This window comes from Streptococcus nidrosiense (assembly GCF_042140045.1).
In the GTDB taxonomy this organism is placed as follows: domain Bacteria; phylum Bacillota; class Bacilli; order Lactobacillales; family Streptococcaceae; genus Streptococcus; species Streptococcus nidrosiense.
The window spans coordinates 1,755,711-1,812,950 of record NZ_CP152419.1 but is presented as its reverse complement, the minus strand read 5'-3'; the positions used below and the strand labels follow the sequence as shown (position 1 = coordinate 1,812,950).

Genomic DNA, 57,240 nt, shown 5'->3' with positions numbered 1-57,240 from the left:
GATGAACTTTGTCATGGCCTTCCAGATGGTTTTCTTTGCATACTTGATGATTGAATTTATCGGTGTTACTACATCTGAAACTAAGGATCCAAGAAAAGTATTGCCTAAGGCTGTTAAGGAAATTCCCTTGCGAATTATCTTTTTCTATGGTGGAGCTCTCTTGGCAATCATGTCTATTATTCCTTGGCGTGAACTTTCTGCAGCGGATTCACCATTTGTAACGGTATTTGAACTTGTTGGTCTTAAGTGGGCGGCCGCCTTGATTAACTTTGTTGTTTTGACTTCAGCTGCATCAGCCTTGAATTCAACCCTTTACTCAACAGGTCGTCATTTGTACCAAATTGCCCATGATTCACCAAATCGTTTCTTGAAAGCTATTAAGGCAGACACACTCTCACGCCACAACGTTCCTCAGAATGCAATCATTGCTTCTGCCGTATTGATTGGTTTTGCAGCATTCATCAATGTACTTCCTGGCGTATCAGATGCCTTTGCTTTGATTACAGCTTCTTCATCGGGTGTTTATATCGCTATCTACATCTTGATCATGGTAGCCCATCTCAAATATCGTAAGTCTAAGAACTTTATGGCAGATGGCTATCTCATGCCCCAATATCGCTTGCTAAATCCTTTAACAATGCTCTTCTTTATCTTTGTATTTGGAACACTCTTCTTACAAGAGTCAACTGTAATGGGAGCTAGAGGTTCAGCTATCTGGATTGTTGCATTTGGTATTTACAGCCAATGGAAATTTAGAAAATAAGTTATAAACTCACTAGCTCAGGTTGGTGAGTTTTTTTAAGTTTGACAGTTCTTCAAAATAGGAATATAATCAAGGCATAAGTGTCTTGGAGGAGGTTTTGATGCACATTAGATTGGAGAATACAAAGTCTCAGAAAGCACAGGAGATAGGGGATTTGATTCGCTCCTATAATCGTTCCAAAAGAGAAACTGCTGAAAGTGAGCCACTAAACCTTTATGTCGAAGATGAACATGGTCAACTCATGGCTGGTTTAGTAGCAGAGACCTTTGGAAATTGGCTAGAAATCGAGTATTTGTTTGTAAAGGAGGGCTTGCGAGGACAAGGAATCGGCTCCCAACTATTGCAGCAAGCAGAGAGTGAAGCAAAAAAGAGAAACTGTCGCTTTGCTTTTGTAAATACTTATCAATTTCAAGCGCCAGCCTTTTATCAGAAGTATGGCTACAAGGAAGTTTTTACTATGAAAGACTATCCCTATACTGGACAAAGGTACTATTATCAAAAAGAGTTGTAAACGGAAAATGAACGATTGAAGAGAGTGGCACATAATAATGGAGGCAGGTTGATGGATATTATACTGGATATGGGAAATGTTCTACTGGAATGGAACAAGGATAAGATTTTGAAAGCTGTAGCTAAAACTCAGAAAGATTATCTAATTTTAGACAAGGCGATTTTCCAGTCGGGGCTTTGGGAAAGATTGGACCTGGGAACCTTGACTCGAGAAGAATTGGTTGATAAGGTTCTTTCCCTATTAGGAGATTGCTATCAGAAAAAGGTTGAAGAAGTCATTTGGAACTGGCCTGCCTATATCGATATTTACACGGAAGTATTTCCGCTTCTTGCACGTTTAAAGGAAAAAGGCCATCGTATTTTTGTTCTATCTAATACCTCACCAGTTTTTTATGAATTATTGAAAGATCAGCTAGCACCTCTAGAAAAGATTTTAGATGGGTTTGTTCTTTCCTGTGATATCAAGGCTATCAAACCTGATCCAAAAATGTTTGAAGAAATTCTCCGTAAATATCAGTTGAACCCAGCAAATTGTGTCTTTCTTGATGATATAGCAGACAACACTAAGATAGCTGAAAGCCTAGGCATCAAAGCCTATCAAGTCAAACAGAGAAGTGACGTTGTAGATATTTTGAAAAAATTTGAATAAGCAGAAAACTCTCTATCATTTAGCTGATAGAGAGTTTTTTGTTAAAAAAATCGCACAAAATGACAGATATATATTGCATAATGTAAAATATATGATATAATAAAGTTGAAAAAAGAAGCGCGACTTTTAAAATTAAGGAGGAGGTTACAAGTGGCTAAGAATTTAAAATTAAAACTAGCTCGAGTAGAGCTTGATATGACACAAGGTGACTTGGCAGAAGCTGTCGGGGTTACGCGCCAGACTATCGGCTTGATAGAAGCTGGAAAGTACAATCCCTCGCTTTCGCTTTGCCAGTCTATTTGCAGATGCTTAGGGAAAACTTTAGACCAATTATTTTGGGAGGAAGAAGATGAAAAATAATTTTTATTATTATCAATTATTAGACGAAAGAGAAGAACAACTGATGAATAAAGCTAGTGCAGAGAGTTTTCATATCTCTATCGGATTGTTGTTTCTAGCTTATTTCATAGCAGTGTTAGCACCAAGCCTTTTTAATCCAAGTATGCTTCTCGTTATTATTATCATAGGGACTTTTTACTTTATCAATCGTGCTAGAAGTCTAGGTGTGACTTACTATAGTCGTTTTCATTTTACAATTTTAGGTTGCCTATTATTAACTCTAGTGATTACAGCTACCTTGATGCTACAGAACTACCAGTTCAATATCGAAATATATCAGCATAACCCTCTACATCTTAAATACATTTTTGCTTGGGTATTTACCTATATCTTTTATCTTCCTTGGGTCTTTATTGGTAACTTAGGTTTGAAAAGTTATGGTGAATGGGCTCAGAAGAAGTATGAAAAAGATATGGATGAGCTCGAGAGCATGGAATAGCTTGTTAGCTTTTTATCAATATCGAGAAAATGTGTTATAATAGTACTAATTTATGAGAAAAGAAGAAACATTTTCATCTTTTTACAAATAGGGAAGAAGGACAGTATATGTACCCAGATGATAGTTTAACTTTGCACACTGATTTGTATCAAATTAACATGATGCAAGTTTACTTCGACCAAGGCATTCATAACAAGAAAGCAGTTTTTGAAGTTTATTTCCGCCAACAACCTTTTAAAAACGGTTATGCTGTATTTGCAGGTTTGGAACGAATTGTGAACTACTTAGAAAACTTGTGTTTCTCAGATAGCGATATTGCTTATTTGGAGTCACTTGGTTATCATGGCGCCTTCTTGGAATATCTCCGTAATCTCAAGTTGGAATTGACTGTACGTTCTGCTCAAGAAGGGGACTTGGTATTTGCCAATGAACCGATTGTTCAAGTGGAAGGTCCTTTGGCTCAGTGTCAATTGGTTGAAACAGCTCTCTTGAACATCGTCAACTTTCAAACCTTGATTGCGACCAAGGCAGCTCGTATTCGTTCAGTCATTGATGATGAACCTTTGATGGAATTCGGAACACGTCGTGCGCAAGAAATGGATGCGGCTATCTGGGGGACTCGTGCGGCTGTTATTGGTGGTGCCAATGGAACTAGTAATGTACGTGCAGGTAAGCTCTTTGGTATTCCGGTTTTAGGAACTCATGCTCATGCTTTAGTTCAAGTTTATGGAAATGACTATCAGGCTTTCAAGGCTTATGCCTCAACGCACAAAAATTGTGTCTTTCTAGTAGATACCTACGATACTCTTCGCATCGGTGTTCCAGCAGCGATTCAGGTTGCGCGTGAACTTGGTGACAAGATTAATTTCCTTGGTGTCCGCATTGACTCTGGAGATATTGCCTATATTTCTAAAAAAGTTCGTCAACAACTGGACGAGGCAGGGTTTACTGATGCTAAGATTTATGCATCAAATGACCTTGATGAAAATACCATCCTTAACCTCAAAATGCAAAAAGCTAAGATTGATGTCTGGGGTGTCGGGACTAAGCTCATTACAGCCTATGACCAACCAGCTCTAGGAGCAGTTTATAAGGTTGTTGCCATTGAAGATGAAAATGGTCAGATGCGCAATACCATCAAACTTTCAAATAATGCAGAGAAGGTTTCAACACCAGGTAAGAAACAGGTTTGGCGCATCACCAGTCGTGAAAAAGGAAAGTCAGAAGGTGATTACATTACCTATGACGGTGTCGATGTTGCTAGTATGACTGAAATCAAGATGTTCCATCCAACCTATACTTACATCAAGAAAACTGTCCGTAATTTTGATGCTGTTCCTCTCTTGGTAGACATTTTCAAGGAAGGTAAGCTAGTCTATGATTTACCAAGTTTACCTGAAATTAAATCCTATGCTCGTAAGGAATTTGAAAAACTTTGGGACGAATACAAACGTGTTCTTAACCCACAACATTATCCTGTGGACTTGGCTCGTGATGTGTGGCAAGATAAGATGGACTTGATTGATAAAATGCGTAAGGAAGCTCTAGGTGAAGGAGAAGAAGAATGAGTTTGCAAGAAACCATTATCCAGCAACTTGGTGTAAAACCAGTGATTGACGCCAAGGAAGAAATCCGTCGTTCGATTGACTTCTTAAAACGATATTTAAAGAAGCATTCCTTCTTAAAAACTTTTGTATTGGGTATTTCTGGAGGTCAAGACTCGACCTTAGCAGGACGTCTTGCCCAACTAGCTATGGAAGAAATGCGAGCAGAAACAGGCGATGATAGTTATAAATTTATCGCAGTTCGTTTGCCTTATGGAGTGCAAGCTGATGAAGCAGATGCTCAAAAAGCCCTAGCTTTTATCCAGCCAGATGTCAGCTTGGTCGTGAATATCAAGGAGTCTGCTGATGCTATGGCCGCAGCTGTTGAAGCAACAGGGAGTGCAGTTTCCGATTTTAACAAGGGAAATATCAAGGCTCGTAGTCGTATGATTGCCCAATATGCCCTTGCGGGTGCCCATAGCGGAGCTGTTATCGGGACAGACCATGCTGCGGAAAATATCACAGGTTTCTTTACTAAATTTGGTGACGGTGGTGCAGATATTCTCCCACTTTATCGCCTCAATAAACGCCAAGGAAAACAACTTTTGAAGGAGCTTGGAGCTGATCCAGCCCTCTATGAAAAAGTTCCAACAGCAGATTTGGAAGAAGAAAAACCAGGTATTGCAGACGAAGTAGCTTTAGGAGTTACTTACAATGAAATTGATGATTACCTCGAAGGTAAACAAGTAAGTCCAGAAGCCCAAGCCACCATTGAAAAATGGTGGTACAAAGGTCAACACAAACGCCACCTACCAATTACTGTGTTTGATACGTTTTGGGAGTAAAAAGGTCCGGGGGACCTTTTTACCTTGAGCCTAGAAATAGGGAAACGAGGCAGGTCGGTAACTCGAAGAGTTTGATTTTCCTTGTCTCACCCCCGCAACGATGACTAGGCTTGAAAAAACTTGCTAAAGTGCATTTCAAGCCAGACAGCGACTGCGTCATGAAATTAGAGGAAACTGTTGTTTTCTCAATGTTTATGAGTGTAGTGTTTTTACCCAGAGCCTAGAAATAAGAAAGCTAAGAAGGTCCAGTGGACCTTCTTAGCTTGAAGATTCAAATAGAAAGCGAGTTACGATTATGAAAGCAGTAGGGACACAAACTATTGAGACAGAACGTTTGATACTGAGGAGATTTGTGGAAGGTGATGCTCAAGCCATGTTTGATAATTGGGCTTCACGCTCAGAAAATCTGACTTATGTGACTTGGAATCCACACCTCAATGTTGAACAAACTCGAAATTCTATTGGCAATTGGGTAAAATCCTATGACGATCCAAATTACTACAAATGGGCCATTTGTCTCAAAGAAAATCCAGATTATGTCATCGGAGATATTAGTCTTGTCAGTGCAGATGAAAATAACTCTAGTTGTGAGATTGGATATATCTTAGGGCAGGACTACTGGGGACGAGGACTCATGACAGAAGCCTTGAAGGTAGTTTTATCATACTGTCTAGATGAGATTGGATTTGAAGAGGTTGATGCTTGCTATGTAAGTCTAAACCCAGCATCTGGTCGTGTTATGGAAAAGGCTGATATGACTTTTTGGAAGACGATTCCAAATGCAGTTGAACGAAAAGGTTATATAGCTGATAAAATTTATTATCAAATCAAAAAATAAGATGGAAAAGTTAAGCTTTTCCATCTTATTTTTTATAAAATACTTTTTAATCAAAATAAAGCAAATCTTTGCTGGTGCTTGTGAAGAGGTCAAAACCGTCTTTGGTAACAACACCGCAGTCTTCGATACGAACTCCGACTTTACCAGGGATGTAGATACCAGGTTCAACAGAGAAGCACATGCCTTCTTCGATAACCATATCGTTTCCTTCCATAATTGAAGGGAATTCGTGGACATCCATACCGATACCATGACCGAGACGGTGGTTGAAGTACTCACCATAACCTGCTTTTTCGATAACTTCACGAGCTGCACGATCGACCTCATGAGCAGTGACACCAGGTTTGATAAAGTCAAGGGCAGCTTGTTGGGCTTCAAGAGTCAAGTTGTAAATGTCTTTCTTGAATTGGTCAGGTTTACCAACAGCGACTGTACGAGTCATATCGGATGCATAACCATTCACCATCACACCGAGGTCAAAGAGGAGAAGGGCATTGTTTTCAACCTTATTGGCTCCAGGAATACCATGAGGATTTGCAGCGTTATCACCTGTCAAAACCATAGTATCAAAACTCATTTCATAGCCTTCGCGTTTCATGGCAAAATCAATCTGTGCGATAATATCAGTTTCAGTATTGTCAAGAGAGATATTGTCAAAACCAACTTTGACAGATTTGTCTGCATAAACACCTGCAACCATCATTTTTTGCACTTCATCTGCTGACTTAATCAAGCGCATGCGTTGGATCAATGGAGTCAAGTTTTCAAACTCAGCAGTTTCAAAGACAGATCTTAAACCGTGGTATTTAGTCAAGATGAGGTTATCAAACTCAACTGCTACACGTTTGAAATCAAGCTGTGGCAAGGCATTTTGGATTTTCTTCCAAGGATTTTCAGAGTCCACATAACCAACAACTGGGAAAGAGACAGTGCTTGTTGCGCGCTCAACCTCAAGGGCTGGAACAAAAAGAAGTGGTTCCTGGTCAGCAAGGACAAAGAGGAACATTTGGCGTTCGTGTGGATCACTGTAAAAACCAGTGAGGTAATTGATAGTGACGGGGTCAGATACGACTGCGACGTCTAACTTTTCAGATTCGAGATATGTTACAATTTGTTGTAATTTAGACATATGTTACCTTCTTTCTACCCCTCTATTTTTGCAAAAAATAGTAGAAAATGCAAGAGAGAAGGGGAAAAGAGCTTAAAAAAATTCCAACAGCCGATGGCATGCTGGAATAGGAAGTTTAGTTAAAATCTGCCTTGCTTTTCACATCGCTGTATTCTTCAGCGACTTCTTGGCTCAGAATATCCTCATAAGCTGGAAGGACGATGTCCTGACCATACTTTTTCTTGAGGGCAGTAGTGACCAAGCGATAGGCTAAGTTTGCATTACGGGATAAAATAGGTCCGTGGAAATAAGAACCAAAGACATTTTTATAGTGAACGCCTTCGCCAATTTTCTCTTCATTATTTCCGTTTCCGTATACGACCTGTCCTAATGGTTTTTGGTCATCTGAGAGGAAGGTGCGACCTTGGTGGTTCTCAAATCCATAGTAGGTTTCATCGAATTCTTCATTATGAATTTTAATGTCACCGATAAAGCGGTTATTGGTTTGGTTGAGTGTGTAATGTCCCATGACACCCAAACCTTCGATGCGTTTGCCTGAAGCTTCGATATAGTATTGACCCAATAGTTGGAAGCCACCGCAGATAGCAAGGACAACACCGTCATTTTGGATAAAGTTATCGATGCTTTCTTTTTTAGCAGGCAAATCACCAGCAATGATACTTTGTTCAAAGTCTTGGCCACCACCGAAAAAGGCGATGTCGTAGTGATTTTCATCGAAATCATCGTGGAGAGAAACAATGTCAACTGTTACGTGAGCCCCCAGCTTTTCAGCTACATACTTGAGCATGAGGATATTTCCGTTATCTCCATAGGTATTCATGAGATTACCATAGAGGTGGGCGATATTTAGTTGATAAGAATAGTTGCCGTCTTTTGAGGAAAGTGAAGTATAAACCATTAGTTCATCTCCTTTCTAACAAGCTGACGATTGGCCAGTAATTCTCGGAATTCCAGCATAGCTGTATAAGTCGCAAGGATATAAGCATGCTTGCAGTCTTGGTTCTCGATAGTCTTGAGAACTTGTTCCAGACTACTTGTTTCAGTGATTTTATCAGCTGGGTAGCCAGTCACTCGAAGACGACGAGCGATTTCAGAATGACGAACGCCACCAGCGTTGATTTCGGGAATGTCCATATCAGTAATTTGTTCAAAATCAGCATCCCAAATCCAGCTGGTATCAATCCCGTCTGCATAATTCGCATTGAGGAGAACAGATAGACTAAATGGGTAAGGAGCTAGTTTGATCATTTCGATAGCTTGGGTAGCACCAACAGGATTTTTAATAAGAACCAGTGTGCATTCCTTGTCACCGATATGGAAGGTTTCTTGGCGTCCAAAGACAGCACGACTCTTGTCAAAACCTTGTTTAATCAGTTGAGAATCTGCACCAAGGAAACGGGCAATAGCAACTGCAGCCAGAGCATTGTAGATGTTGTAGAGTCCACCGATTTGAATACCGTATTCCTGTCCGTCAATAACAAAGCGAGAACGATTGTTAGTCAATTCCACCAATTCTGTCAGACGGTAGTCCAAATCAGGACGTTTACATCCACAGTTTTCGCAGATATAAGCTCCTAAGTTGGCATAAGTATTAAGCTCATATTTCAAAATACTTTGACAGTCTGGACAGAGAATACCTTCAGTATTGTAGTGAGCAAGTTTTGCTGGACCTTTTTCCAAATCAAAACCAAAATACTGAACAGGATTTGGAATTGCAGGCTTGTAGAAAAGCGGACTATCGCCGTTAAGGAGCACAGTAGCAGTAGGAACTTTTCGAATAGCGTCCAAAATCATGTTGTAGGTCGTATAAATCTCACCGTAGCGGTCCATTTGATCGCGGAAAATATTGGTGATAACGAAAAGACTAGGCTGGATGTAGTCACAGATACGTGAGAGACTAGCTTCGTCGATTTCAAGGACAGCGATGTTCTTGCCAGTTTTTGAAGATTTGGCTGTCAAGAAGGTAGTTGTAATCCCTGTGATCATGTTGGCACCACTTGGATTGGTCAGAACTTGACCATAAACCTCATTTAAAATACCGACAGTGAGTGCGGTTGTCAGGGTTTTTCCATTGGTACCAGTTACCACAACAATCTCATAGTTCTTCGCTAAATGTTGTAAAATATCTTTATCAAATTGAAGGGCAAGTTTTCCAGGGAGCGTACTTCCACGTCCAAGACGACTCAAAATAAAATGAGAAGAACGCCCAGCAAGAAGGCCCAAAGTAGTTTTTAATTTCATGTTTCTATTATATCATAAATGCTGAAAAAGACAGATTTGAGATTTTAGAAAAAGAAAAACAGCCCAAGGAGGGCTGCTTATGTTATTCTAATGTAAATGCAACAATTGCTGCTTTTGATTTAAAATCAAGAGCAGGTTTTATTTCTAATTCTAAATCACCTTCACCGGTGACTCCAAAATGAGAAACAGCACCTTCAATAGATCTACCTGCAGAAATGGCATCCATAGTGTTTGTATTTGGGTAAGATTCCATTTTCTTGCCACCTACATAAAGCGTCATGTCTAATCCAATAGGTAAATTCTTTTCAGAAAGGTTTGTTACGTTATAGGTAACTTTCAAGACTTTATCTGGATTGCTTTTGTCAAATTGGTTCCGTTCGTCAGTCCATTCAACATTAGTAATAGTATATTCAGCAACATTATCAAAAGTTATTTTATCACCTATAGCGAATTTCTCTTTTTTCTCAGTCTCTTTTTTACTAGTAGAAGTTTCTACTTTATCATCTTTTGAAGTATTATTATCTTTCTTTGCTCCACTGCTACAAGCAAATAGAGTCAGGATAGATAAGCAAGATAGACCTAGAGTAATGATTTTTCGTGTTTTATGCATTATAAAACCTCCTTTTTAAATTAATTAACGTAATAATATTATAAATATAGATAAAATAAAAGCATTTTATAAAAAAATGCTTTTATTTTTAAAACTAAATCGCAAACAAGTCATTCAAGTTCTCAGCCAAGGTTGGGTGAGTGAAGATTTGTTTTGTGAAGTAAGTGTATGGAATCTTGTTGTCCATTGCAACAGTGATGATGTTGATGATTTCTTGTGAACCTTCTGAGAAGATAGTAGCACCGAGAATTTCTTTTGTTTCAGTATTGACAACAGCTTTGAAGGCACCACGAAGGTCACCATTTACATGTCCACGAGGCATAGCTGCAACAGGAATTTCCTTAACAGCATATGGAAGTTTCAAATCAGCTGCTTGACTTTCAGTCAAACCAACTTGTGAAAGTGCAGGTGTGATGAAAAGAGTATTTGGTACATTGAGACGATCTTCGAGTGTGTAGCTGCCATCACCAGCGAGGTAGCTATAAACAACACGGAAGTCATCGAGTGAAATGTAGGTAAACTGAAGGCCACCGTTGACATCTCCAACAGCAAAGACACCAGGAACGTTTGTTTGACAATGTTTGTCTACTTTAATAGCGCCGCGTTCAGTTAGTTCAATATCTGTGTTTTCGAGATGAAGAGGTTCAACATTTGGTTTACGTCCAGTTGCGTAGAGAAGGGCATCGAAACGATAAGTTTCGTTTTCAGTTACGACAAGGACTTGGTCGCCATCATTTTTGATTTCAGTAGTACGGATGTTTTGAAGCAATTCAATGCCATCTTCTTCCAAGTATTGTTTGGCAAGAGCTGCGATGGAAGGTTCTACACGAGGTAGGAATGTATCCAAGGCATCTAGGACTGTAACCTTGCTTCCAAGTTTGTTGTAGAGACCGGCAAATTCAAGGCCGATGTTTCCGCCACCAAGGACACCAAGTTTTTCAGGTAATTTGTCTAAGTTTTGGATGCCTGTTGAGTCAAAGACATTCTTGCTTGTAGCAAGTCCTGGAATTGGCAATACGTTTGAAACAGCACCAGTGTTGATGACGATTGTTTCAGCAGTTAGTTCTTGTTTTTCATCACCAGCTTGAATTTCGATTACTTTGTTTGATACAAAGTGAGCTTCAGCATCAAAGATGTCTACGCCTGTACCTGCGACAGTAGCATAGTTTTTACCGTTGAGGCGTGTAGTAACCGTGTTTTTAGTAGCCATGACTTGATCAAATGACAAGTCTTTTTCAGCAGCAACTAACAAGGTTTTAGTTGGGATACAACCGATATTGATACAAGTACCGCCGTACATCGCCTTACTACGTTCGATAAGGGCAACCTTTTTACCAGCAGAAGCTAGTTTTCCAGCAAGCGTCTTACCTGCCTTACCAAATCCTATTACAATTAAATCGTATGTTAACATTTTTATTCCTCCTGTTCGAACTTCATTCTAGCATAAGAAAAAAACTTTTGCACAAATCTGCTACGGAAAATAGTTTCAGGAACCGAATGCTCTAACAAATACTTTTTGAGTGAAGTAAATAGATAGAAAAATCGTTTACATGACTTAATCAGGAGGTTAGACTATCTTTTGACCCTCTCTTGTGTTATACTAGATAAGTTGCAAAAAAGCAGTACTTTTCTTTAGTGGAAAAGAAGCAACACGGTCTTTCATAAAAGATATGAAAGTACGTCATGACAAGAAAAGTATAAACTAAGCGCTATAGGATGGCTTCGCACCATCTTTAGAAAGAAGAATAACGTGAAATTTAATGAATTTAACCTTTCTGCTGATTTATTAGCAGAAATTGAAAAAGCAGGATTTGTAGAAGCAAGTCCTATCCAAGAGCAAACCATTCCTCTGGCTCTTGAAGGAAAAGATGTTATCGGACAAGCTCAAACAGGTACAGGAAAAACCGCAGCCTTTGGCTTGCCAACCCTTGAAAAGATTCGTACAGAAGAAGCAACCATTCAAGCTTTGGTCATTGCACCAACCCGTGAGCTAGCTGTACAAAGTCAGGAAGAACTCTTCCGCTTTGGTCGTAGCAAGGGTGTAAAAGTCCGTTCTGTTTATGGTGGTTCAAGTATTGAAAAACAAATCAAGGCTCTTAAATCAGGTGCTCATATCGTAGTTGGAACACCAGGTCGTCTCCTAGATTTGATCAAACGCAAGGCCTTGAAATTGCAAGATATTGAAACTCTTATTCTTGATGAAGCGGACGAAATGCTTAACATGGGCTTCCTTGAGGATATTGAAGCCATCATCTCTCGTGTCCCAGAAAATCGTCAAACCTTGCTCTTTTCAGCAACTATGCCTGAAGCTATCAAACGAATCGGGGTTCAGTTTATGAAAGAACCTGAGCATGTGAAGATTGCTGCCAAGGAGTTGACAACTGAACTAGTTGATCAGTACTATATCCGTGTCAAGGAACAAGAAAAATTTGACACCATGACTCGTCTTATGGACGTTGAACAGCCTGAGTTGTCTATTGTCTTCGGTCGTACAAAACGTCGTGTAGATGAGTTGACTCGTGGTCTGAAAATCCGTGGCTTCCGTGCAGAAGGGATTCATGGAGATTTGGACCAAAACAAACGTCTTCGTGTCCTTCGCGATTTTAAAAATGGCAATCTGGATGTCCTCGTAGCAACGGACGTTGCGGCTCGTGGTTTGGATATCTCTGGTGTAACACATGTCTACAACTATGACATCCCACAAGATCCTGAAAGCTATGTTCACCGTATTGGTCGTACAGGTCGTGCTGGTAAGTCAGGTCAATCGATTACTTTCGTAGCACCAAATGAGATGGGCTACCTCCAAATCATCGAAAACTTGACCAAGAAACGCATGAAGGGCTTGAAACCTGCGACAGCAGAAGAAGCCTTCCAAGCTAAAAAGCATGTTGCATTGAAGAAAATTGAACGTGACTTTGCAGATGAAACGATTCGTGGAAACTTTGACAAATTTGCAAAGGATGCACGTAAACTTGCAGCCGAATTCAGCCCAGAAGAATTGGCAATGTATATCCTTAGCTTAACTGTTCAGGATCCAGATAGTCTTCCAGAAGTTGAAATTGCGCGTGAGAAACCATTGCCATTTAAACCATCAGGTAATGGCTTCGGTGGTAAAGGCAAGGGAGGACGTCGTGGTGAGGATCGTCGAGATCGTGATCGCCGTCGCGACAATCGTCGTGGTGAACGTCGAGATGACTTCAAAAAAGGCAGTCGCAAAAACGACCGCTTTGAGAAGGAAAAATGTTACCGTAAGGATAATAAAAAACCACGCAATACTTCAAGCGAGAAGAAAACTGGTTTTGTAATCCGTAACAAGGGTGATAAATAATAAAAAAAGCGGTTCACTGAGGTGGATCGCTTTTATATATAAGGAGACCGAGAGTCAAGAGAAATTTAATACGAGAAAATAGATTTATATATTTGTTATCTTGTAATATTATATTATCAAAAATTTTGGAAGCTGTCAACAAGTAAATTAGAAAAAACTAGTAAAAATTTTCGAACAGTCATGAATTGCAATTCAATAAACAATTTTCAGATAATTATTGAAATAATGATCAATTTATGATATAATGGAAGCGATTAAATACGAGGTGAAAAATGGCACATTTATTAGAAAAAACGAGAAAAATTACGTCTATCCTGAAGCGTGCGGAGGAGAAATTACAAGATGATCTTCCATATAATGCCATCACACGCCAATTAGCGGATATTATTGATTGCAACGCTTGTATCCTAAATAGTAAGGGACGTCTTTTGGGATATTTCATGCGCTACAAGACTAATAATGATCGTGTAGAGCAATTTTTCCAATCAAAAATTTTTCCTGAGGACTATATTCAAGGTGCAAACATGATTTACGATACAGAAGCAAATCTGACTGTAGATCACGAATTAAGCATCTTTCCAGTTGAGAGTCGTGCAGATTTCTCAGAAGGTTTGACAACAATTGCTCCAATCCATGTTTCTGGGATTCGTTTGGGTTCTTTGATTATTTGGCGAAATGACAAAAAATTCGAAGATGAGGATTTGATTCTTGTTGAGATTGCTAGTACGGTGGTTGGTATTCAGCTTTTGAACTTCCAACGTGAAGAAGACGAGAAAAATATCCGTCGTCGTACAGCCGTAACTATGGCAGTCAACACTCTTTCTTACTCTGAGTTACGAGCAGTGTCAGCTATTTTGGGTGAATTGAATGGCAATGAAGGACAATTAACTGCGTCAGTCATTGCAGACCGTATCGGTATTACGCGTTCTGTGATTGTCAATGCCCTTCGGAAGCTCGAATCTGCAGGAATTATTGAAAGTCGTTCACTGGGGATGAAGGGAACTTATCTTAAGGTCTTGATCCCAGATATCTTTGAAGAAGTGAAAAAGAGGGACTATTAATGACTAAGGCTTTAATTTCGATTGACTATACAGAAGATTTTGTAGCGGATTATGGAAAATTGACAGCTGGAGCTCCCGCTCAAGCTATATCAGAAGCGATCAATCAGGTGACTAGATTAGCATTTGACCGTGGAGATTATATTTTCTTTACCATTGATGCTCATGAGGAAAATGATGTCTTTCATCCAGAAAGTAAACTATTTCCCCCTCATAATCTGATTGGGACTAGCGGGCGTAATCTATATGGTAAGTTAGCCGAGTTCTATCAGGAATATGCTGGCGATAGTCGTGTTTTCTGGATGGACAAACGTCACTATTCGGCTTTTTCTGGCACAGATTTGGATATCCGTTTGAGAGAGCGTCGCGTGGATACAGTCATTTTAACAGGTGTTCTTACAGATATCTGTGTATTGCATACGGCTATCGATGCCTATAATCTTGGGTATCAGATAGAAGTTGTTAAGCCAGCAGTCGCATCAATCTGGCCTGAAAATCACCAGTTTGCACTTGGACATTTTAAGAATACATTAGGAGCGAAACTCCTTGATGAAAATCTAGTTGAAATCAAAGAATAATGTATTCAAAAAAAATGAAAAAAATCTGAAAAAAGTGTTGACAAAGTTTGTGAAAGTTGATATACTAGTAAAGTAATCGACGCGGGGATGGCGGAATTGGCAGACGCGCAGGACTAAGGATCCTGTGACCGCTTTAGGTCGTGAGGGTTCAAGTCCCTCTCTCCGCATAGGAAAAGAGTTAGCTTCAGCTAGCTCTTTATTTTTATATAAACAAGGGCAAAGATTTTGCTCTTTTTTTGTGATTTCATAAACATTTCATATTTGGATATTATAATAGACTTACAAATATGGAGGTGCTATATGAATTCCATTCAAAGAGCATGGGCTTACGTCAGCAGAAAACGACTGAGAAGTCTCCTATTATTTTTGATTCTCTTTGTCTTACTGGCAGGAATATCCGCTTGTTTGACGCTCATGAAGTCCAACAAAACAGTAGAAAACAATCTTTATCGCTCACTCAACACATCCTTTTCTATAAGAAAAATAGAAGCAGACCAGACGTTTCAATTGTCTCAGCTAGATGACCTTAAAAAAATAAATGGTCTTGAAAATCCTTCCCCAGAGTTTGAGACAATGGCAAAGTTGACGGATAAAGAAGTCGTTACTGGAGAACAAAGTATCCAAAGGGATGATTTGACAGAGGTTGAAAAAAATCTTATCAGTTTGATTGCTTTGGAAGATTCTTCCAAGGATGTTTCTTTTACAAGTTCCGCCTTTACCCTTAAAGAAGGAAGACATATCCAAAAAGGGGATCGTAAAAAAATCTTAATCCACGAAGATTTAGCTAAGAAAAACAATCTTAAAGTAGGAGATAAGATTAGCTTAAATCCTGCTCAAGTAGGAGGAAATAGTGGACAAAGGCTAGATTATGAAATCGTGGGTATTTTCACTGGTAAGAAGCAAGAGAAGTTTACCGGTCTATCATCTGACTTTAGTGAAAATATGGTCTATACAGACTACGAAAGTAGCCAAACTCTTCTTGGAAATAAGGAAGATCAAGTCACTGCAGCCCGTTTCTATCTAGAAAATCCCAAAGATATGGATAGCATCATTCAAGAGGTTGAAAAGTTATCTCTTGAAAAACAAGGGTTACAAGTGGAAAAGGAAAATAAGGCCTTTGAACAAATCAAGGATTCAGTTTCGACCTTCCAAACCTTCCTACAGATTTTCCTCTATGGCATTATGATTGCTGGTGTAGGAGCGCTGATTTTGGTTTTGTCACTTTGGTTACGAGAGCGAGTCTACGAGGTTGGTATTTTATTGGCACTAGGTAAGGGAAAAAGAGAAATCTTTAGCCAATTCTGCCTGGAAGTTATCATAGTTTCATTGGCATCTATCTTGCCGGCATTTGTAGCTGGAAATGCCATTACTTCCTATCTCTTGAAGACTGTACTAGCAAGCGGTGACCAAGCTGCACTACAAGATACGCTAGCAAAAGCGACTAATCTTTCAACCAGTCTTCTTTCATTTGGAGAATCTTATGTCTTTCTCCTTGTGATTAGTTGCTTGTCAGTTGCACTTTGTTTTATCTTTTTATTTAGAAAATCACCGAAAGAAATTTTATCATCTATTAGTTAATGAAGGAGAAATCATGACTTTACTACAATTACAAGATCTTACTTATCGTTACAAAAACACTGCAGAAGCTGTATTATATAAAATCAATTACGATTTTGAACCTGGCAAGTTTTATAGTATTATCGGAGAATCAGGAGCTGGGAAGTCAACACTCTTATCACTGTTAGCAGGGCTTGATAGCCCAGTTGAAGGTGCTATTAAGTTTGAGGGAAAAGACATTCGTGAACAAGGTTATTCCTATCACCGTATGCACCATATTTCTCTGGTTTTCCAAAACTATAACCTGATTGATTATCTTTCTCCATTGGAAAATATCCGTTTGGTTAATAAAAAAGCTAGCAAGGATACCCTTCTTGAACTTGGTTTAGATGAAAGTCAAATCAAGCGGAATGTTCTCCAATTATCAGGAGGGCAGCAACAACGGGTTGCCATTGCTCGTAGCCTTGTATCAGAAGCACCAGTGATTTTAGCGGATGAACCAACAGGAAACCTAGATCCTAAGACTGCCGGAGATATCATTGAACTCCTCAAATCTCTGGCTGAGAAAACAGGAAAGTGTGTGATCGTTGTTACCCACAGTAAGGAAGTAGCACAGGCGTCAGATATTACACTGGAATTGAAGGATAAAAAGCTGACTGAAATATAGAATCTAGTTATTAAACTTTAAAATAGTATTAGTTGGTAACTGGATACGTGTAAAGTAATAATAAACGAAGTGAGTCTTTAACAACTATTTCCCGCAGTAGTGATAGCCTAGATAATAACAAAGTTATTATCTAGGCCGGAATTTTTGAGACATATGGCTCAAAAATTAGGGATGAAATTCCTACAGGAAGTTGCTCCCGTCCGCACAATCCAAGGGAAATAGTAAAAAAATAATTTATATAAGTTATAAGACATTGAAATAGAACAAAATCTAGAAAGGAATCTTATGTTACACAACGCATTTGCCTATGTCACAAGAAAATTTTTTAAGTCGCTTGTGATCTTTCTGATCATTCTCTTGATGGCTAGTTTGAGTTTGGTCGGCTTGTCTATCAAGGGGGCGACAGCTAAGGCTTCTCAAGAAACCTTTAAAAATATCACCAATAGTTTTTCCATGCAAATCAATCGTAGAGTCAACCAAGGAACTCCACGTGGTGCAGGGAATATCAAGGGTGAAGATATCAAAAAAATTACCGAAAATAAGGCCATTGAATCCTACATCAAACGGATCAATGCTATCGGTGATTTGACAGGCTACGAACTGATTGAGACACCTGAAACCAAGAAAAATCTAACGTCAGATCGAGCTCAACGTTTTGGTAGTAGTTTGATGATAACAGGTGTCAATGACTCTTCTAAGGAAGATAAATTTGTATCAGGCTCTTACAAACTGGTCGAAGGTGAGCATTTAACCAATGACGACAAGTACCAGATTCTCATGCATAAAGATTTGGCAGAAAAGCATGGATGGAAGGTAGGAGATAAGGTTAAACTCAACTCCAATATCTACGATGCCGATAATGAGAAAGGAGCTAAGGAAACAGTAGAAGTCACTATCAAAGGACTTTTTGATGGACACAACAAATCTGCTGTGACCTACTCACAAGAACTGTATGAGAATACAGCTATCACAGATATTCACACAGCAGCCCAACTCTATGGTTATACAGAAGATACAGCTATTTATGGAGATGCTACCTTCTTTGTAGCTGGGGATAAGAACCTAGATAGTGTCATGCAAGAATTAGGATCTATCAACGGTATCAACTGGAAGATGTATAGCTTGATTAAGAGTTCCTCTAACTATCCTGCCCTTGAACAATCTATCTCAGGCATGTACAAGATGGCTAATCTTCTCTTCTGGGGTAGCTTGAGCTTCTCTGTTCTTCTACTTGCTCTCTTATTGACACTATGGATTAACGCCCGTCGTAAAGAGGTTGGAATTCTCCTTTCAATTGGTCTAAAACAAGCAAGTATTCTAGGTCAATTTATCACAGAAGCACTTATGATTGCAATTCCAGCACTAATTTCAGCTTACTTCCTAGCCAACTATACTGCTCGAGCAATTGGGAATACAGTTCTTGCCAATGTCACATCAGATGTGGCCAAGCAGGCAAGTAAGGCTGCACAAGCTTCCAATCTCGGTGGTGGTGCAGAAGTTGACGGCTTTAGCAAAACACTTTCTAGTCTCGATATTTCCATTCAACCATCAGACTTTGCTATCGTTTTTGTACTTGGATTAGTTCTAGTGGTACTAGTTATGGCACTTGCTTCCAGCAATCTCCTCTTTAAACAACCAAAAGAACTTTTGATAGATAGTGAATAAAAAACCTGCTACCTATTCTCACTCAAATGAGATATAATATAGGTAGCATTTTTGATAGAAAAGGATTTATATGAAAATTCTAATTGTAGAAGATGAAGACATGATTCGTGAGGGAATTAGTGACTATTTGACGGATTGTGGCTATGAAACCATTCAGGCAGCAGATGGCCTTGAGGCCTTAGAACAATTTTTTCATCACCAAGTTGCCCTGGTTCTCTTAGATATTCAAATGCCGAAACTCAATGGTTTAGAAGTATTGTCAGAAATCCGTAAGACTAGCCAAGTTCCGGTCTTGATGTTGACAGCTTTTCAGGATGAAGAGTATAAGATGAGTGCCTTTGCCTCACTAGCTGATGGATATCTGGAAAAGCCCTTTTCCCTTTCTTTGTTGAAGGTTCGAGTGGATGCTATCTTTAAACGTTATTATGATGCAGGTCGTAGCTTTACCTATAAGGATACCAAGGTCGATTTTGACAGTTATAGTGCCACAGTGGCTGATCAAGAAGTTGCAGTGAATGCAAAAGAATTAGAAATTTTAGACTATCTCGTTAAAAACGAAGGTCGTGCTTTGACTAGAGCTCAGATTATCGACGCTGTATGGAAATTGACAGATGAGGTACCTTTTGACCGTGTTATCGATGTCTATATCAAGGAATTACGAAAAAAATTGGATCTAGATTGTATTCTTACCGTGCGCAATGTTGGTTATAAATTGGAGAGAAAATGAGACGTTCAGGTTTATTTAAAAAGATATTTATTTATACCTTTTCGGTATTTTCTACCTTGGTCATTTGTTTGCATTTGGCCATCTATTTCCTCTTTCCTCCGACCTATCTCAGTCATCGTCAGGAGAGTATAGGGCTCAAGGCTACAGAAATTGCTCAAACTCTCCAAGGAAAGGACAGTCAAACTATTCAGGAAGTCCTTGAACTTTATTCTAAAAGCAGTGATATTAAGGGAGCCATCAAGGGAGAGATGACCCAGGATAAGTTGGAGGTCAAGGACAATCTTCCCATTGATAAAGAACGACAGACGGCTTCTTTGGTCATTGAGGAAAGAGAAGTCCAATCTAAAGATGGTCAGACCTTGACCTTACAGTTTATTGCTTCTATGGATTTGCAGAAAGAAGCAGAAGATATGAGCCTGCAATTTCTGCCCTACACACTATTAGCTTCCTTTCTGATTTCACTCCTGATTGCTTATATCTATGCGAGAACAATCGTAGCTCCGATATTGGAAATCAAACGAGTAACTCGACGGATGATGGACTTGGATGCAGAAGTTCGCTTGCGCGTGGATTCCAAGGATGAGATTGGTGATCTCAAAGAGCAGATTAATAGTCTCTATCAGCATCTCTTGACCGTTATTGCAGACTTGCATGAGAAGAACGAGGCCATTCTTCAACTAGAAAAGATGAAAGTTGAGTTTTTGCGAGGAGCTTCCCACGAACTGAAAACACCTCTAGCAAGTCTGAAGATTCTTCTGGAAAATATGCAAGCCAATATCGGGCGCTACAAAGATAGAGACCATTACCTGGGAGTTTCTTTGGGTATCGTAGATGATTTAAGCCACCACGTGCAACAAATTTTATCCCTTTCCTCCGTGCAGGAATTGCGAGATAAGAAGGAAGAAATCAATCTTCTTGATATGACCAATCTTCTATTGAAGGACTATGACTTGTTAGCCAAGGAGAGAAAAATCTCAGTAGAGAACCAGCTAACTGATCAGCACGTTTATCTAAATCCTTCAGTACTCAAGCTCATTCTTTCCAATCTGATCAGTAATGCGGTGAAGCATTCTATCCAAGGTGGCTATCTCAAAATCGGTGATAAGGATGGCTGGATATTTATTGAGAACAGTTGTACACTTGAGGAACAAGATAAATTTGAACAATCCTTTACGGCTTCTAGTCGACAAAGTAAGGGAGCTGGCTTGGGACTCTTCGTAGTTAAAAGTTTATTAGAAAATGAAGAAATCGACTATCGTTTCGAAAGATATAACGACCACTTGGTATTTTATATGAACCTGCCTCAGAACAAGGATTAGACCAAGTGGGAAAAGGTTTACATATCTGAAAATAGAAGAAATTCAATCGAAACTACGGGAAAAACTAGCTTTTTTTGCTAAAAAGTGATAAAATGAACAATGTAAATGGGATGTCCCATAAAAATATACAGGAGGCCTGATAAAATGGCAATCGTTTCAGCAGAAAAATTTGTCCAAGCAGCTCGTGACAACGGTTATGCAGTTGGTGGATTTAACACAAACAACCTTGAGTGGACTCAAGCTATCTTGCGCGCAGCAGAAGCTAAACAAGCTCCAGTTTTGATCCAAACTTCAATGGGTGCTGCTAAATACATGGGTGGTTACAAAGTTGCTCGCAACTTGATCGCTAACCTTGTTGAATCAATGGGTATCACTGTACCAGTAGCTATCCACCTTGACCACGGTCACTACGAAGATGCACTTGAGTGTATTCAAGTTGGTTATACTTCAGTTATGTTTGACGGTTCACACCTTCCAGTTGAAGAAAACCTTGAAAAAGCTCGTAAAGTTGTAGAATTTGCTCACGCAAATGGTGTATCAGTAGAAGCTGAAGTTGGAACTATCGGTGGTGAAGAAGACGGAATCATCGGTGACGGTGAATTGGCTCCAATTGAAGACGCTAAAGCAATGGTTGCAACTGGTATCGACTTCTTGGCAGCTGGTATCGGTAACATCCACGGTCCTTACCCAGCAAACTGGAAAGGTCTTCACCTTGACCACTTGCAAAAATTGACTGAAGCTGTACCAGGATTCCCAATCGTATTGCACGGTGGATCAGGTATTCCTGATGACCAAATCCAAGCAGCTATCAAACTTGGTGTTGCTAAAGTTAACGTTAACACTGAATGCCAAATCGCATTCGCTAACGCAACTCGTAAATTTGCTCGTGACTACGAAGCAAACGAAGCAGAATACGACAAGAAAAAACTCTTCGACCCACGTAAATTCTTGGCTGACGGTGTAAAAGCTATCCAAGCATCAGTTGAAGAACGTATCGACGTATTCGGTTCAGAAGGTAAAGCTTAATCTAGCTTAACCATATAAAACAGAAACCTGCCCATTGGGTGGGTTTTTTGTTTCTGGATATATACAGATTATACTGGAAAATTCTTTAACTTGAGTTGCTAAAAGAGTCTAATTTTTGTACAATAATGCTATGAAAAAATGGTGTCTAGGGCTTCTTAGTTTCATTCTTTTGTTTTTAGTAGGGACATTTATCTTTCATCGTATCAACTTAGAAAAGGAACAAGCCTCTCTAACTCCTATGGGTAAAACTGTTCTCGTTAATGGGCACAAAATCAATGTTTACGTTGAAGGGGATGGTCCAGAGACAATAGTGTTTCTATCAGGTGCTGGAATTGCCTCTCCAATATTGGATTTTAAGGATGTGTCAGATTCCTTATCAAAAAAATACAAGGTAGTCATCGTGGAACGTGCTGGCTATGGTTATAGTGATGATAGCAATCAATCAAGAGATGTGATGGAGGTTTTGTCTGAGACTCGTCAAGCTTTGTCACAAGCAAATGTAACAGGTCCTTTTATCATTCTGTCTCATTCAATGGCTAGTCTTGAAAGCCTGGCTTGGCAGGAAAAGTATCCTGATGAAGTGAAAGCCTTGGTTGGTCTGGATTGGGCATTACCAGCAAGTTATGAGGATTTAAAGGACAATCAGGCTTTGCTTACTGTGGCTTATTGGAGCAGTAAGATTGGTTTATTACGCTATTTCCCTGAGTCCTTTTACATAAAAAATCCAACTCTGACTGAAACTGAACGACAACAGTATAAACTCCTAGCTTATAAACAGTTGATGTCGCAAGCCATGCTTCATGAATCCCGTTTGGCAAAGGAAAATGTCAAGAAAGTTCCCTCTAGCATTAATCCGAAAATTCCAGCCTTACTCTTGGTTTCTAACGGTGAAGGCACGACCTTTAGCCAATCAGAATGGCAGCATTATGCAGAGACATTTGCTAGTGGCCAGTCTAATGTTCAAATCATCTATATGGATGCACCACATGACCTCTATCATTATCAAAATAATGAACTTGTTTCTCGAATTGAAGAATTTTTAACAGATTAACTGTGATTTAGAAAGTTATTTTGAACTGATGCCAATAATTGAGAGGTGACATTTTATGAAGAACACTTACATTGTACTTAGACATGCTCATTCAAGATTCTCGAGTGATGATTTTAATAGAACATTGTCGGAAAAAGGATTTTCTTCTCTTGAACAGTTGGAGTTTTTAAATGCTTGTAAAATAGATTACTTTATTTCAAGTCCTTATAACTGAGCTTTTGAAACCGTTAATAGTTCTCCTATTCAATTTGATAAAATAGTTATTGACGAACATTTACGAGGAAGAAAATGCTCATCACGCTTTATAAAAGATTCGGAGTTTGAAGAGACTATTAAATATTTATGGGGCAACCCGAATAAATCTTTTTTGGGGAGTTGAATCGAATCAAGTAGCTATAAAGAGAATTCTAGATTTATTGCAGAACTTGGAAGAAAGGTATTCAGATAAAACCATTTTACTGAGTTCTCATGGAAATTTGCTAGGAATCTTAATCAATCATTTTGATTCAAGTTTTGATTATAAAAAATGGGAACAGATGACCTTTCCAGACTGTTTTCTAATTGACAAAGATGAGAGTGTGAAAAAAATTATGCCAGATACTTTTAGATAATCATTTAGCTCAATTTATGTGATTTTTATTTTCTGTTATTGTAAATAGAATAGAAGGGAAAATAGCCATGATATTCGATCAGTCCTTGCAAGCTTACATACATGAAGTAGATGATGTTCTTGTAGCTTGGGAAGAAAAACCAAGTGGAAATTTTGAGATGGAAGCTCAGTTGCTTGCAGCCAATTACCATAAAAATCTTTCCCGTATTCTTGCATTTATACTGCCTCATTTACAAGAATTTTATGGGTATTTCACAGGTGAAGAAGCTACTGAAAAGTTGGGCAAACCCATCATCGAGCCAGAAAGACAAACCGTTACTTTCTGTGACCAAACTTTTGATGATATTCATATCTTTTCTTTTGACTATCAGGGACAAGACTTTGAAATTCTGGAGAATTTTGCCATTGATGGTTAAGGTCTCTTTTCAGTTTTAAAATGAAAGGAAGAAACTGATGAGTACTGCTGATTTTGTCTTTGTAGAGACTAAAGAACCCGTATTCCTTGATTTACAAGTCTTTTGTGGTGCTTTGAGCGAAAAATTCCCAGGTATTATGGTTAGAGAAAGAACTAATCCCGAAAAAGCATACCCGCTTTCTTGGGATTATCAAAGTCCTCAGCTTACCTTAGAAAGTTCACTGAGTACCAATAAAGATGTTTTTGTGATAAATTACTTTGATTCAACAAACAGGTTACAAGATTACGCCTCCTATATCATTTGGCTTCGGAAATGGTTTCCAGCTGAAGAGAAGATTTTCTTTTGTGATGAAGGCTATGAGTATGTGTTTGAGCTTTCTAGTGTGTTATCCCAAAAAGAGTTGGAAAACTACTTAGGAACAAGATTTGATGAGTGAAGAAAAAGTTCGAAGACAAATATGATATGGAAAAGTGAAAAAGGAGAATCAGATGCTTACTAGAGATGAGATTTTAGTTGCTTTGCAAGATGCAATTACTGAATACCAAGAATTTGAGTTGGCAGATGAGATTATGGATGTTATGGAGCTTTATGATCAACCCTTTGATTTGGTTGCCCCCATTTTAGAATTTATTTCCGAGCATCCAGAAGTAGATTTTGGTTCTCCAGGTTACTTGGTTCACTTTGTGGAGAGATTTTATCATCAAGGCTATGAGGATTTATTGATGGAAGTAGTTGGTAAAAACCCAACCTTGCATAATATTTGGATGCTTCATCGATGCTGTAATGACAATGATCCAAATCTAGTCCGGCAGATTCAGGCTTTGGTTGGAGAACTTAAGAAGGATAAGACTCTTGATTCACAAGTAAGAAGCATGATTGAAGACTTAACTTGGTAGAGGGAGGTGATGCAGCATCACCTTTTTATCTTTTCTTAGGGATAAAAATTTTCGATATAAATTAACACTTGTTTTCCTTAGATATTTGCACTATAATAGGGTGTTATTAGGGCTTTCTTTCCTTATGTTGAAAAAGAAGGCAGGTTTTTTGGTGTCTTAAGTAAACTATAAAACATAATTTTTGATTAAAAGTATTATTTTAAAAGAGAAATCTCTAATTTCATAATCTATAAGCAAACGCTTGCATTCCTTTTTTTATTGGATTATAATAGGTTGGTATAAATCCTTCTGTAATAATATTGAGAAGGTGTAGAAAGTAAGGATTTAGAATATTTGTAGTCAAAAGCACAATGTTGCTATTCCTTGCGCTAGGGAGAGATTTATGGCAATGATAGAAGTGGAACATCTTCAGAAAAATTTTGTGAAGACTGTTAAGGAACCGGGATTAAAGGGAGCTTTGCGCTCCTTTATTTATCCTGAAAAGCAGACCTTTGAAGCGGTCAAGGATTTGACCTTTGAGGTGCCAAAGGGTCAGATTTTAGGTTTTATCGGGGCTAATGGTGCTGGGAAGTCAACAACCATCAAAATGCTGACAGGAATTTTGAAACCGACATCTGGTTTTTGTCGGATTAACGGCAAGATTCCGCAGGATAATCGCCAGGACTATGTTAAGGATATTGGAGTCGTTTTCGGACAACGTACCCAGCTATGGTGGGATTTGGCACTGCAAGAGACCTACACGGTTTTGAAGGAGATTTACGATGTGCCAGACTCGCTTTTCCATAAGCGTATGGACTTTTTGAATGAAGTTTTGGATTTGAAGGAATTTATCAAGGATCCTGTGCGGACTCTTTCATTGGGTCAACGGATGCGGGCGGATATTGCGGCTTCCTTGCTTCACAATCCCAAAGTTCTCTTTTTAGATGAGCCGACTATTGGTTTGGATGTGTCGGTCAAAGATAACATTCGACGTGCTATCACCCAGATTAATCAGGAGGAAGAGACAACTATTCTCTTGACCACTCACGACTTGAGCGATATTGAGCAACTCTGTGATCGGATTTTTATGATTGACAAGGGGCAGGAGATTTTTGATGGGACGGTGAGCCAGCTCAAGGAAACCTTCGGCAAGATGAAGACTCTCTCCTTCGATCTGACGCCAGATCAAAGTCATCTCGTCTCTCATTATGAAGGCTTACCTGATATATCCATTGATAGACAAGGAAATAGCCTGACCATTGAATTTGATAGTTCACGCTACCAGTCGGCCGATATTATCAAGCAAACCCTGTCTGATTTTGAGGTCCGTGATTTGAAGATGCTGGATACAGATATTGAGGATATTATCCGTCGCTTCTACCGAAAGGAGCTCTAAGATGGTCAAATTGTGGAGACGTTATAAACCCTTTATCAATGCAGGGATTCAGGAGTTGATTAGCTATCGAGTCAACTTTCTACTTTATCGGATTGGCGATGTCATGGGTGCTTTTGTGGCTTTTTATCTATGGAAGGCTGTCTTTGATTCCTCCCAGGAGCCTTTGATTCAGGGCTTCAGTATGGCGGATATCACCCTCTACATCATCATGAGTTTTGTGACCAATCTTTTGACCAGGTCTGATAGCTCCTTTATGATTGGTGATGAGGTCAAGGATGGTTCCATTATCATGCGCTTGTTGCGACCAGTGCATTTTGCGGCTTCTTACCTCTTTACGGAGCTTGGTTCCAAGTGGTTGATTTTTATCTCTGTTGGACTGCCATTTTTAAGTGTCATTGTTTTGATGAAAATCTTGTCTGGGCAAGGGGTTGTAGAAGTACTGGGATTAACCATCCTTTATCTCTTTAGCTTAACCCTGGCTTATCTGATTAATTTTTTCTTTAATATCTGTTTTGGATTTTCAGCCTTTGTGTTTAAAAATTTATGGGGTTCTCAAGTATTTAAGGATTCACTAGTATCCTTTATGTCTGGAAGTCTGATTCCCTTGGCTTTTTTTCCAAAGGTGGTTTCAGATATTCTCTCCTTCTTGCCTTTTTCATCCTTGATTTACACTCCAGTCATGATTATTGTTGGGAAATACGATGCCAGTCAGATTCTTCAAGCACTTTTGCTTCAGCTTTTCTGGCTTATAGTGATGGTGGGCTTGTCTCAGTTGATTTGGAAACGAGTCCAGTCATTTATCACCATTCAGGGAGGTTAGTATGAAAAAATATCAACGCATGCATCTGATTTTTATCAGACAGTACATCAAACAAATCATGGAATACAAGGTTGATTTTGTGGTTGGTGTCTTGGGAGTCTTTCTCACTCAAGGCCTGAACCTCTTGTTTCTCAATGTCATCTTTCAACACATCCCCTCGCTAGAAGGTTGGACCTTTCAAGAAATTGCCTTTATCTATGGATTTTCCTTAATTCCAAAGGGATTAGATCATCTCTTTTTTGACAATCTCTGGGCTTTAGGTCAACGACTAGTTCGAAAAGGGGAGTTTGACAAGTATCTGACTCGTCCTATCAATCCTCTCTTTCACATCCTCGTTGAGACCTTTCAGATTGATGCCTTGGGCGAACTTTTAGTCGGTGGAATCTTACTAGCGACAACGGCGACTAGCATTGCTTGGACTCTTCCCAAATTCCTGCTTTTCCTAGTCTGTATTCCTTTTGCGACCTTGATTTATACTTCCTTGAAAATTGCAACAGCCAGTATTGCTTTTTGGACCAAGCAGTCAGGCGCTATGATTTACATTTTTTATATGTTTAATGACTTTGCTAAGTACCCGATTTCCATTTACAATTCCCTTCTTCGTTGGTTGATTAGCTTTATCGTACCTTTCGCCTTTACAGCCTACTATCCTGCCAGCTATTTCTTGCAGGACAAAGACGGGCTCTTTAACATTGGTGGTTTGATTCTGATTTCCCTTGTCTTCTTTGTCATTTCTTTGAAACTCTGGGACAGGGGCTTGGATGCCTACGAAAGTGCAGGTTCGTAAGAGCTAAAGTAAGAGTAAAATAAAGAAAGGAACTTATGATGCTTGTAATTAAAGAAGTCAAGGATGAAGAGCCCAAAATGGCAGTTGTCGCTGAGGTTTTAAAGGATTTGCCAGAATGGTTTGGAATACCAGAAAGCACGCAAGCCTACATCGAAGGAGCCAAGGACTTGCAAGTGTGGGCCGCCTTTCAGGAGAGTGATTTGCTTGGCTTTGTAAGCTTGTCCTATTCTAGTGAAGATTGCGCTGAGATTGATTGTCTCGGTGTAAAAAAAGCTCATCAAGGTAGAGGGATTGGGAATCAATTGCTTGCTGCTTTAGAAAGTGAAGCACGCAAAAACGTTGATTATTTACAAGTGAAAACAGTAGCAGAAGGCTCTAATAAAGATTATGATCGAACAAATGTCTTTTATCGCAGTCTTGGCTTTAAAAAATTAGAGATTTTTCCACAACTTTGGGGGCCTCAAAATCCTTGTCAGATTTTGATTAAAAAGATGGGTTAAGAATCCCTTGACATCCTTTCTTATAGTGCTATACTATAAGTGGAATCGCCGATTTAGCTCAGTTGGTAGAGCACCGCATTCGTAACGCGAAGGTCACAGGTTCGATCCCTGCAATCGGCATAAGAAAGAGCAATAAAATAAATATTATATTAGTTTATTAGAATCATCAATACTCATCAAAATGAGGAGGAGTATCATGAAAAAGAAAGAACGGATAAAACAAGTAGATAAGACTCACGGTCGAAAAGCAACTGCATCGAAATTGGCAAAAGCCTCTTCTACAACTAAAAATATAAAAATGTATATCGGTCTTGCCCTAACAGCTCTAGTTATAATCATTGTTGCTAGTATCTTTTTAAATTCACCTAATCTCAAGCAAGAAGCAAATCAAACTTCTTCCTCATCTAAGACTGAAGAGACAACAAAAAGTCAGGGGAAAGAGGACGATAAGGATAAGGCAAAGGAAGAGGAAATTCAAAAACTAAAGGAACAATTGGCTAATTTGGATACCAAGATTTCAGAATCAGAGCAGCTCGTTAGTCAATTAAAAAAAGAAGCTTTTGTTCCCAAATTAGATCTTGAAGCCCTCAGAAATAATGATTTATCAAGTTTAGAAGGAACTTGGCGGACACAGTCTGGTAATGAATATATCATTAATAATTCAGGGGAAGTCCAATCTTCTTGGATATACAATGATCAAAAGCATGAGTCTATTGTTGAATTGAAAGTATCAAAAAGTCAGAATGATCGCAACCTAGAAACAGTAGCCCTTGGTGCTTGGGCAAAAGGTTCTCAGGCGGGAGGGTTTGTGGTAGTCGTTGTACCAAGTGGTGTTGTCATGGAACCTGGTGGTGATGGTAAAATAACAGACAATTCCAATCACACTGAGGATAGACTCTTTGCAGGACAACAATATGAAGGAATGTTGATGCATCCAGAAAATGTTTACTATCGTGTTAAACCGGATACGAGTCAATTAGAATCTGAAGAGAAAAATTTAACGAAATTGAAAGCTGATCGTGATGCCATCAAATCAGCTTTAGAGTCTAAAGAAAAATGAAAAATGAATGAAAAGAAGTCAGCAATGGCTTATTTTTTAGAAAAATTCTGACCACATAGTTTATCATGTCTGCCACATAGACAAAAGCTATTGCTTGCGATTTTTATTTCTGTTATAGTTGTAATTGTTAAAGGGAGATAAAACTTCCTAACAAAATAGAAAATGAGGTAGTATCATGAAAAAAGTATTAGGTATCGGATTATTAGTCGTTGCAGCAGCAGTCTTGTATTTTGGTTTTGTTGGATGGCCAAGTTTGGATGTCAATATCTGGGCCCTCTTTCCAGTAGGTTTATTCCTATTTTTTACTCTTGAGAATTTGGTGAAAAAAGATTACAAGGCCAGTCTCATGAGCTTGATGATTGCCTTTATCATCGCCAACGCTATTCTTGATATCTTGCCACTTTCAAGCGGTTTGGTTATCGGTGCTGGAGTCTTGGCTTGCGTTGGAATTGGATTTCTTTTTCCTGAAGCCAACAAGTAAGAAAAATAATACAAAAAAATCTCGAGATTTTCTCGAGACTTTTTCTTTATTGACCTGCGTAATATTTTTGAATCCCTTTTACAATACCTGCAACCAATCTGTTTTGGTAGGCATCACTGCGGACTTGTTGATTCTCATTGAAATTGTCAATATATCCCAATTCCAATAGAACGGCTGGTTTATTAGTTTCTCGAAGGACAGCAAAGCTCCTTCGTAGACGACCTGCATCCTTAGCACCAGTTTCAGCTAATAGTGAAGAGTGGATGTCTGCCGCAAGTCGATTACTTTCACTGATACGGTCAGGATGGTTATGCCAGTATGGATTAATCTTAGAAGGATAACTAGAGTCTGCTTCATAAGAATAAGTCTGAATCCCAGCCGTATTTGAAGCTGGATTTCCAGTAGCATTGAAGTGAATACTAATAAAGATATCTGAATCAGTCTTATTAACCATTCTTGAACGTTCGGTGACATAGTCTACAAAGACATCACTGTCTCTTGAAGAAAGAACTGTATAGCCAAGTCCCTCGAGTTCCTTGCGAAGTTTCTTGTAAACTAGCATAGTGAGGTCTTTTTCATTAGTGTTATAGTAAACGGCACCAGGGTCTTTACCACCATGACCTGGATCTAGGAAGATGATATTGTTGTATTTCCCTTTTTCAAACCCGTGGCTTGTAGAAGCTTCGCCAAGCCATTTTCCATCACTTTGAAATTGCTGGTTTTTTCCATCGATTTTATAGGTCCCTGTAACATAGACTCCATTTTCATCTACATAGTAACGGGCTTTATAGTAGCTGTCATCAATCCATTCGCTCTTAGCCATGTAGCCACCTGCCTTGAGGTAGTAGGAACCAATCCATTGACGCGATGCGTAAGCACCACCAGATTTCAAGTAGAACCAACTATCATAGTTTTTATCGAAAATCCATTCTTTTTCAGCCATAGCCCCGCTAGCTTTTAGGTAGTAGCTACCTTGCCATTGGTTACTTGCCATAGTAGCATCTTTGTTAAAGTAGTACCAGGTACCACTAATTTTGTCCCACTTGTTTTTGATTAATTTACCAGAAGCAAGGGCATAGTACCATTGTCCATCTTGTTTTACCCAAGAACTCTCAGCCATGGCACCACTATTGGTAAACAGATAGTCGTCAAAAATCGTGTTGCTGAGCATGACACCGTCTTGATCAAAATAGTACCAGACACCACCGATCTTTTCCCATTTTTGTTGAGAAATTTTTCCATAAGCGTTAGCGTAATACCATTTTTCTTGGAGTTTACTCCAACCAGAATCGACCATAGCCCCGCTACTAGTAAGGATATATCCGTCAAAAATAGTATCGCTCAACATGATTCCATCTTTGTTGAAGTAGTACCATTTTCCGTGGATTTTTTTCCAGTTAAGAACAGGGGCATTATTTTCATAGAAGCGCCAGTGGTTTTCCTCTAATACCCAACCTTCTTTTTGGACTTCTGGTGCCTTGTCTTCTTCTTTCTTAGCTGGATTTGTTGTTTGATTGGCATTTGCTTCAGTTGAAGGTTCAGCTTCCTTGGCTGGGAGACTGTTTTTCTCCACTTTGTCAGCAGAGGTTTCACTATGTGTTGTTTCTACTTGGGTTGACTGTACTTTGTTCTCCTCAGCATAGCTAAGGTTGGTTGTTAGACCAAAAACTGAAAGCGTAATGGCGCTTGCCAAGAGCGTTTTTTTCACTTGATTAATCTCCTATTTTTATTTTTTTATAATTTTATCAGAAAAGTGCCTCATATAGAACATTTAGTGACCAAGATTGATGTGTTGGTGGACTGTATTGCTATAGTTGACTATTTCATCACGAAAATTTGAACAATCATGATGATATAGATGAGCAGTGTTAGTAAAAATCCAGCTCGCCAAAAGAATTTAATAAATTTTGGATAATAAAAACTACGTCTTTGGTTTAAGAAGAAAAAGACTAACACAATTGCTAGTATTGATAAGGCCGTTCCCAATACTGGAAGTTGATTGTGTGTGAACATCTTAGCCGTAATCAAATAGTATTCAAAAATTAGAAAAGGAAAAGCTAAATCAGCAGCATTGATGCCCCTTTTTTTTAACTTAAAGAGTCTGCTTAAAATAATCGCCAGAGCTAAGGTTAGTACCAAAAGCAAGATGGAAGCAAGTTTCATTAAAATCATACCATTATTGTATCATAAAATTTAGAGAATAGAAACGTAAATTCCTTGATTTATCACTGTTTTAGCAAAAAATCATTGATAAGAAACAGATTTTATAATTTCTGCTTAATCAGAATAAATCATGTGTTCGATACAATGATAGTTTGAGTCCTCAATATAAATCTTTTTTATGTTCACCATAGAAAATATATATTAGTCAGAGGTGAAGAATAGTAGTAGAATGAGTAGCAAATAAAACAAAGGAGTTTCTTATGAAATTAGTTACGTTATGGTCAAAACTCTCACTAGGCATTCAATTATTGGTGGCTTTGGTCTTGGGTGTTATCGCTGCCCTCATCTGGCCACAATTTGCAGGCTTTTATCAATTTTTAGGACAAGCCTTTATTAAATTGATCAATATGGTTATCATTCCTCTAATCTTCCCAACCATCGTTGTTGCAGTAGCTGGAGTTATCGGAAAAAAATCGTTCGGAAAAATCTTGACCAAGAGTTTGGTTTACTTTTTTGCCGTAACAACTGCCATTACTCTTTTGTTTGTATTTGCTAGTTACTATTTAGGATTTGGTCAAGGAGTGAATATCGGTCAAACTGGTGGTAACCTTGATGGAATTGCCAATAATGTAAAATTTAGCGAATTTTTGCTTGGTTTTATTCCATCAAATATCGTCAAGTCTCTTTCAGAAGGTGCCCTCTTGCCAATTATCGTTTTTGCAATCTTTCTTGGTTACGGAATTGGGAATCTTAAGTCTGATAAATCTCAGAAGATTATCCAAGGTTTCCAAATCTGGATTGAAGCCATTTACAAGATTGTTGCAGTAATTATCAAACTATCACCGATTGGTATTTTTGGATTTATCGCTAAAGATGTTGCAACTACTGGTGTTGACAAGCTGATTGGACTTGGTCAATTTGTCATTGGAACTTATTTGGCTTATGCTGTTTTGGTTCTCCTTATTTTCCCTTTGATTGCAGTTTTCTTTAAAGTTCCGTATTTGTCAGCCTTTCGTGAAAATTGGAGTCTCTTGACTCTGGCCTTTGTTACGGGTAGTTCTAGTGTTGTCTTGCCATCCCTTCTTAAAGATTTGAAAAAACAGGGCCATGACGAGCATACAATTGATTTAGTTGTTCCTTTAGGATATACTTTTAACTTAGAGGGAGCAGCAGTTTATTTCTCAGTAGCGACAATCTTTATCGCGCATGCCTACGGCATTCAATTTTCTTTATCAAGTCTCTTGTTTACTGTTTTACTCTTGACCTTGATTGGAAAAACTGCAGCAACTGTGCCATCAGGGGCTATCGTGGTTCTATTAGCAGCAGCACCTCAATTGGGCTTACCAGTTGAAGGAGTCGCCTTGATCTTTGCAGTTGATTTCTTTGTCAATGCTGGCCGTACTATGATCAATGTTTTGGGTCAAATCTTAACAGTCAGCGTTATTGAAAAAACAGAAGGATATATTTTAGAAGAAGAAAAGGAAAGCCAATTATCAGTCAGCTTTTCTTAAGGAGTTTATAAGTAATGAGTGAAGCAAAAGTTTATGTAATTCATGAGAATCTTGAATGGACCCAGCATTTGATCAAATGGTTGGAAGAACTAGAAGTCCCTTATGAACTGTGGGATTTATCTAGTGGGATATTGGACCTTCAAAGTCCACCACCACAAGGTATCTTTTACAATCGTATGTCTGCGTCTTCTCACACCAGAGGACATCGCTATGCGCCAGAATTTACAGAGCAGGTGATTACTTGGTTAGAAGCCCACGGACGCAAGGTTGTGAATGGAACAGGTGCTATTAACCTTGAAATCAGTAAAGTCAAACAATATTTGAAGTTAAACGAATCTGGTATCGAGACTCCTGCAACAGTTGCAGTTTTAGGGCAAGAAAACATCATTGAAGCAGCAAGAAAATTAAATATTTATCCTTTGATTACCAAGCACAATCGAGCAGGTAAGGGATTAGGCGTTCAACTCTTCCAAAATGAAGAGGAACTGGCAGCTTATGTCAATAGTCCCCTCTTTGAACCTTCAGTGGACGGGATTACCTTGTTACAAGCCTACATCAAACCAAGTGATGGACGTATCCGTCGTTCAGAGTTTATCAATCAAAAGTTCCTCTACACTGTTTCAATTGATTCTTCAGATGGTTTCCAACTGTGCCCAGCAGATGGTTGTCAAATTGGCAAGAGACCAGAACAACTAGAAACATCTGAGAAATTCCAGATTACAGAACCTCTACCAGATGACCGAAGAGAAGCTTATGAAAACTTCCTAAAAAATGCTCAGATTGATGTTGCTGCTATTGAATGGGTTCAGTCAGAGAGTGGTGATATTTATGTTTATGATGTAAATACCAACACAAACTACAATCCTACCGCAGAAAAAAATGCCAATATTTTTGCTCACCAACATTTGGCTCACTATCTAAAAACAGAATTGCAAGCCCTAACGAGTGGACAATAAAGTAGGAAATTCAAAAATCCCCCAGTATTAAATGACTGGGGGATTGATTTGTTTACTAATTAAAAACTTATTTGTTGACCTTAAAATCTGGATCCTTAAGACTTTGGACACTCGCATTAATAACAGCACCGACAATCAATAACTTGGCAATGATTATAAACCAGAACATCATGACAACAACGATGATGGAACTGAAAAATCGAACGTCGACAAGATAGTTGACATAGTTATTGAAATAAGCTGAAAAGATGGTTAATAAAGAAATAAGAGTGACAAACACGAACAGACTTCCAGGAAAGACGTAACGAATACGACCGACTTTCACATTCGGAAGGAAATAATAGAGCATGATCAAAATTGCAAAAAGTAAGGCATAAATCAGCGGTCCTGTAAAATCCTGTAAATATGCAAATAGAGAACTTTCGGATTTCCAGTAGTTTTTTAGCAGATCCAACAACATATGACCAAACATACTTAGAAATAAGGCAAGAGCAAAGAGAATTTGAAGTCCCAAACTAACTAGGAGACTCATCAGTTGATGTGAGATAATTCCTCTATTTTTTGCGATTCCATAGGCTTTATTAAAAGCCTTTTGAAGAAAATTCATGGATTTTGAAAATGTCCAAAGAGCTGATATCACAGCAAAACTCAATAGTCCAGCAGATGGTTGTGTCAGCACTTCACGAGCAATCTTTGCTACTACGTCATAGATTGTATCTGGTAAAAGTTCTTTTAAGGTTAGTAAAAAATTAGAGATTGGAATTTGAAAATAAGGCAAGATATTGATGGCTATCATAAGTAAAGGGAAGAGTGAAATCAACCAATAATAAGCCACAGCTACACTGGTTAATTCAATATCTGAAACATGATAGTAGTGTAAAAAAGCTTTTAATAAAGGCCTATTGGTTAGTTGTTTCCACAACTTTTTCATTGCATAATCCTCCACAATAATAACCTAATACTCAATGAAAATCAAAGAGCAAACTAGGAAACTAGCCGCAGGCTGTACTTGAGTACGGCAAGGCGACGTTGACGCGGTTTGAATTTGATTTTCGAAGAGTATAAATCTTAATTTCTGCGAACTAATTCCATCATATCATAAGGTAATGTGTTGGCTGATTCTTTTAGGGAATAAGTTTCTAGGTTGTTTACATTTTGTCGTAGTTTTTTAGCATACTGGGCTGAAATAAGTTTTTGTTTCTCGTATTCAAAGATAGACTTACGTTCTAGATAGTAGCCTCTCAACATTTCGTCGATATTATTGGGTTTAATACGATTGATAACCCGCTCCACAAAGGCACCACTGGTAATATGACTGGTTTCACGGAGACGTGATTCCTGCATGAAGCTGATTAGAGAACTCTTATAAATCCCTTTGAGGTTTTCTAAACTTTCGATGATGATTTCAGTGTTGGCTAGATAGAGCTCTGCAATCTGATCATAATCGATGGCAAGAAGTCTTTGGTTTTCCTTGTCTCTCCAAGAACGAAAGGTTTTTCCAAATGTGAGCAACTCATGAAGGAGAAAGCGCACAATCCGTATAGAAACAAGGAAGTAGTAGGTTAGGCGAGAAGCAAAGTTTCGCTTAATATTTTTCTCCATGCTTTTCAAGTAGCGTTGATATACACGATAACCTCTTTCACCGATTTTTCCTTCTTCATAAGCCTGTTCCAAACCATCGTTCTCGATACTGAGAATCAAGAGTTTAAGAGCTTCCCAGTCTTCTTGGATTTCTTTATTTTCTTGGCTTAGAATGAGATTTTCAATCCGTCCGTGATAGTTATCAATCGCAGCATAGAGGGGAACCTTGTTTTTAGTATGGTCCAGATCTCTCTCTAACTCCATAGCAACATCATTTAGGATAGCGATGTGCATGAGATGATCCTTAGATGGCTCTTGCTTTTCAGAAAGGTGTGGCAAGACCAATAATCCAGTAAGAAAACTGACTAGGGTTACACCAGCTACGAGGAAGAGAAGGAGCGGATATTCCTGCTCTAAGTTAGACGGTATCAAGAGGATAGTAGCAATAGAAACTGTTCCCTTAACTCCAGAAAATGTTAGAAGGAGCATATCTTTGACATACTTGTGGAGACTTTTTTGAAGTTTCTTTATTCGAAACGCGTAAAAGCCGTAAATCATCACAAAGCGGATGGCAAAGAGTAGGAAGGTTAAAAGAAAGACTGTGACGAGAAGAAGCACATTGTTATAAAAAGCACTCTTAAGAATCGGCTCCGCAATCATTTCCAGTTCCATTCCTAACAGTACGAAGACAGAACCATTGAGCATAAAGGTAACAGTGTGCCAAACGGTCTCGGTCACTGTATCCACTTGAGCTTCGAGAAGATTTATCTTTTTAAAGCGACTGGCTTTTAAAATACCAGCGACAACGACTGCGATAATTCCAGAAACATGAATCTCTTCAGCGATGAAGAATGTTAAAAGTGGTAAACTAAGATCCAGCAAGAGTTCACTGGCTATATCAGTAGCTCGAACACTAAGTAGAAAAGTATGGAGGAAACGATTGATTAAGGCTGTTATAAAGCCGACTGCAAACCCTCCAATGATGGAGATAGCTAGGGAAATTCCTGCTTGAGCGATTGAAAAGGTTCCCGTTGTCCATGCGATGAGAGCAACACGAAAGGCAATTAGCCCAGAAGCATCATTAAGGAGTCCTTCCCCTTTTAAGATATTTGAAATTCGTTTTGGAAATGTAAACCGTTCAGAAAGGGAAGCAAAGGCAACCAGGTCAGTAGGACCAAGTGCAGCCCCTACGGCTACGCAGGCAGCTAAAGGTAAGCTCGCCCAAAGGACATGGGCAAGTCCTCCCATACTTAGAGTAGATATAAAGATGACAGGGAAAATTAGATAGAGAACGATTCTCCAGTGCTTTAGGATGGAGGTTACATCTGCTTCTTGAGCTTCACGAAAGAGTAGTGGACCAATGACTAAAGCTAGAAACAACTCAGTATCTAAGTGATATTGGTTGTTGGGTAAGCAAAGACCAAGTCCGATTCCCAGAAGAATCTGAATCAGGGGCATGGGTAGGAAGGGAAGAAGTTTATTGGTCGTACTCGAAACAATGAGAACAAGTAAAAATATCAAGAGATAAAAAAGTAAATCCATCTTCTACCTCCTTATTTTTGTTTTCGACAAGCTTCAAAAAGTTCCTTTTGTTCTTGGATTTTTTGATCAATCTTCGAGCAGTCCTTGTGCTCGATTTTCTTCTGACAACGCTCCATTTCAAGTGTTATCATTTTCTTCTTGATTTTCAGCATCTTCTTGCTCATATGAGCTTCATCTAACATACCAACTGCCCGTTCATGTTGAGTTGATTCGACAAATTTGTGACGTAGATTTTCTATTTTATCTCGTAGGTATTGTTTATCCATGTCGATACCTTTCTAATTTTTCAATCATGACTAAAAATGGTGGATTGTTGATTTGGTTGAGAGTGCGATAGATCGTAGCAGTATATTCTTGTTGTGGTAAGTGACTGACAAAATCCATGACTGCATCCCGTTCGATATTTCCGCCTTCATGCCCGTAATAAATCATGATGGCTATTCGTCCACCCTTAACTAGCAATTGGCAAAGTTTATCCAGTGCTTCAATAGTTGTTTGAGGTTGGGTGATAATGCTTTTATCAGCTGAAGGAAGATAACCTAGATTAAAGATGGCAGCTTTCACCTCAGTTACAAACTGATCCACGGTTTCATGACCTTGTAGGATTAATTCTGCATTGGTCAAACTAGCTTCTTGTAGACGTTGGCTTGTCTTTTCTAGAGCTTGTTCCTGTATATCAAAAGCATAGACTTGTTTAGCTAACTTAGCTAGAAAAAGGGTATCATGGCCATTTCCCATGGTCGCATCAACGACAATATCCTCTTGGGTGATGACTTGGGCAAGAAAATCATGCGCCATTTCAAGTGGTCTTTTCATTCATAAACTCCTGTTTTACAGCCTTGCATCCTTGGACGCTACCGCGTCGTCTCATTTCAGCCTCAATGCTATTTAGAACTTCCCATTTATTGAGACTCCACATAGGACCAATCAACATATCCCTAGGCGCATCACCGGTAATCCGATGGATAACGATATGCTTGGGAATAATTTCTAGTTGGTCACAGATGACCTTGACATATTCATCCTGACTCATGAGCTGCAAACGACCTTCATGATAATCCCTTTGCATCCGAGTATTGGTCATGAGGTGAAGTAGGTGAAGTTTAATCCCTTGGATATCATTGTCCCTTACACAACGCCGAACGTTTTCCACCATCATTTCATGAGTTTCACCTGGCAAACCATTGATCAAATGGGCAACAATCTCGATTTTAGGATATTTTCTCAAGCGCTTGACAGTCTCCACGTAGAGTTCATAGGAGTGGGCGCGGTTAATCAATTCTGAAGTTTCTTCATAGGTGGTTTGTAAACCTAGTTCTACAGTAACATGCATTCGCTCTGATAATTCTGCCAAGTATTCAATTGTCTCATCAGGAAGGCAATCTGGTCGAGTCCCTATATTGATACCGACAACCCCAGGTTCATTGATAGCTTGTTCATAGCGTTCGCGAATCACTTCCAGCTTTTCATGTGTATTGGTAAAATTTTGGAAGTAAACCAAATACTTTTTAACATCTGGCCATTTACGATGCATAAAGTCAATTTCTTTATAGAATTGCTCACGGATAGGAGCATCAGGTGCAACGATTGCATCTCCAGAACCAGAAACCGTGCAAAAAGTACAGCCCCCATGTGCTACAGTTCCATCGCGATTGGGACAATCAAAGCCAGCATCAATAGGGACTTTAAAAGTCTTTTCTCCAAATAAATTTCGATAGTAATCATTCAAGGTATTATAGGATTTCATAGCTAATATTATATCAGAAAAGCCCTACAAACTCAAAAAAGGTCAGTAAGAGAGAGCGTGCCTAGAAAGTGAAACGAAAGAAAAAGTCAAAATTTTTTTATAAAAGCCTTTACAAAAAAATAAAAAGTGGTAGAATTAAATCATAAACAAGCGCAAACGTTTTCGTAAAACGTTTGCCGAATAAATATAAAGGAGATTTGAATGATGAAAGATACATTCAAAAATGTCTTGTCTTTCGAATTTTGGCAGAAATTCGGTAAGGCTCTAATGGTGGTTATCGCTGTTATGCCAGCGGCTGGATTGATGATTTCAATCGGTAAGTCACTTGCAATGATTGACCCAAACCTTGCTCCCCTAGTTATTACTGGTGGCGTACTAGAGCAAATTGGTTGGGGAGTTATCGGTAACCTTCATATTTTGTTTGCCCTCGCTATTGGAGGAAGCTGGGCTAAAGAACGTGCTGGTGGTGCTTTTGCGGCAGGTCTTGCATTTATCCTTATTAACCGTATCACTGGTACAATCTTCGGTGTATCAGGGGATATGTTGAAAGATCCTAACGCTATGGTTTCAACAATCTTTGGTGGATCTATCAAGGTTGCTGATTACTTCATTAGTGTACTTGAGTCACCAGCCCTTAACATGGGGGTATTTGTAGGGATTATCTCAGGTTTTGTTGGAGCGACTGCATTTAACAAATACTATAATTTCCGTAAACTTCCTGATGCCCTTTCATTCTTTAACGGGAAACGTTTTGTACCATTTGTAGTTATTCTTCGCTCAGCAATCGCTGCAATTCTTCTTTCAGCTTTCTGGCCAGTTGTTCAAACAGGTATCAACAACTTCGGTATCTGGATTGCTAATTCACAAGAAACAGCACCAGTTCTTGCACCATTCTTGTATGGTACTTTGGAACGCTTGCTCTTGCCATTTGGTCTTCACCATATGTTGACTATCCCAATGAACTATACAGCTCTTGGTGGTACTTACGATATTTTAACTGGTGCAGCAAAAGGCACTCAAGTATTTGGACAAGATCCACTTTGGCTTGCATGGGTAACAGACCTTGTAAACCTTAAAGGTACTGATGCTAGTCAATACCAAACATTGCTAGATACAGTTCATCCAGCTCGTTTCAAAGTTGGACAAATGATTGGTTCATTCGGTATTTTGATGGGTGTGGCTGCTGCTATTTACCGTAATGTTGAAGCAGACAAGAAACACCAATACAAAGGTATGATGATTGCGACAGCTCTTGCAACTTTCTTGACTGGTGTTACTGAGCCAATTGAATATATGTTCATGTTCGTTGCAACACCTCTTTACCTTGTCTACGCTGTTGTTCAAGGTGCTGCCTTTGCTATGGCTGATATTGTTCACCTTCGTGTGCACTCATTCGGTTCAATTGAATTCTTGACTCGTACTCCACTAGCTATCAATGCTGGTCTTGGTATGGATATCATTAACTTTATCTGGGTAACAGCACTATTTGCAGTTATCATGTACTTTATCGCCAACTTCATGATTCAAAAATTCAACTATGCTACTCCAGGACGTAACGGAAACTACGAAACTGCTGAAGGTTCATCAGAATCTGCTGCTTCTGGTGAGTCAAAAGTTGCAGAAGCTTCTCAAGCTGTTAACATCATTAACCTTCTTGGTGGACGTGCTAACATCGTTGATGTGGACGCATGTATGACTCGCCTTCGTGTTACTGTAAAAGACGCTGAAAAAGTTGGAACAGAGGAACAATGGAAAGCTGAAGGAGCTATGGGACTTGTCATGAAAGGACAAGGTGTCCAAGCTATCTACGGACCTAAAGCTGACGTTTTGAAATCAGATATCCAAGACCTTCTTGACTCAGGTGAAGTGATTCCTGAAACTCTTCCAAGTCAAATAGCAGCAGCTCAACAAGATGCTGTTGTATACAAAGGTGTGACTGAAGAAGTATACTCAGTTGCTGACGGTCAAGTGATTGAATTGGATCAAGTTAAGGATCCTGTATTCGCACAAAAAATGATGGGTGATGGATTTGCAGTAGAACCATCAAACGGAAACATTGTATCTCCAGTATCAGGTACTGTATCAAGTATCTTCCCAACTGAACACGCTCTTGGTCTTGTGACTGAAGCAGGCCTTGAAGTACTTGTTCACATTGGTTTGGACACAGTAAGTCTTGAAGGAAAACCATTTACAGTTCGTGTTACTGAAGGACAACAGGTTGCTGCTGGTGATCTTCTTGTCACAGCTGACTTGGGTGCTATCCGTGAAGCTGGTCGTGAAACTACAACTGTAGTTGTCTTCACAAATGGTGATGCGATCAAATCAGTTAAATTAGAAAAAACAGGTTCTCTTGCTGCTAAAACAGCAGTTGCAAAAGTAGAATTGTAATATTTAGGAGGTTGGAAGCTGTTTCCAACCTCTTGTTTAATAGGAGAAAAGCATGAAGTTTTTAACACTCAATACCCATAGTTGGATGGAAAAAGATCCTGAACAAAAGTTTCAACTTTTACTTCAAGATATACTTGAAAACAGTTATGATTTGATTTGTTTTCAAGAAATTAACCAGGAAATTACTTCAGCGCAAGTAGAAGCTGGTGTACTTTATCAGCCATTACCATCTGCTGAGCCGATTCATCAAGACCACTATGTGCGACTTTTGGTAGAGAAGTTGGCTGAGCAAGGTCAAAACTATTATTGGACTTGGGCCTATAACCATATCGGTTATGATCGTTACCATGAAGGTGTTGCAATCCTATCTAAAACACCAATTGAGGCGCGTGAAATTTTGGTTTCAGATGTAGATGATCCGACAGATTACCACACTCGTCGAGTTGCTCTAGCAGAGACAGTAGTTGAAGGTAAAGAACTTGCAGTTGCGAGTGTCCATCTCTCTTGGTGGGATAAAGGCTTCCAAGAGGAATGGGCGCGCTTTGAAGCAGTTCTGAAAGAATTGAACAAGCCACTCTTGCTAGCAGGTGATTTTAATAATCCTGCAGGTCAAGAGGGCTACCAAGCTATTTTAGCTAGTCCACTAAACTTACAAGATGCATTTGAAGTTGCAAAAGAAAGAAGTGGTAGTTACACTGTTCCGCCTGAAATTGATGGTTGGAAGGGAAATAGCGAACCTCTTCGAATCGATTATATCTTTACAACAAAGGATGTGCAGGTAGAAAAACTTCACGTGGTCTTTGATGGTAAAAACAGTCCACAAGTTAGTGATCATTACGGTCTGCAAGCAACACTATCTTGGAAAGACTAAATAAGGTATTTTAGTAAAAACAATCAAGCCCCCCTTCTACAAACAGAAGGGGGAATTTAATTTAAAGAGTTAATATAGTTAAAGTTTTTTATTGAATAACTTGTAAAAAAAGATAAAATCCTTTAAAATAAAAAGTGTTGGAGGAATTTATGATTGTAAATCAAATAAAGCGTATGATCCCGACGCTAAAGGTAAATAATAGAAATTTAAATGAGTTGTTTTATATTGAGACTTTGGGGATGAAACCCTTGCTTGAAGAGTCAGCCTTCTTATCACTAGGAGACCAGTCAGGTATTGAAAAGTTAGTTTTAGAAGAGTCACCAAGTATGAGGAGCCGTAAGGTTGAAGGGATTAAAAAATTAGCTAGATTACTTGTAAAGGTAGAGAAGCCATCTGAGATTGAAGCCTTACTAGCTAGAATGGAAGAAATCCCTCAACTCTATAAGGGAGCTAAGGGATATGCTTTTGAGCTTCTTTCTCCAGAAGGGGATTGTATTCTTATTCATGCTGAAGATAATATCAAAGATTTGAAAAAAGTTGAGGAAGAAGTCACTTTTTCAATAGATGAGAAACTGAGATATTTGACAGCCTTTGAAATCTCGGTGGAAATCAACTTGCCAGATGAGACATCAAGCCTGCTTGAAAAAGAAGAAATCGAAAATCGACTAGCTTTTAATCAAGCTCAAGGGAGCGATTTACTGGTTGAAAATAATGTAACTTGGGACCTGTCCATGTTGAAATTTCAAGTAGAGAATTTGGATTTGCCTGTATTGCGTCAAAGATTTGAAGAAGCTGGTTACTTTATTCCAAAATCTGAGAAGTTTTTCCTAACTAAGGATACCAACAATATTGAATTGTGGTTTGAAGCAGTATGAAACAAAAAATCATTCAAAAAATAAAGCAACAAATTGAGGCAGGGATTTATCCTGGTGCCTCTTTTGCATATTATCAGGATGGCGTTTGGTCTGACTGGTATCTAGGAGAAGCAAATCCACAAATTGGTGAGCAGACTCGTGAGGACTTGGTCTATGATTTGGCAAGTGTCAGCAAGGTTGTTGGAGTAGGAACCGTCTTAACTTTCTTGTGGAAGGAAGGTAAGATTGAGCTAGATAACTCCATAAGAGACTATCTTCCAGAAGTGGATTACCCAGACATCACCATTCGTCAACTCCTAACGCATGCAACGGATTTAGATCCTTTTATTCCTAATAGAGATCAGCTTTCAGCAGATCAGTTAAGAGAAGCTATGTTTCATCTGAATCGCCGAGAGAAGAGAGCCTTTCTATACTCAGATGTGCACTTTCTCTTACTAGGTTTTCTTTTAGAATCTTATTTTGAAAAGGACTTGGATCAGATTTTACAAGAGCAAGTGTTGAATCCATGGAAGATGAAGGAAACTCAGTTTGGTCCAGTTAACTGTGCTGTTCCAACGGTCCGTGGACAGAAAGCAGGAGTGGTCCATGATCCCAAGGCTCGTTTGCTTGGAAAGCATGCAGGTAGTGCAGGCTTGTTTTCGACAGTTCATGATTTAAAAGTCTTTCTAGAGCATTATTTGCAGGATGATTTTGCTGCAGACTTAAGTCAGAATTTTTCGGATCTGAATGATAAAGAACGCTCATTGGCCTGGAATCTTGAAGGTGATTGGCTGGACCATACAGGCTATACTGGAACCTTTATCATGTGGAATCGTAAGAAACAAGAAGCTGCTATCTTTTTATCCAATCGAACTTATGAAAAAGATGAGCGTGCTCAGTGGATTTTGGATCGTAATCAGGTCATGGACTTGATTCGAGAGGCAGACTAGGGAGGAAGTATGTCAAAAGCTTTAAAAGGAACTCTTTATACAGTCATTGCAGGTATTGCCTGGGGCTTGTCGGGGACCAGCGGTCAGTACTTGATGGTTCACGGGATTTCAGCCCTCCTTCTGACCAATATCCGTTTGATAATTGCTGGTTTACTCTTGATTCTTCTTGCCTATACTAAATCAAGGGATAAATTTATGGCTTTTCTGAAGGATAAATCAAGCCTGTTTTCTCTCTTGTTATTTTCTTTATTTGGTCTTTTTCTAAATCAATTGGCTTATCTTTCAGCTATTCAGGAGACAAATGCTGGGACAGCGACAGTTCTCCAGTATGTCTGTCCAGTTGGAATCCTTGCTTACACTTGTATCAAGGATAAGGTGGCTCCGACGCTTTCAGAAATCATCTCTATGTTTTTAGCTATAGGTGGGACCTTTCTCATTGCAACCCATGGGCAATTGGATCAACTCTCGATGACTCCAGCTGGTCTATTTTGGGGTTTGTTCTCGGCCCTAACCTATGCTCTTTATATCATTTTACCTATAAAATTGATTCAAAAATGGGGGAGCATATTGGTTATTGGTGTTGGAATGACCATCTCAGGTATACTAGCAGTACCTTTTACGGGGCTTATCGGGGCCAGTATTCCCATATCTTTTGATATCTTTCTAGCTTTTGCTGGCATCATTCTGATTGGAACGGTCTTTGCCTATACAGCCTTCCTCAAGGGAGCTAGTATGATAGGACCAGTCAAGTCTAGCCTTTTGGCTTCGATTGAGCCTATCTCGGCAGTATTTTTTGCCTTCATGATTATGGGGGATATCTTTTATCCTGTAGATTTTCTTGGTATGGCAATGATTTTACTAGCTGTGACTATCATTTCATTGAAGGATTTAATGCTTGAAAAGAAACATCATTCCGTTTAATGGATTAAACCAGTCTTTGATAAGGCTGGTTTTTAATCTTCTAGCAAGTTGGTTCATATAACTTTAAGAATGAATGTTTATAATCAATTCATACATTTAAAGATAAGGAGGAAATATGAATTTGCTACAAAGTATTCATCCATCAAAACCTTTAAGATACTTAAAATGGTTCGATATCCTCATCATCACTGTTTTAATGTTTGGAGAGTTTATCATTCGTTCTACTCAACAATTTATGGAGAGTTTATCGACTTCAACTCTTACTAGTGTCACAGAAACTACGACAAATGTAGCAAGTGATGGAGCAGCTTATTCTAGTAATTTCAATTTTCAATTGATTATGTTAGGGATTACCTTCCTTTATCTTGTGATTCGAAATTATGATTTTAAACAGCTTCCTATACGTTGGAGCTGGTCTGTTTTAATTTGGGTTCCCCTTATCTTTGCTGTAGTTGGTATCTTTGGTGATATCATTACAACCCTTAGTGGTAAGTATAATTATTTTAATCCTCAGTTGATCCCTTTTATAGACCCCATGGAAATCATTCGAAAATTCATGGCTTTAACACCGATAGCGATTTGCTATGCTTTACTAAATGGTTTTTATGAAGAATTTTTCTTCCTAGGCTTACTGATTTCAGTAAAAGAAAAGCACAAGTGGTTGGCTTTGGTCTATTCGGTAATTATACGGATTTCTTTCCATACCTATCAAGGATTGCTTTGGGCCTTGGTGATTGGGCTTGTTTACGGTCTCTTTTATTATTTCTTGTACAAGTATGTAGTCAAGAATTTACTGCCATTCTTTCTCATGCATGCTCTTGCTGATATGTTTGGTTCAAGTCTCTTGTATCTTCTGATTGCTTGGGAAAATTAAGAAATCAAACTTTTTGACAACAGTCCAATGAGTCACTGTATCAAAGTCTTCTTGTGAATCATAACCACCCGTCTAACGGGTGGTTTGCACCAGGGCTATAAGCCCAAATTACCAGCCAGCGCCTAAAGACGCTGGCTTTCACGTTGTTCAAGCCTCATTGCTCTTGACTCGTCACTTGCCTCTTAAAGAGGCGTGAGTATTACTTGCCACTATCCCTAAAGGGATCCTCATATTCTTTTACACTTAATTTATCTAGTGCTATATCATGCTTTTCCTGATCTGTGGCTTCATTAAGCCCTACTGTACTCACATAATAACCTTCTGCCCAGAAATGCCGATTCCCAAACTTGTACTTGAGGTTGGCGTGTTTATCAAACATCATGAGTACACTTTTGCCTTTTAAATACCCCATGAAACTTGAAATACTTATCCTAGGTGGAATACTTACCAACATATGTACATGATCAGGCATTAAATGACCTTCGATAATCTCAACACCTTTATAACTACATAATCGGTGGAATATTTCTCCCAAACTACTTCGATATTGATTATAGATCACTTTTCGTCTATACTTAGGGGTGAACACAATGTGATATTTACACATCCACTTTGTGTGTGATAAACTATGAGACTTTTGTGCCATGGTTTTCTCCTTTCGCTTTACAATTGGCTTGAACACCTTTATTGTATCGCGCTTGGAGTTTTTTTGGTATAACCTTCGACGCGCACCCGCATAGCGGGTGGTTTATTTGTCTCGCACCTCACGGAGCGAGACGGACTAATAGTCACATAATAAAAATAGAGGTCGGGATTTTTGGTCCCGACCTCTTGTTGATTCTATATGGATTAGTCTTTGTTTTCGTATGGCAAGATCAAGTTTAGGATGATACCTGTCATAGCTGATAGGGCAGTACCTGAAAGGGTAACTGGTCCAAGTTTAAGGATAGCACCACCAAGTCCAAGCACCAACATAGCACTTGCGATGATAAGGTTGCGCATTTGGCTAAAGTCAACACGTTCTTTGATCAAGACTTTCAAACCGTTACTTGCGATAACCCCGTAAAGAAGGATAGACATACCACCAAGTACAGAGTTTGGAATTGTTGAAATCAATGCAGTGAATTTACCAAGGAAGCTAAGGGCAATTGCGATAAAGGCAGCGTTACGGATAACTGAGACAGAAGCGATACGAGTCATTCCGATAACCCCTGTATTTTCACCGTAGGTTGTATTGGCTGGTCCACCGAGGAAGGCAGAAACAGATGTTGCAATACCATCACCAAGAAGGGTACGGTGAAGACCTGGTTCTTTCAAGAATTGGCGTCCACAGATTTGACCTAGAACGGTGTGGTCTCCGATATGTTCAGAAATGGTTACGATTGCGATTGGTAGGATGGCAATTGTTTCAGGACCGAAGTAAAGGTCGTATTGTTTGAAGGCACCACCTGTATTGAATGGTAGGTAGAAACCAGGGATTTCAAACCAGTTAGCTTCAAGAACAGGAGTGAAGTCAACCAATCCAAGTGCTAGGGCAAAGAGGTAACCACCGATAATGGCAAATAGGAATGGGATAATTCGTAGGAAGCCTTTTCCTTTTGTATTGATAAAGGCAGCAATCAAGAAAGTAACAACGGCTACAAGAGCGTTTTTCCAGTTTCCATCAGCTACAAGGCCAGCATTGGTTACAGCTGAACTAGCTAGTCCAAGACCGATAACAATGATCATAGGACCGATAATGATTGGTGGTAAGAGTTTGTCGATCCATTTTGTACCTGCAAAGCGCACACTTGCAGCAACAAGGACATAAACAAGACCAGTCAGGATAACCCCTGTCTGAGCAGCAGATACATCACCACCCATTTCTTTCATGGCAAGTGACATAGCTGTGATAAAGGCAAAAGAAGAACCCAGATAAACTGGAACTTTAAAGCCAGTAGAGATCATGTAAATGAGTGTTCCTACACCTGATGCAAAAAGGGCAACCGATACAGGCATTCCCAAGATCAAAGGTACCAAGATGGTTGCACCAAACATGGCGAATACGTGCTGGAAGCTAAGAAGAATTCCCTTTCCAGCTGAAGGACGTTGGTCAACGTCTAAAAGCAAATCAACAGTTGATTCCTGTTTCATATTAACCTCACTTTTGGGCATCAAAAAAGAGCCCATTATTTTATAGCAATAGGCTCCCAGAGTAAGACCTCTCTAAAACAAGACTCCTTCATCAAGTTTTAAAAAGTTTTATATAGATCTGCGCCTTCGTCACCTCACGGGATGACATTAAAAACCTTTGCTTAGGATAGTATAGCAGAAAAAAATGATTTTGTAAATCATTTTTTCCCGAGCCTTGAAATGAGAGAGCGAGGTATGATTTTGTAAATCATTTTTTCCCGAGCCTTGAAACGAGAAAGCGAGGTATGATTTTGTAAATCATTTTTTCCCGAGCCTTGAAATGAGAGAGCGAGGTATGATTTTGTAAATCATTTTTTCCCGAGCCTTGAAATAAGAAAGTGAGGTGTGAGTTTGCAGATTTTTAATCTTTCTAAAGCGGACGTTTGTTAGGCATGCCAGCCTTTCTTGGGTATTTATTTGGAGTTTCTTTTTTCTTCTCGACAATAGTAATGTAGCGAGGGTCTCCGTTAGGAAGTGTGTAACTGAGATTATCTTCAACCTTACTAAAGATAAGGTTAAGGGCATTTTTAGCCTCAGTTAATTCCTCTGGGGCATTGCTAGCCTTCAGTGCTAGCAATTTTCCACCGACTTTTAAGTAGGGAATAGTCAACTCGGACAAGACCTGCATACGGGCAACAGCACGAGCCGTAACGATATCAAACTGAGCACGGAAGTTCTTATCTTGGGCGAAGTCTTCGGCACGTCCGTGATAGAAGTGGACATTTTCTAACCCTAGTTCTTGGGCTAATAGATTCAGAAAGTTAATTCGTTTATTAAGGGAATCAATAATGGTTACATCTAGCTGAGGATAGAGAATCTTCATAGGAAGGCTAGGAAAACCTGCTCCAGCACCGATGTCTAAGAGTTTATTGGGCTGGTTTTCAATCAATCCCTGTAAAATAGGAGCGATGGAATCATAGAAGTGTTTGAGATAGACTTCTTCTTTTTCTGTAATAGCAGTTAGGTTGATTTTTTCATTCCATTCGACCAAGAGTTCAAAATAACGCTCAAATTGAACTTTTTGCTGGTCAGAAAGATGGATATTTTGTTCAGCTAGCAGTTGATAAAATGTTTCTGGTTTCATAGTAGTTTCCTTCTTTAGTATCATCTTATTTTACCACAAAAAGATGGAAATTTGATATACTGGTACTAATCTAAAAGAAGAAAGGAATTATACGATGACTTGGATTATTCTTGGAGTTCTTGCTCTTATTGTTATTTTCGTAATTGTTAGTTATAACAGTTTGGTTAAAAATCGCATGCAAACTAAGGAGGCATGGAGTCAGATTGATGTTCAGTTGAAACGTCGTAACGATCTCTTGCCAAACTTGATTGAGACCGTGAAAGGATATGCAAAGTATGAAGGTTCAACGCTTGAAAAAGTTGCAGAACTTCGTAATCAAGTAGCCGCAGCAACTTCACCAGCAGAAGCTATGAAGGCTAGTGATGCTCTTACACGTCAGGTTTCAGGAATCTTTGCGGTTGCAGAAAATTATCCAGACCTAAAAGCAAGTGGCAACTTTGCACAATTGCAAGAGGAGTTGACCAATACTGAAAATAAAATTTCTTACTCTCGGCAACTCTACAATAGTGTTGTTAGCAACTATAATGTTAAATTAGAAACATTCCCAAGCAACCTAGTTGCTGGACTCTTTGGTTTTAAAGTGGCTGATTTCCTTCAAACACCTGAAGAAGAAAAGGCAGTACCAAAGGTTGATTTTAGTGGTTTAGGTGACTAGGATGTTGTATGATCAAATCGCGAGTAATAAGCGAAGAACTTGGATTTTACTACTAGTATTCTTTTTACTTCTGGCTTTGGTTGGATATGCAGTTGGTTATCTCTTTATGCGATCTGGTCTTGGTGGCTTAGTTATCGCTCTGATTATCGGCTTTATCTATGCCTTGTCCATGATTTTTCAATCAACAGAGATAGTCATGAGTATGAATGGTGCGCGTGAGGTGAATGAGCAGACTGCACCAACCCTCTATCATGTTGTGGAAGATATGGCTATGGTGGCGCAAATCCCTATGCCACGTGTCTTCATCATCGATGATGCCAGCTTAAATGCCTTTGCTACGGGTTCAAATCCCCAAAATGCAGCTGTAGCAGCAACTTCAGGACTCCTTGCGATTATGAATCGTGAAGAGTTAGAGGCGGTTATAGGCCATGAAGTCAGTCACATTCGTAACTATGATATTCGTATTTCTACGATTGCGGTTGCCCTTGCCAGTGCCATTACACTTTTATCAAGTATGGCTGGACGCATGATGTGGTGGGGAGGTGCAGGCCGTGGTCGTAGAAGTGATGATCGAGATAGTGGTGGACTTGAAATTATTATGCTAGTTGTTTCTCTCCTAGCAATTGTTTTGGCGCCCCTAGCAGCAACCTTGGTACAACTAGCCATCTCTCGTCAACGAGAATTTTTAGCAGATGCTTCAAGTGTAGAGTTGACTCGTAATCCTCAAGGGATGATCAATGCCCTTCGTAAGCTGGACAATAGTCAGCCTATGAGTCGTCATGTGGATGATGCTAGCAGTGCACTTTACATCAACGATCCTCAAAAACGAGGTGGCTTGCAAAAACTCTTCTATACCCATCCGCCAATCTCAGAACGGATTGAGCGTCTGAAACATATGTAAAAACATCCAGAGATTTTCCTCTGGATGTTTGCTATTTTCTACATTTATAAATCTTGCAAATCAACGGCTTCCAAACCATTTTTTGTCAAACGATAGATATTCGTACAGACTTCTTTTAAGAAACGTCGATCATGTGAAACAGTAACCAGACCACCAGGATAATTGGCAAAGAGTTTTCTGATTTCAGGTTGTGAAGTTGGAGAAAAGTTTCGTGTGGGTTCATCCAGAAGGAGAAAGTTTGGTTTTCGCAGCACTAAATTCAAAAGAAGGAGTTTGCCTTGTTGACCGCCGGATAAGGAGCGGATTTGGTGGTGCATTTCTGGATAACTGAAATTGAGACTGGCTAGGAAGGATTGGATTTTCTGTAGTTCCTCTTTATGTCCAGTTTGGCTGAGAAATTCTACTGGGGATAGATCCAATTGCAGTGTTTCTTGGTAATTTTGTGGCATAAATCCAAGTGAAATCTCACTTTTGCTACTTAGTAGTTGTTGCAACTTGGCTAACAGAGTCGATTTGCCAATTCCATTGGGACCGATGATGCCGATTTTATCTTGCCCCCAAACAGTTAGTTGGAGTTTTTGAGACAAAATTCGTTGGCCAATGGATAAAGTCCCCTTTTCCAGTCGAAGTAAGACTTTAGAAGCTGCTAATGGCTCTATATCTGAAAAGAAAAGTTGGATTTCTTCCTCTTCAAGTGGCTTTTGGGTCATGGACTGAGCTGCTTTTTCGTAGCGTTTTTCTTGAGAAAGAACATTTTTCATCTTTTTAGCCAGTAGTCGTCCGGCAGTACTGTCTTTGGTAGCTCGAAGTGCAGTTTCTACCTTTTGCTTGACTCGGCGATGCTTTTCCATGGTTTTATCATAGGACCGTTGGTCGTTGGCAGCTTGCTGGCTTTGTCTGGCAAAGTTAGCCTTTCTCTGTTCACTATAGCGATCATAGTCTAAGTGCTCGACTAGGGTTTCAGCTTCCTTTCGATGCTTGACCAGTCGCAAGTGGATAATGGTGTCTGCAGTTTGAGAGAGGAAGTCTTCATCATGAGAAATGAAAATAACGGTCTGCCTGATCTTCTGAATCTGAATTTTTAGCCAATCAACTGTCTCAAGATCTAGGTCATTTGAAGGTTCATCTAAAAATAGAATCTCAAAGGGTTTGGATAATTCATGGATGAGCTGAATTTTCAAAGCTTCGCCACCCGAGAGGCTACCAATCTCTTGGTCACTAGCAAAACGACTGCTATCAAAGTGCAATTCCTCAGCTAAACGGTAGAGAATGCTGAAGTCCAAATCAGCAGACTCTAAAAAGAAGTAGTCCTGTAGAGATTTTTTCTTCAATTCTTCAGGGAGATGTTGGGGAATGTAGGCCAAGGACTGAAGCTCAGATTGAATGTCGCCCCTGATAGTGAAATCCTCTAATCTTTCTCCCATTAAAGTTTTAAGTAAGGTTGATTTTCCATTTCCTTCTTCGCCGATAATAGCGACCTTTTCTCCGTCTTGGATAGTAATATTTAAATCGGAAATAAGGTCTCGTAGGTCTTTATTTTGTGTTATGGTTAGCTGGTTGATTTTTATCATCATGTTTCCCTTTCTAAATTTGGATAATACATAACAAAAGCTCTACTTTACCTAGTAGAGCCAATCGTTTATGTCAAAAAATCCTCTTTTAAAAGGGCTGCAAAAAGCAGCAGAAAAAGAGTACACAAAAAGAGACAAGAACAAGATCTACTAAATAAAGGTTCTTTATTTGATAGACTTAGTTGTTCATGTCTCCCTTACCTCCAAAAATTACTATGTTTATTTTATACCTTTTGGGACACTTTGTCAAAAGAAATGAGAAATTCAAATCTTTCTAGAAACCAAAAACAGGTCCATAGAGAGTCAGTACGTGTTTGACTTGATCGTAGTGGAATTTGTCATAGTTTCGCCAAGCGGTGCGAGTTTGGTCATTCAGTTTAAGGGTGCCAAGTCCAATCAAGAGACTGGTATGTTGGTAAAATTTCTCAAGATCAACTAAGATAGAGTTATCTAGTTTCTCTGTCTTTTTAAGTTGTTTGAGTAGCTCGTCAATATTTTGTTGCAAGCGTATATCATCAGGCAATCCTTGTTTGCAAGTTTGGTAAGCTTTATTTAACTCGGAAATGAGTTGATGTGCTTTTAAGATTAGTTCTTTGTCTTCCATATGAGCGTCCTCCTTTGCTCATGTATTGATGTCTATAGTATAGCACTAAAAGCAAAAAATGTCATAGTAAATATATTAAAAAATAGTGAAAAATATTTAAAATGTTTAGATACCTTGTTTGAACTTTTTTCATGGTATAATCAAGTGAGTAAATCTTTATGGAGGAAGTATGAAATTAAATATTCAAGAAATCCGTAAGCAGCCTGAAGGCTTGCACTTTGAGCAGACTTTAGACTTAGCAGCTGACTTGCGTGCCCGTAATCAAGAAATTATAGATGTAAAAGATATTGTTGCTATAGGGAAAGTTCAGTACGAAGACCTTATGTTTTTCCTAGATTATCAGTTGTCTTATACAATCGTCTTAGCCTCTAGCCGTAGCATGGAACCTGTAGAATTGAATGAATCATATCCAGTGACGGAAGTCTTTATGGAAGGTGCTACCAATCAACTGGACCAAGAAGTTCTAGATGATGACTTGGTTTTACCGATTGAAAATGGGGAAATCGACCTGGCTGAAAGTGTCTCAGATAATATCTTGCTCAATATTCCAATCAAAGTCCTAACAGCTGAAGAAGAAGCAGGTCAGGGATTTGTTTCTGGAAATGACTGGCAAATCATGACAGAGGAAGAATATCAAGCTCAACAGGCAGTCAAGAAAGAAGAAAATAGTCCTTTTGCAGGTTTGCAAGGACTGTTTGACGGAGACGAATAATGGTTTTATCCAAGAAACGTGCCCGTCATGTCATTGAGGAAATCATTGCTCTTTTTCCAGATGCGAAACCAAGTTTAGATTTTCGCAATCATTTTGAACTTTTGGTTGCTGTTATGCTGTCAGCTCAGACGACAGATGCGGCAGTCAACAAGGCTACTCCTGGCCTTTTTGCAGCTTTTCCAACCCCACAAGCTATGGCAGAAGCAAGTGAGAGTGAAATTGCAACATATATTTCTCGCCTAGGCCTTTATCGCAATAAAGCTAAGTTCCTTAAGAAGTGTGCTCAGCAACTACTGGATGATTTTGACGGTCAAGTCCCTCAGACTAGGGAAGAATTAGAGAGTTTGGCAGGAGTTGGTCGAAAAACAGCTAACGTAGTTTTGAGCGTAGGATTCGGTATTCCAGCTTTTGCAGTAGATACTCACGTAGAGCGAATCTGTAAACACCACGATATTGTAAAAAAATCAGCTACACCCCTTGAGGTCGAAAAACGTGTCATGGATGTCTTGCCACCAGAAGAATGGCTAGCAGCTCATCAGGCTATGATTTACTTTGGTCGTGCTATTTGTCATCCGAAAAATCCAGAATGTGATCACTATCCACAGTTATACGATTTTAGTTCGTTATAAAATTGATTTCTTGTGTTTTTTCTTGCATCGATTACTACTTTGTGATATAGTAGTAGCAATCAAATATTCCTTTAAACCTGTCCCGTGAGGCAGGCAAGGAGCTCGATTAAGTAGAAGGGTAAGTCTATACTGTTTGCAGTATGGCTAGCTTAGTTATACATTCTCAAGTCTCCTTGAAAAAGGAGACTTTTCTTTTTGGAGGTTTGTCATGAAGACAAAAGAAGTTGTAGACGAATTGACCGTCAAGCGAGCGATTACTCGGATTACCTACGAGATTATCGAGCGAAATAAAGATTTAAACAAGATTGTATTGGCTGGGATAAAAACACGAGGTGTCTTCATTGCTCACCGTATCCAAGAGCGTTTGGAACAATTAGAAAATATCTCTGTCCCCGTTGTAGAATTAGACACCAAACCATTCCGTGACGATGTCAAAAGCGGTGAAGATACTTCATTGATTTCTGTCGATGTGACAGATCGAGAAGTCATTTTGGTGGATGACGTACTTTATACAGGTCGTACAATCCGTGCTGCTATCGATAACATTGTCGGACATGGTCGCCCAGCGCGCGTGAGTCTTGCGGTACTGGTTGACCGTGGACATAGAGAATTGCCAATTCGTCCAGACTATGTAGGGAAAAATATCCCAACCAGTCGTTCAGAAGAAATCATCGTAGAGATGACTGAACTAGATGGACAAGATCGTGTTCTTATTACCGAAGAAGCTTAGATAGCCAAAGGAGTTAGCCATGTCAGAAAATCAACAAGCCATTCAACATGTAGTCTCAATGGAAGACCTTACTGTAGAACAAGTCATGAAATTGATTAAACGAGGAATTGAGTTTAAAAATGGAGCAAAAGCGTCTTACGAGGACCAACACATTGTCTCTAATCTCTTCTTTGAGAGTTCGACTCGTACCCACAAATCTTTTGAAGTAGCAGAGATTAAACTGGGACTTCACCTACTGGACTTCGATGTGAAGACAAGTTCAGTCAACAAAGGTGAAACACTCTACGATACAATTTTAACCTTGTCAGCCTTGGGAGTAGATGCCTGTGTCATCCGACACCCAGAGGTGGATTACTACAGAGAGTTGATCGATAGTCCGACGATTACGACTTCGATTATCAATGGTGGGGATGGTTCGGGTCAACACCCAAGCCAAAGCTTGCTTGATTTAATGACCATTTATGAAGAATTTGGACACTTCGAAGGACTCAAGGTAGCCATTGCTGGTGACCTTGACCATTCGCGTGTGGCTAAATCCAATATGCAAATCTTAAAACGCTTAGGAGCAGAACTCTACTTTGCTGGCCCTGAGGAATGGAGAAGTCAAGAGTTTGCAGACTATGGACAGTTTGTAAGCATTGATGAAATCATTGACCAAGTTGATGTGATGATGTTTCTCCGTGTTCAGCATGAGCGTCATGAAAGTGGAACAGTCTTTTCAAAAGAGGGTTATCATGCACAGCATGGTTTGACTCAAGAACGTTATGATCGCTTGAAAGATAAAGCTATTCTGATGCATCCTGCTCCTGTAAATCGCGATGTTGAAATTGCTGATCACTTGGTCGAAGCACCAAAATCACGTATTGTTCAACAAATGACCAATGGTGTCTTTGTCAGAATGGCAATTTTAGAATCTGTATTGACTTACAGAAACGCAAAATAAGACACAAAACGTTAAAAGATGCCTGAGAGCATCCACGAGAGGTGAATTTATGACTAAACGACTTCTAGTTTTAGAAGATGGAACAATTTTTGAAGGAAAAGCCTTTGGGGCTGATATTGATGTAACTGGTGAAATCGTCTTTAATACTGGGATGACCGGTTATCAAGAATCCATTACGGATCAGTCTTATAATGGGCAAATTCTAACTTTTACCTATCCCTTGGTTGGAAATTATGGAATTAACCGTGATGACTACGAGTCTATCAGTCCAACCTGTAAAGGTGTAGTGGTATTTGAAGAAGCTCGTAGAGCCAGTAACTGGCGTAACCAGATGACGCTGGATGAATTTTTGAAATCTAAGAAAATCCCTGGTATTTCAGGTATTGATACACGTGCTTTGACAAAAATCATTCGCAAACATGGGACTATGAGAGCGACTCTGACACATGTTGGAGATAGTATCGATCACATCACAGATCAGCTTCAAGCAACTGTTTTACCAATAGATAATATCAAACAGGTTTCTACAAAAACTGCTTACCCAGCTCCAGGAGTAGGTTTAAGTGTGGTACTTGTAGACTTTGGTCTCAAGCATTCAATCTTAAGAGAGTTGTCTAAGAGAGATTGTAATGTAACGGTCGTTCCTTATACTACAACAGCAGAGGAAATCCTTCACTTAAATCCAGACGGAGTTATGTTGTCAAATGGACCGGGAAATCCAGAAGATGTACCAGAAGCACTCGATATGATTCGTGGTATTCTCGGGAAAATTCCAATCTTTGGTATTTGTATGGGGCACCAGCTCTTTGCGATGGCAAATGGTGCCAAAACCTATAAGATGAAATTTGGTCACCGTGGATTTAACCACGCTGTACGCGAAATTGCAACAGGGCGCGTGGACTTTACTAGTCAAAACCATGGATATGCAGTGAGTCGTGAAGATTTTCCAGAGCATTTGATGATTACTCATGAAGAAATCAATGACAAGTCAGT

59 protein-coding genes, 2 tRNA genes and 1 pseudogene (2 of these 62 running past the window's edge) are annotated in these 57,240 nt (G+C 39.2%); 45 read left to right on the top strand and 17 right to left on the bottom strand.

Annotated elements, in window-relative coordinates; translation table 11 throughout:
• From AAFQ93_RS08675 to AAFQ93_RS08640, 8 genes are all read left to right on the top strand, one after another.
• Positions 1-763 carry the 3' portion of an amino acid permease gene (locus tag AAFQ93_RS08675; RefSeq protein ID WP_223139973.1) on the top strand. It extends 611 nt beyond the left edge of the window, so only the last 763 of its 1,374 coding nucleotides appear in the window; its start codon lies beyond the left edge, outside the window; it ends in the stop codon at positions 761-763.
• A gap of 100 nt (positions 764-863) precedes the next feature.
• On the top strand, positions 864-1,274 hold the full coding sequence (locus AAFQ93_RS08670; RefSeq protein ID WP_223139972.1) for a GNAT family N-acetyltransferase: 411 nt from the start codon (positions 864-866) through the stop codon (positions 1,272-1,274).
• Between the two features lie 51 nt (positions 1,275-1,325).
• Entirely contained in the window at positions 1,326-1,922 is a 597-nt protein-coding gene (locus AAFQ93_RS08665; RefSeq protein WP_223139971.1) for an HAD family phosphatase, read from the top strand.
• A 150-nt stretch (positions 1,923-2,072) separates the two neighbouring features.
• Positions 2,073-2,282, top strand: a complete 210-nt coding sequence (locus AAFQ93_RS08660; protein ID WP_001107501.1) for a helix-turn-helix transcriptional regulator — start codon at positions 2,073-2,075, stop codon at positions 2,280-2,282.
• Positions 2,272-2,760, top strand: coding sequence for a DUF6773 family protein (locus AAFQ93_RS08655; RefSeq protein ID WP_223139970.1), 489 nt, complete (start codon positions 2,272-2,274; stop codon positions 2,758-2,760). Before AAFQ93_RS08660 ends, AAFQ93_RS08655 begins: the two co-directional genes overlap by 11 nt.
• Positions 2,761-2,867: 107 nt before the next feature.
• Complete coding sequence (locus AAFQ93_RS08650) at positions 2,868-4,328, top strand: nicotinate phosphoribosyltransferase (protein ID WP_375555203.1); 1,461 nt, start codon at positions 2,868-2,870, stop codon at positions 4,326-4,328.
• Positions 4,325-5,149, top strand: a complete 825-nt coding sequence (gene nadE / locus AAFQ93_RS08645; RefSeq protein ID WP_223139968.1) for an ammonia-dependent NAD(+) synthetase — start codon at positions 4,325-4,327, stop codon at positions 5,147-5,149. The genes AAFQ93_RS08650 and nadE overlap by 4 nt, the downstream gene beginning before the upstream one ends.
• A gap of 295 nt (positions 5,150-5,444) precedes the next feature.
• Complete coding sequence (locus AAFQ93_RS08640) at positions 5,445-5,987, top strand: GNAT family N-acetyltransferase (protein WP_375555202.1); 543 nt, start codon at positions 5,445-5,447, stop codon at positions 5,985-5,987.
• 46 nt (positions 5,988-6,033) lie between these two features.
• Here the strand turns inward: AAFQ93_RS08640 and AAFQ93_RS08635 are convergent, their stop codons facing one another.
• The 5 genes from AAFQ93_RS08635 to AAFQ93_RS08615 all read right to left on the bottom strand — a co-directional run bounded on the left by AAFQ93_RS08635 (position 6,034) and on the right by AAFQ93_RS08615 (position 11,378).
• The gene (locus AAFQ93_RS08635; protein ID WP_375555201.1) at positions 6,034-7,116 is read right to left on the bottom strand and encodes a M24 family metallopeptidase; all 1,083 of its coding nucleotides are present in this window, start codon (positions 7,114-7,116) and stop codon (positions 6,034-6,036) included.
• A 115-nt stretch (positions 7,117-7,231) separates the two neighbouring features.
• Complete coding sequence (gene gatD / locus AAFQ93_RS08630; protein WP_375555200.1) at positions 7,232-8,014, bottom strand: lipid II isoglutaminyl synthase subunit GatD; 783 nt, start codon at positions 8,012-8,014, stop codon at positions 7,232-7,234.
• Complete coding sequence (gene murT, locus AAFQ93_RS08625; protein ID WP_375555199.1) at positions 8,014-9,357, bottom strand: lipid II isoglutaminyl synthase subunit MurT; 1,344 nt, start codon at positions 9,355-9,357, stop codon at positions 8,014-8,016. The genes gatD and murT overlap by 1 nt, the downstream gene beginning before the upstream one ends.
• Positions 9,358-9,439: 82 nt before the next feature.
• A complete protein-coding gene (locus AAFQ93_RS08620) occupies positions 9,440-9,967 on the bottom strand; it encodes a hypothetical protein (protein ID WP_223139964.1) in 528 nt (175 codons plus the stop codon).
• A 94-nt stretch (positions 9,968-10,061) separates the two neighbouring features.
• Positions 10,062-11,378, bottom strand: a complete 1,317-nt coding sequence (locus tag AAFQ93_RS08615) for an FAD-containing oxidoreductase (protein ID WP_223139963.1) — start codon at positions 11,376-11,378, stop codon at positions 10,062-10,064.
• Positions 11,379-11,717: 339 nt separating this feature from the next.
• Between AAFQ93_RS08615 and AAFQ93_RS08610 the strand changes: the two genes are divergently transcribed.
• The 22 genes and pseudogenes from AAFQ93_RS08610 to AAFQ93_RS08505 all read left to right on the top strand — a co-directional run bounded on the left by AAFQ93_RS08610 (position 11,718) and on the right by AAFQ93_RS08505 (position 29,888).
• Positions 11,718-13,295 carry a DEAD/DEAH box helicase gene (locus tag AAFQ93_RS08610; RefSeq protein ID WP_375555198.1) on the top strand — a complete coding sequence of 526 codons (1,578 nt, stop codon included), beginning with the start codon at positions 11,718-11,720 and terminating at the stop codon, positions 13,293-13,295.
• 272 nt (positions 13,296-13,567) lie between these two features.
• Positions 13,568-14,356, top strand: a complete 789-nt coding sequence (gene codY / locus AAFQ93_RS08605) for a GTP-sensing pleiotropic transcriptional regulator CodY (protein WP_000940720.1) — start codon at positions 13,568-13,570, stop codon at positions 14,354-14,356.
• Entirely contained in the window at positions 14,356-14,931 is a 576-nt protein-coding gene (locus tag AAFQ93_RS08600) for an isochorismatase family cysteine hydrolase (protein WP_223139961.1), read from the top strand. Before codY ends, AAFQ93_RS08600 begins: the two co-directional genes overlap by 1 nt.
• An 81-nt stretch (positions 14,932-15,012) precedes the next feature.
• Positions 15,013-15,098, top strand: a tRNA-Leu gene (locus AAFQ93_RS08595).
• A gap of 133 nt (positions 15,099-15,231) precedes the next feature.
• Entirely contained in the window at positions 15,232-16,509 is a 1,278-nt protein-coding gene (locus AAFQ93_RS08590) for an ABC transporter permease (protein ID WP_223139960.1), read from the top strand.
• Positions 16,510-16,522: 13 nt separating this feature from the next.
• A complete protein-coding gene (vex2, locus tag AAFQ93_RS08585; protein WP_375555197.1) occupies positions 16,523-17,155 on the top strand; it encodes an ABC transporter ATP-binding subunit Vex2 in 633 nt (210 codons plus the stop codon).
• A 285-nt stretch (positions 17,156-17,440) separates the two neighbouring features.
• Positions 17,441-18,820: an ABC transporter permease subunit Vex3 gene (gene vex3 / locus AAFQ93_RS08580; protein WP_375555196.1), complete on the top strand. Its 1,380-nt coding sequence runs from the start codon at positions 17,441-17,443 to the stop codon at positions 18,818-18,820.
• Positions 18,821-18,890: 70 nt separating this feature from the next.
• Positions 18,891-19,547 (top strand): response regulator transcription factor VncR, encoded by a 657-nt coding sequence (gene vncR / locus AAFQ93_RS08575; protein ID WP_070459167.1) that lies wholly within the window; start codon positions 18,891-18,893, stop codon positions 19,545-19,547.
• On the top strand, positions 19,544-20,866 hold the full coding sequence (gene vncS / locus AAFQ93_RS08570; RefSeq protein ID WP_375555195.1) for a sensor histidine kinase VncS: 1,323 nt from the start codon (positions 19,544-19,546) through the stop codon (positions 20,864-20,866). Before vncR ends, vncS begins: the two co-directional genes overlap by 4 nt.
• Before the next feature lie 144 nt (positions 20,867-21,010).
• On the top strand, positions 21,011-21,892 hold the full coding sequence (locus tag AAFQ93_RS08565) for a class II fructose-bisphosphate aldolase (protein ID WP_049528618.1): 882 nt from the start codon (positions 21,011-21,013) through the stop codon (positions 21,890-21,892).
• Between the two features lie 130 nt (positions 21,893-22,022).
• Entirely contained in the window at positions 22,023-22,943 is a 921-nt protein-coding gene (locus AAFQ93_RS08560) for an alpha/beta fold hydrolase (RefSeq protein ID WP_375555194.1), read from the top strand.
• Positions 22,944-22,998: 55 nt separating this feature from the next.
• Positions 22,999-23,554: pseudogene (locus AAFQ93_RS08555) on the top strand (histidine phosphatase family protein).
• Between the two features lie 67 nt (positions 23,555-23,621).
• Positions 23,622-23,969 (top strand): hypothetical protein, encoded by a 348-nt coding sequence (locus AAFQ93_RS08550; protein ID WP_375555193.1) that lies wholly within the window; start codon positions 23,622-23,624, stop codon positions 23,967-23,969.
• A gap of 37 nt (positions 23,970-24,006) precedes the next feature.
• The gene (locus AAFQ93_RS08545) at positions 24,007-24,405 is read left to right on the top strand and encodes a hypothetical protein (RefSeq protein WP_375555192.1); all 399 of its coding nucleotides are present in this window, start codon (positions 24,007-24,009) and stop codon (positions 24,403-24,405) included.
• A 52-nt stretch (positions 24,406-24,457) separates the two neighbouring features.
• Entirely contained in the window at positions 24,458-24,865 is a 408-nt protein-coding gene (locus AAFQ93_RS08540; RefSeq protein WP_375555191.1) for a hypothetical protein, read from the top strand.
• Between the two features lie 382 nt (positions 24,866-25,247).
• Positions 25,248-26,240 carry an ATP-binding cassette domain-containing protein gene (locus AAFQ93_RS08535; RefSeq protein ID WP_375555190.1) on the top strand — a complete coding sequence of 331 codons (993 nt, stop codon included), beginning with the start codon at positions 25,248-25,250 and terminating at the stop codon, positions 26,238-26,240.
• Between the two features lies 1 nt (position 26,241).
• Positions 26,242-27,060 carry an ABC transporter permease gene (locus AAFQ93_RS08530; protein WP_375555189.1) on the top strand — a complete coding sequence of 273 codons (819 nt, stop codon included), beginning with the start codon at positions 26,242-26,244 and terminating at the stop codon, positions 27,058-27,060.
• 1 nt (position 27,061) lies between these two features.
• Complete coding sequence (locus AAFQ93_RS08525; protein ID WP_049509910.1) at positions 27,062-27,847, top strand: ABC transporter permease; 786 nt, start codon at positions 27,062-27,064, stop codon at positions 27,845-27,847.
• Positions 27,848-27,885: 38 nt separating this feature from the next.
• The gene (locus tag AAFQ93_RS08520; protein WP_049503797.1) at positions 27,886-28,347 is read left to right on the top strand and encodes a GNAT family N-acetyltransferase; all 462 of its coding nucleotides are present in this window, start codon (positions 27,886-27,888) and stop codon (positions 28,345-28,347) included.
• A gap of 47 nt (positions 28,348-28,394) precedes the next feature.
• Positions 28,395-28,467: transfer RNA gene (locus AAFQ93_RS08515), tRNA-Thr, on the top strand.
• A 76-nt stretch (positions 28,468-28,543) separates the two neighbouring features.
• Positions 28,544-29,407: a DUF6287 domain-containing protein gene (locus AAFQ93_RS08510; RefSeq protein ID WP_375555188.1), complete on the top strand. Its 864-nt coding sequence runs from the start codon at positions 28,544-28,546 to the stop codon at positions 29,405-29,407.
• Between the two features lie 175 nt (positions 29,408-29,582).
• Complete coding sequence (locus AAFQ93_RS08505; protein ID WP_375555187.1) at positions 29,583-29,888, top strand: hypothetical protein; 306 nt, start codon at positions 29,583-29,585, stop codon at positions 29,886-29,888.
• A 46-nt stretch (positions 29,889-29,934) separates the two neighbouring features.
• On the opposite strand, the gene AAFQ93_RS08500 is transcribed toward AAFQ93_RS08505, so the two are convergent.
• Both AAFQ93_RS08500 and AAFQ93_RS08495 read right to left on the bottom strand, forming a co-directional pair.
• Positions 29,935-31,596, bottom strand: a complete 1,662-nt coding sequence (locus tag AAFQ93_RS08500) for an N-acetylmuramoyl-L-alanine amidase (protein ID WP_375555186.1) — start codon at positions 31,594-31,596, stop codon at positions 29,935-29,937.
• Positions 31,597-31,706: 110 nt separating this feature from the next.
• Positions 31,707-32,060, bottom strand: a complete 354-nt coding sequence (locus AAFQ93_RS08495; protein WP_375555185.1) for a DUF3397 domain-containing protein — start codon at positions 32,058-32,060, stop codon at positions 31,707-31,709.
• Between the two features lie 251 nt (positions 32,061-32,311).
• Between AAFQ93_RS08495 and AAFQ93_RS08490 the strand changes: the two genes are divergently transcribed.
• The gene (locus AAFQ93_RS08490; RefSeq protein ID WP_375555184.1) at positions 32,312-33,562 is read left to right on the top strand and encodes a dicarboxylate/amino acid:cation symporter; all 1,251 of its coding nucleotides are present in this window, start codon (positions 32,312-32,314) and stop codon (positions 33,560-33,562) included.
• Between the two features lie 14 nt (positions 33,563-33,576).
• A complete protein-coding gene (locus tag AAFQ93_RS08485; RefSeq protein WP_375555183.1) occupies positions 33,577-34,518 on the top strand; it encodes a RimK family alpha-L-glutamate ligase in 942 nt (313 codons plus the stop codon).
• Positions 34,519-34,585: 67 nt separating this feature from the next.
• Here AAFQ93_RS08485 and AAFQ93_RS08480 read toward each other — a convergent pair whose 3' ends face one another.
• From AAFQ93_RS08480 to AAFQ93_RS08460, 5 genes are all read right to left on the bottom strand, one after another.
• On the bottom strand, positions 34,586-35,449 hold the full coding sequence (locus AAFQ93_RS08480) for a YihY/virulence factor BrkB family protein (RefSeq protein ID WP_223139943.1): 864 nt from the start codon (positions 35,447-35,449) through the stop codon (positions 34,586-34,588).
• Positions 35,450-35,586: 137 nt separating this feature from the next.
• A complete protein-coding gene (locus tag AAFQ93_RS08475) occupies positions 35,587-37,641 on the bottom strand; it encodes a sodium:proton antiporter (protein WP_223139942.1) in 2,055 nt (684 codons plus the stop codon).
• Positions 37,642-37,652: 11 nt separating this feature from the next.
• Positions 37,653-37,907 carry a hypothetical protein gene (locus AAFQ93_RS08470; RefSeq protein ID WP_223139941.1) on the bottom strand — a complete coding sequence of 85 codons (255 nt, stop codon included), beginning with the start codon at positions 37,905-37,907 and terminating at the stop codon, positions 37,653-37,655.
• The gene (locus AAFQ93_RS08465) at positions 37,900-38,457 is read right to left on the bottom strand and encodes a class I SAM-dependent methyltransferase (RefSeq protein ID WP_375555182.1); all 558 of its coding nucleotides are present in this window, start codon (positions 38,455-38,457) and stop codon (positions 37,900-37,902) included. Before AAFQ93_RS08465 ends, AAFQ93_RS08470 begins: the two co-directional genes overlap by 8 nt.
• A complete protein-coding gene (locus AAFQ93_RS08460; RefSeq protein ID WP_049504214.1) occupies positions 38,441-39,388 on the bottom strand; it encodes a TIGR01212 family radical SAM protein in 948 nt (315 codons plus the stop codon). Before AAFQ93_RS08460 ends, AAFQ93_RS08465 begins: the two co-directional genes overlap by 17 nt.
• Before the next feature lie 201 nt (positions 39,389-39,589).
• On the opposite strand from AAFQ93_RS08460, the gene AAFQ93_RS08455 reads away from it, so the two are divergent.
• The 6 genes from AAFQ93_RS08455 (at position 39,590) to AAFQ93_RS08430 (ending at position 46,246) form a co-directional block, all read left to right on the top strand.
• Entirely contained in the window at positions 39,590-41,776 is a 2,187-nt protein-coding gene (locus tag AAFQ93_RS08455) for a PTS transporter subunit IIBC (RefSeq protein ID WP_375555181.1), read from the top strand.
• Between the two features lie 52 nt (positions 41,777-41,828).
• Entirely contained in the window at positions 41,829-42,647 is an 819-nt protein-coding gene (locus AAFQ93_RS08450) for an endonuclease/exonuclease/phosphatase family protein (RefSeq protein ID WP_223339281.1), read from the top strand.
• Between the two features lie 149 nt (positions 42,648-42,796).
• Positions 42,797-43,522 carry a CppA N-terminal domain-containing protein gene (locus AAFQ93_RS08445; protein ID WP_375555180.1) on the top strand — a complete coding sequence of 242 codons (726 nt, stop codon included), beginning with the start codon at positions 42,797-42,799 and terminating at the stop codon, positions 43,520-43,522.
• Entirely contained in the window at positions 43,519-44,451 is a 933-nt protein-coding gene (locus tag AAFQ93_RS08440) for a serine hydrolase domain-containing protein (RefSeq protein WP_375555179.1), read from the top strand. The genes AAFQ93_RS08445 and AAFQ93_RS08440 overlap by 4 nt, the downstream gene beginning before the upstream one ends.
• Before the next feature lie 9 nt (positions 44,452-44,460).
• On the top strand, positions 44,461-45,372 hold the full coding sequence (locus AAFQ93_RS08435) for a DMT family transporter (protein WP_301559707.1): 912 nt from the start codon (positions 44,461-44,463) through the stop codon (positions 45,370-45,372).
• Between the two features lie 115 nt (positions 45,373-45,487).
• On the top strand, positions 45,488-46,246 hold the full coding sequence (locus tag AAFQ93_RS08430; protein ID WP_301559708.1) for a CPBP family intramembrane glutamic endopeptidase: 759 nt from the start codon (positions 45,488-45,490) through the stop codon (positions 46,244-46,246).
• 199 nt (positions 46,247-46,445) lie between these two features.
• On the opposite strand, the gene tnpA is transcribed toward AAFQ93_RS08430, so the two are convergent.
• From tnpA to rsmG, 3 genes are all read right to left on the bottom strand, one after another.
• Positions 46,446-46,892: an IS200/IS605 family transposase gene (gene tnpA / locus AAFQ93_RS08425; RefSeq protein WP_301559709.1), complete on the bottom strand. Its 447-nt coding sequence runs from the start codon at positions 46,890-46,892 to the stop codon at positions 46,446-46,448.
• Between the two features lie 203 nt (positions 46,893-47,095).
• Positions 47,096-48,379, bottom strand: a complete 1,284-nt coding sequence (locus tag AAFQ93_RS08420; RefSeq protein ID WP_375555178.1) for a uracil-xanthine permease family protein — start codon at positions 48,377-48,379, stop codon at positions 47,096-47,098.
• Positions 48,380-48,788: 409 nt separating this feature from the next.
• A complete protein-coding gene (rsmG, locus tag AAFQ93_RS08415; RefSeq protein WP_375555177.1) occupies positions 48,789-49,502 on the bottom strand; it encodes a 16S rRNA (guanine(527)-N(7))-methyltransferase RsmG in 714 nt (237 codons plus the stop codon).
• A 94-nt stretch (positions 49,503-49,596) separates the two neighbouring features.
• On the opposite strand from rsmG, the gene AAFQ93_RS08410 reads away from it, so the two are divergent.
• Complete coding sequence (locus tag AAFQ93_RS08410) at positions 49,597-50,157, top strand: LemA family protein (protein ID WP_375555176.1); 561 nt, start codon at positions 49,597-49,599, stop codon at positions 50,155-50,157.
• Position 50,158: 1 nt separating this feature from the next.
• Complete coding sequence (htpX, locus tag AAFQ93_RS08405) at positions 50,159-51,058, top strand: zinc metalloprotease HtpX (RefSeq protein ID WP_301559712.1); 900 nt, start codon at positions 50,159-50,161, stop codon at positions 51,056-51,058.
• A gap of 44 nt (positions 51,059-51,102) precedes the next feature.
• On the opposite strand, the gene AAFQ93_RS08400 is transcribed toward htpX, so the two are convergent.
• Entirely contained in the window at positions 51,103-52,629 is a 1,527-nt protein-coding gene (locus AAFQ93_RS08400) for an ATP-binding cassette domain-containing protein (RefSeq protein ID WP_375555781.1), read from the bottom strand.
• A gap of 274 nt (positions 52,630-52,903) precedes the next feature.
• Positions 52,904-53,233, bottom strand: a complete 330-nt coding sequence (locus tag AAFQ93_RS08395; protein ID WP_375555175.1) for a helicase BlpT — start codon at positions 53,231-53,233, stop codon at positions 52,904-52,906.
• Between the two features lie 169 nt (positions 53,234-53,402).
• On the opposite strand from AAFQ93_RS08395, the gene AAFQ93_RS08390 reads away from it, so the two are divergent.
• The 5 genes from AAFQ93_RS08390 to AAFQ93_RS08370 form a co-directional block, all read left to right on the top strand.
• A complete protein-coding gene (locus tag AAFQ93_RS08390) occupies positions 53,403-53,945 on the top strand; it encodes a DUF177 domain-containing protein (protein WP_375555174.1) in 543 nt (180 codons plus the stop codon).
• Positions 53,945-54,574 carry an endonuclease III gene (gene nth / locus AAFQ93_RS08385; RefSeq protein WP_375555173.1) on the top strand — a complete coding sequence of 210 codons (630 nt, stop codon included), beginning with the start codon at positions 53,945-53,947 and terminating at the stop codon, positions 54,572-54,574. Before AAFQ93_RS08390 ends, nth begins: the two co-directional genes overlap by 1 nt.
• 208 nt (positions 54,575-54,782) lie before the next feature.
• Positions 54,783-55,304, top strand: a complete 522-nt coding sequence (gene pyrR / locus AAFQ93_RS08380; RefSeq protein ID WP_000850020.1) for a bifunctional pyr operon transcriptional regulator/uracil phosphoribosyltransferase PyrR — start codon at positions 54,783-54,785, stop codon at positions 55,302-55,304.
• 19 nt (positions 55,305-55,323) lie between these two features.
• Positions 55,324-56,247, top strand: a complete 924-nt coding sequence (locus AAFQ93_RS08375; protein ID WP_045763807.1) for an aspartate carbamoyltransferase catalytic subunit — start codon at positions 55,324-55,326, stop codon at positions 56,245-56,247.
• A gap of 49 nt (positions 56,248-56,296) precedes the next feature.
• Positions 56,297-57,240: the 5' portion of a carbamoyl phosphate synthase small subunit gene (locus tag AAFQ93_RS08370; protein WP_375555172.1), read on the top strand. 136 nt of this gene lie beyond the right edge of the window; the window shows 944 of its 1,080 coding nt (coding positions 1-944); its start codon is at positions 56,297-56,299; the stop codon falls past the right edge of the window.

Excerpts from the sequence above, each read along its gene's own strand:
- AAFQ93_RS08420 (WP_375555178.1), bottom strand. The coding sequence starts at position 48,379 with ATGAAACAGGAATCAACTGTTGATTTGCTTTTAGACGTTGACCAACGT.
- tnpA (WP_301559709.1), bottom strand. The coding sequence starts at position 46,892 with ATGGCACAAAAGTCTCATAGTTTATCACACACAAAGTGGATGTGTAAA.
- AAFQ93_RS08475 (WP_223139942.1), bottom strand. The coding sequence starts at position 37,641 with ATGGATTTACTTTTTTATCTCTTGATATTTTTACTTGTTCTCATTGTT.
- AAFQ93_RS08495 (WP_375555185.1), bottom strand. The coding sequence starts at position 32,060 with ATGATTTTAATGAAACTTGCTTCCATCTTGCTTTTGGTACTAACCTTA.
- AAFQ93_RS08455 (WP_375555181.1), top strand. The coding sequence starts at position 39,590 with ATGATGAAAGATACATTCAAAAATGTCTTGTCTTTCGAATTTTGGCAG.
- gatD (WP_375555200.1), bottom strand. The coding sequence starts at position 8,014 with ATGGTTTATACTTCACTTTCCTCAAAAGACGGCAACTATTCTTATCAA.
- AAFQ93_RS08615 (WP_223139963.1), bottom strand. The coding sequence starts at position 11,378 with ATGTTAACATACGATTTAATTGTAATAGGATTTGGTAAGGCAGGTAAG.
- codY (WP_000940720.1), top strand. The coding sequence starts at position 13,568 with ATGGCACATTTATTAGAAAAAACGAGAAAAATTACGTCTATCCTGAAG.
- AAFQ93_RS08390 (WP_375555174.1), top strand. The coding sequence starts at position 53,403 with ATGAAATTAAATATTCAAGAAATCCGTAAGCAGCCTGAAGGCTTGCAC.
- AAFQ93_RS08470 (WP_223139941.1), bottom strand. The coding sequence starts at position 37,907 with ATGGATAAACAATACCTACGAGATAAAATAGAAAATCTACGTCACAAA.
- AAFQ93_RS08375 (WP_045763807.1), top strand. The coding sequence starts at position 55,324 with ATGTCAGAAAATCAACAAGCCATTCAACATGTAGTCTCAATGGAAGAC.
- AAFQ93_RS08545 (WP_375555192.1), top strand. The coding sequence starts at position 24,007 with ATGAGTACTGCTGATTTTGTCTTTGTAGAGACTAAAGAACCCGTATTC.
- AAFQ93_RS08600 (WP_223139961.1), top strand. The coding sequence starts at position 14,356 with ATGACTAAGGCTTTAATTTCGATTGACTATACAGAAGATTTTGTAGCG.
- AAFQ93_RS08535 (WP_375555190.1), top strand. The coding sequence starts at position 25,248 with ATGGCAATGATAGAAGTGGAACATCTTCAGAAAAATTTTGTGAAGACT.
- AAFQ93_RS08525 (WP_049509910.1), top strand. The coding sequence starts at position 27,062 with ATGAAAAAATATCAACGCATGCATCTGATTTTTATCAGACAGTACATC.
- AAFQ93_RS08510 (WP_375555188.1), top strand. The coding sequence starts at position 28,544 with ATGAAAAAGAAAGAACGGATAAAACAAGTAGATAAGACTCACGGTCGA.
- AAFQ93_RS08670 (WP_223139972.1), top strand. The coding sequence starts at position 864 with ATGCACATTAGATTGGAGAATACAAAGTCTCAGAAAGCACAGGAGATA.
- AAFQ93_RS08460 (WP_049504214.1), bottom strand. The coding sequence starts at position 39,388 with ATGAAATCCTATAATACCTTGAATGATTACTATCGAAATTTATTTGGA.
- AAFQ93_RS08520 (WP_049503797.1), top strand. The coding sequence starts at position 27,886 with ATGCTTGTAATTAAAGAAGTCAAGGATGAAGAGCCCAAAATGGCAGTT.
- AAFQ93_RS08640 (WP_375555202.1), top strand. The coding sequence starts at position 5,445 with ATGAAAGCAGTAGGGACACAAACTATTGAGACAGAACGTTTGATACTG.
- pyrR (WP_000850020.1), top strand. The coding sequence starts at position 54,783 with ATGAAGACAAAAGAAGTTGTAGACGAATTGACCGTCAAGCGAGCGATT.
- AAFQ93_RS08655 (WP_223139970.1), top strand. The coding sequence starts at position 2,272 with ATGAAAAATAATTTTTATTATTATCAATTATTAGACGAAAGAGAAGAA.
- AAFQ93_RS08650 (WP_375555203.1), top strand. The coding sequence starts at position 2,868 with ATGTACCCAGATGATAGTTTAACTTTGCACACTGATTTGTATCAAATT.
- htpX (WP_301559712.1), top strand. The coding sequence starts at position 50,159 with ATGTTGTATGATCAAATCGCGAGTAATAAGCGAAGAACTTGGATTTTA.
- nth (WP_375555173.1), top strand. The coding sequence starts at position 53,945 with ATGGTTTTATCCAAGAAACGTGCCCGTCATGTCATTGAGGAAATCATT.
- AAFQ93_RS08550 (WP_375555193.1), top strand. The coding sequence starts at position 23,622 with ATGATATTCGATCAGTCCTTGCAAGCTTACATACATGAAGTAGATGAT.
- AAFQ93_RS08440 (WP_375555179.1), top strand. The coding sequence starts at position 43,519 with ATGAAACAAAAAATCATTCAAAAAATAAAGCAACAAATTGAGGCAGGG.
- vex2 (WP_375555197.1), top strand. The coding sequence starts at position 16,523 with ATGACTTTACTACAATTACAAGATCTTACTTATCGTTACAAAAACACT.
- AAFQ93_RS08505 (WP_375555187.1), top strand. The coding sequence starts at position 29,583 with ATGAAAAAAGTATTAGGTATCGGATTATTAGTCGTTGCAGCAGCAGTC.
- AAFQ93_RS08445 (WP_375555180.1), top strand. The coding sequence starts at position 42,797 with ATGATTGTAAATCAAATAAAGCGTATGATCCCGACGCTAAAGGTAAAT.
- AAFQ93_RS08410 (WP_375555176.1), top strand. The coding sequence starts at position 49,597 with ATGACTTGGATTATTCTTGGAGTTCTTGCTCTTATTGTTATTTTCGTA.
- nadE (WP_223139968.1), top strand. The coding sequence starts at position 4,325 with ATGAGTTTGCAAGAAACCATTATCCAGCAACTTGGTGTAAAACCAGTG.
- vncR (WP_070459167.1), top strand. The coding sequence starts at position 18,891 with ATGAAAATTCTAATTGTAGAAGATGAAGACATGATTCGTGAGGGAATT.
- AAFQ93_RS08560 (WP_375555194.1), top strand. The coding sequence starts at position 22,023 with ATGAAAAAATGGTGTCTAGGGCTTCTTAGTTTCATTCTTTTGTTTTTA.
- AAFQ93_RS08620 (WP_223139964.1), bottom strand. The coding sequence starts at position 9,967 with ATGCATAAAACACGAAAAATCATTACTCTAGGTCTATCTTGCTTATCT.
- AAFQ93_RS08635 (WP_375555201.1), bottom strand. The coding sequence starts at position 7,116 with ATGTCTAAATTACAACAAATTGTAACATATCTCGAATCTGAAAAGTTA.
- AAFQ93_RS08485 (WP_375555183.1), top strand. The coding sequence starts at position 33,577 with ATGAGTGAAGCAAAAGTTTATGTAATTCATGAGAATCTTGAATGGACC.
- AAFQ93_RS08490 (WP_375555184.1), top strand. The coding sequence starts at position 32,312 with ATGAAATTAGTTACGTTATGGTCAAAACTCTCACTAGGCATTCAATTA.
- AAFQ93_RS08530 (WP_375555189.1), top strand. The coding sequence starts at position 26,242 with ATGGTCAAATTGTGGAGACGTTATAAACCCTTTATCAATGCAGGGATT.
- AAFQ93_RS08465 (WP_375555182.1), bottom strand. The coding sequence starts at position 38,457 with ATGAAAAGACCACTTGAAATGGCGCATGATTTTCTTGCCCAAGTCATC.
- AAFQ93_RS08395 (WP_375555175.1), bottom strand. The coding sequence starts at position 53,233 with ATGGAAGACAAAGAACTAATCTTAAAAGCACATCAACTCATTTCCGAG.
- AAFQ93_RS08565 (WP_049528618.1), top strand. The coding sequence starts at position 21,011 with ATGGCAATCGTTTCAGCAGAAAAATTTGTCCAAGCAGCTCGTGACAAC.
- AAFQ93_RS08435 (WP_301559707.1), top strand. The coding sequence starts at position 44,461 with ATGTCAAAAGCTTTAAAAGGAACTCTTTATACAGTCATTGCAGGTATT.
- AAFQ93_RS08450 (WP_223339281.1), top strand. The coding sequence starts at position 41,829 with ATGAAGTTTTTAACACTCAATACCCATAGTTGGATGGAAAAAGATCCT.
- AAFQ93_RS08590 (WP_223139960.1), top strand. The coding sequence starts at position 15,232 with ATGAATTCCATTCAAAGAGCATGGGCTTACGTCAGCAGAAAACGACTG.
- AAFQ93_RS08400 (WP_375555781.1), bottom strand. The coding sequence starts at position 52,629 with ATGATAAAAATCAACCAGCTAACCATAACACAAAATAAAGACCTACGA.
- AAFQ93_RS08540 (WP_375555191.1), top strand. The coding sequence starts at position 24,458 with ATGCTTACTAGAGATGAGATTTTAGTTGCTTTGCAAGATGCAATTACT.
- rsmG (WP_375555177.1), bottom strand. The coding sequence starts at position 49,502 with ATGAAACCAGAAACATTTTATCAACTGCTAGCTGAACAAAATATCCAT.
- AAFQ93_RS08665 (WP_223139971.1), top strand. The coding sequence starts at position 1,326 with ATGGATATTATACTGGATATGGGAAATGTTCTACTGGAATGGAACAAG.
- AAFQ93_RS08430 (WP_301559708.1), top strand. The coding sequence starts at position 45,488 with ATGAATTTGCTACAAAGTATTCATCCATCAAAACCTTTAAGATACTTA.
- murT (WP_375555199.1), bottom strand. The coding sequence starts at position 9,357 with ATGAAATTAAAAACTACTTTGGGCCTTCTTGCTGGGCGTTCTTCTCAT.
- vncS (WP_375555195.1), top strand. The coding sequence starts at position 19,544 with ATGAGACGTTCAGGTTTATTTAAAAAGATATTTATTTATACCTTTTCG.
- vex3 (WP_375555196.1), top strand. The coding sequence starts at position 17,441 with ATGTTACACAACGCATTTGCCTATGTCACAAGAAAATTTTTTAAGTCG.
- AAFQ93_RS08480 (WP_223139943.1), bottom strand. The coding sequence starts at position 35,449 with ATGAAAAAGTTGTGGAAACAACTAACCAATAGGCCTTTATTAAAAGCT.